Here is a 57,671-nt window from a genome sequence, read left to right as displayed (position 1 = left end):
ATTACCTGCTGAATCCAGTCACGCAGCCGGACCGCGTCTCCATCAAAAGGAATTCCGAGCTGCCTGCAGCCCTCCGCCAGCCTGTCCAAGTGCCGCTGCAGCAGAAACGGTTCACCTTTATACGTGCGAAAAGTCTCAAATAGGCCCATACCGTACAAAAAGCCGTGATCCAGAGCGGAAATCACGGCATTTTTGGCATCCACTACCTGGTGGTTGAATCCAATATAATTCATACCGGCTCTCCGGCTCTCCGTTTCAGGAAATTGCGCAGCATGGTATGCCCATGATTCGTAATAATCGATTCGGGATGGAACTGCACGCCTTCAATCGGATACTCCTTATGGCGCAGCGCCATAATTTCGCCTTCAGCCGTTTCCGCTGTGATCTCCAGGCAGTCAGGCAGAGTTTCACGCTCCACGATCAGTGAATGATAGCGGGTCGCGGTGAATGGAGACTCCAGTCCTTCGAATACGGAGGTGCCGTTATGGTGGATCGGCGAGGTTTTGCCATGCATCAGGCGCTCCGCCCGGATGACATTGCCGCCAAAAGCCTGTCCAATGGCTTGATGGCCCAGGCAGACGCCAAAGATCGGGATGATTCCCTTGAAATGCTGAATCAGCGCAAGGCTTATCCCCGCTTCATTCGGTGTGCAGGGACCTGGAGAAATCAGAATATGATCCGGTGCAAACGCCTCAATCTCCTCAATGGTAATCTCATCGTTGCGGGATACCCGGACTTCCTCCCCAAGCTCCCCCAGATACTGCACCAGGTTGTACGTAAAGGAATCATAATTATCGATAACCAAGATCATACTGTTGCTCCTCCTTCGGCGCCGCCGGCAGCACGTGATCCCTGCTGGTATTCGCTGCAGAGAACCGCCTTCACTACGGCTTTGGCTTTATTGTGGCATTCCCTGTATTCCCGGTACGGGTCAGAATCAATTACAATGCCCGCACCTGTCTGGATATAGCCTATCCCGTCCTTCACCGCCAGTGTTCGTATAATAATATTTAATTCCATATTGCCGTTATAGTCAATCCAGCCCATCGAACCCGTATATGGACCGCGCCGTACGGGCTCCAGCTCCTCGATGATCTCCATGGTGCGCACCTTGGGCGCACCGGTGATGGTGCCGCCGGGGAACAAGGCGGCCATAACATCGTAAGCGCCCTTGCCGGGCGCGACGGTGCCCTCCACCTGCGATACGAGATGCATGACATGCGAGTATCGCTCCACGGTCAGCAGCTCCGGCACGCTGACCGTCCCATATGCAGCGACACGGCCGATGTCGTTGCGCTCCAGATCGACAAGCATAATATGCTCGGCGATCTCCTTCTCGCTCCCGCGCAGCTCCGCCTCCATGGCGGCGTCCTCCGCGGGAGTCAGCCCCCGGCGCCGGGTGCCGGCAATGGGGCGGGCGCTGACCTTGTCCCCGTGCAGCCTGACGAGCAGCTCGGGCGAAGCGCTAGCGAGGGCGAAGCGGGGCGAGCGCAGCAGCCCCATGTACGGGGACGGGTTGAGCTTGCGCAGCCATTCATACACATCCTCCGGCGAGGAATTCAGCTGGGCCTCCTGGCGCAGCGACAGGTTCACCTGGAATACATCTCCTTGGCGGATGTATTCCTGGACCTCGCGGACCGCCTGCTGAAATTGCTCAGGCGGGAAGGCGGTAGTCATGCCCGGCCATTCGCCGGAGACACCGGCATGGGCTTCTATTGCAGCAGCCCCCGCATCGTCCCCTGAATTCCCAGGTGCAGCAGAGATCTGCCTCCACTGCTCCAGCATCCGCTCAGCCCGCCGGGATGCCTTCTGGTACAGGTCTTTCAGTTCGGCGGGACCGGATGACTGCGCAGCAGCAGGCACAGGCACATGGACTGTGCAGTACAGCATGTCCTCCTGATGGTCATAGGTCCACAGCTCTTCCAGCCTCATAAAGAGGTAATCGGGAAACCCCGGGTCATCCTTGGCCCAAACGGGCAGCTTCTCCAGAGAACGGACCACATCATAGCTAAGGAATCCAATACACCCGCCGATAAACGGAGGCAGCTCCGTGACTTGAACCCGCGGAGAAGTGAAATCCTTCATCCAAAGCTCCAACATCTCCAAAGGATGACCTGTCCGTGAGGTTTCTAATAATGGCTCAACTGTCCCTGCAGCGTCTGACGGGAAACTATATATTTCTGCTGTCCCCGCTTTGCCTTGCAGTACAGAAACAGGATGCAAGCCAAGGTATGTGTACCGGCCGCCCTTGCCGCTCTCCAGCACCACTGAATAGGGAGAGGCCAGCTCCCAGGCCTTCATCCAGGAGGCGGGCAGTCCCCCCTTGTCCTGCGGTGTTCGTATAATAAGGGGGAGTAGGCTCCATTTTTCCTGCGCCCATTGCTCCCAGTCCTGCCACGCTGTTATGATCTCCAAAGCCATCCCCCTAAAAGTTTTGTATAGCATAAACTTCTTAGAATTCACTTCGTACAAAACTTGCTTCGGAAGCATCCGCTTTGTTTTGTATAGCGTACGCTTCTTGAAATTCACTTCGCAAAACTTGCTCCAGAAGCATCCGCTTTGTTTTGTATAGCGTACGCTTCTTGAAATTCACTTCGCAAAACTTGCTTCTAAGCATTCGCTTTGTTTTGCCTTTGCATGTGTAAAACCCATGTACTTATCCTGTGGTTTATTGCCTGTCAGTATACTGTACTTTGGACCGCTTTGAAAAGCCTGAATGATCGTTTTTCCGAAAAAAGAGCCTTCACCATCCCTGTGACAGCGGATAGGAAGGCTCTATGAATATGCGTATCAGCAATTACACTTCAAAATTGTAAAGTGGAGTGCTCAGGTAACGTTCACCGTTACTTGGGATAATTACTACGACTTTTTTGCCCGCTCCCAGCTCTTTGGCCACTTTGAGGGCTGCGAATACGGCGGCACCGGAAGAAATACCGGACAGAACGCCCTCTTCCTTCGCTACGCGGCGTGCGGTTTCGAACGCTTCGTCGTTCTCTACGTGAATAATCTCATCATAGACATTCTGATTCAGAATATCCGGAATGAAGTTTGCCCCGATCCCTTGAATCTTGTGAGGACCAGGCTTGCCGCCGGCCAGAATTGGCGATGCTGCAGGCTCTACCGCATAGATCTTCACATTAGGATATTTACTCTTCAAAACCTCACCGGCGCCTGTGATGGTTCCGCCAGTCCCTACTCCGGCGATAAAGGCATCCAGTGGTCCGCCAATGGACTCGATGGCTTCAACGATTTCCGGACCGGTGGTTTCACGGTGGATCTTAACGTTGGCCTTATTCTTGAATTGCTCAGCCAGGAAATAATCAGGGTTCTCGCTCAAGATTTGCTCAGCCTTCTTAACCGCACCGTTCATACCTTCCGATCCCGGAGTAAGCACCAGCTCCGCACCGTAAGCGCGCAGCAGATTGCGGCGTTCAAGGCTCATCGTTTCAGGCATAACAATAACCGCTTTATAGCCTTTGGCCGCAGCAACAAGTGCCAGCCCGATACCGGTGTTCCCGCTGGTAGCTTCGACAATCGTGCCGCCCGGCTTCAGCAGCCCTTCCTTCTCAGCCTCTTCCACGATGCTGATCGCGATGCGGTCCTTCACGCTGGAGCCCGGGTTTTGATATTCCAGCTTCAGGTAGATTTCCGCAGAACCTTCAGGAACCACCCGGTTGAGACGAACGAGCGGCGTGCCTCCAATCAAATCTGTTACACTGTTGACGACTTTAGCCATGAGTGAAAACCTCCTTGGAATGATAAATGAATGGGTGCGTAACTTGTGACAATAGTCTCCAGCATAGATCTCCGGGTGTATGAAAAAAACGGCTAGGTCTGCACCAGGACATTCAACACCGCAGCACCAAGTTATAGCGCTGGACAGCGGAATTGGACCATCCGCCGTTACTTATTTCCGACTAATTCAGTAGGTTTTACATTTAAGACCATATTATCAATCTTGCAGGCTGTTGTCAATATATATCGCCGTATCATATTTAGCGCGCAATTCATTTTCCACCTGCTGAAGCGGCGGGGCTTTCTCCAATGCAAGCTCTTCCCGCACCTGCTGCCTGATTTCTGCCTGATTCTGCTTCCGGGGCACTATGGCTTTCTCCAGCCGGATCACCGCATAAGCATCCCGGGCCTGCAGCGGACCTGCAATATCACCCGCCTCCAGGCCTGCAGCAGTCTGCAGGAGATCCTCCGGCCAGAACGGGTCATCCTCTTCCACTATACCAATACTGCCTCCATGCAGGCGGCTCTCCTCGTCGATAGACAGCTCTGTGGCCAGCGCCGCAAAATCCTCACCCTGCTCCAGGCGGTCCATTACCTTCTCTGCTTCTTCGTAGGTGTGTACCTTAATCATGGAGAGCTGCATTTCCTTCTTGGGAGTGAACCGCCCGGCATTTTGCGCTAAATAATCATCGATTTCGCTCTCACTAATGGTAATCCCTGCTGTAGCTATCGCTTGAAGGGTGAGACGGTAGGCCGCCTCCTCACGCACTTCCTCGCGCGAAAGCCCCAGCTCGGACTCCATCTGTTCGTAATACTGCTGTTCAGAGCCATAGCCGGCTATACTGCTCTGCAGTTCCTTCTCAATCTCCTTATCGGTCACGGTAATCCCTAGTGCCTTGGCCTCTTTGCTGACCACAATATGGTTAAGCAGCGTAAGCAGTACTTCATCGCCATGCTTTTTTTTGAGTTCACTTATCCATTGCTGATCTGTTACCGGCTGATCCCCCGCCCTGGCAATGTCCGAGGACTCCCCCTCTGCGGCTTCTCCCTTGAGAATAGCCATGGCCCGCAGACTCCAGAACAATAGACCCCCGAGCATTAATGTTGCGATCGCCAAAAGAATAACGGCATTGCGCAGCAGGCGCTCCTGTCTTGTCATCATCTCATGGCCCTACGATTTCGCTTGATCCAGGATAACCTGCAATTCATCTTTATTAAATACATAAGCCTCGTTGCAAAAATGGCATACCACTTCAACCTGATCATCTTCTTCAATCAACCGCTCCAGCTCATGCTGGCCCAGACTGACCAGTGTCTGCTCTACTCTTTCACGGGAGCACTGGCAGACAAAGCTGATATCCAGTCCATCCATGATGACCACATCGGGAAGCAGCCAGCGGAGCATCTCTTCCGGTTCAAGTCCCTGGTCCAGCACAGCCGTAACAGAAGGCATTGCGCCTACTGCCCGTTCGATCTCCGTAATTTCATCATCGCTAAGACCCGGAAGAAGCTGTACAATGAACCCTCCAGCCACCTTCACAGAGTTATCCGTTTCAACCAATACTCCAAGCCCTACAGCGGCCGGAGTCTGCTCAGATACAGCAAAGTAATACGTAAAATCTTCGCCAAGCTCTCCCGAAACAATTGGCACACTGCCGCGGTAAGGCTCCTTTAAGCCTAAATCCTTGCTGATATCGATGAACCCTTCCGTTCCCACAGCCCCGGCGACATCCAGCTTGCCAAGACTATTGCTGGGGAGATGAACATGAGGATTCTGTACATACCCGCGCACTTCTCCGAGGGCATTTGATTCCGCTGTAATTTGTCCGAGCGGCCCGTTTCCTTTGACCATTATGGCCAGCTTTTCCTCACCCTTGAGCATTGCACCCATCATCGCAGCAGCGGTAACGGTTCGTCCCAGTGCAGCCGTAGCTGTTGGGTACGTATCATGCCTGCGCCGTAATTCGTCGACCAGCGCCGTGGTACGGACTGCAAATGCTCTTACTTTGCCGTTCATCGCGGTTCCCCGGACCAGCCGGTCCTTCTTGTTATCCATTGGGTGCGTACTCCTCCTGTCGCCTGCCTTTAAGGCTTCTATATTTTTATTTGTTGCGGTCGTAAATAATACGCAGGCCTTCCAGCGTCAACATCGGATTAACCTCATCAATACATTCCGTTTCACCGGCAATGAGTGTTGCCAGCCCCCCGGTAGCAATCACCTTCAGCACAGGGGCGTTCATCTCCGCCTTAATGCGTCTTACAATCCCTTCAACCTGTCCCGCATAGCCAAAAATAATCCCTGCCTGCATGGCATGGACCGTATTGCGTCCGATTACCTTCTTTGGCTTCTCCAGTTCGATCCGCGGCAGCTTGGAGGCCCGCTGATACAAGGCTTCTGTAGAAATGCCCAGTCCAGGCACAATCGCTCCGCCAAGATAGTTCGCACCGGCGTCAATGCAATCAAATGTAGTCGCCGTTCCGAAATCAACGACAACCAGCGGGCATTGATATTGTTCAATCGCAGCAACCGCATTCACAATCCGGTCAGCGCCCACTTCGCGGGGATTCTCATACCGCAGATTAAGCCCGGTCTTAATCCCCGGGCCTACGAGCAGCGGCTCCTTGCCGATATATTTCACGCACATTTCCACAATGACCTGCACAAGCGGCGGAACAACCGAGGAGATAATGACTCCTTCCACATCTCTGAACGAAATGTTGGACATATGGAACAGATTATGAATCAACACCCCATATTCATCTGCAGTGGATTGGCGGGCCGTGCTGAGGCGGAAATGGTGAAGCAGCTCACGTCCCCGGTATACCCCAAGGACGATATTAGTATTGCCTATATCTACAGCAAGCATCATGAGAAGGGCTCCTCCTTCTTCGCATTCAGATCCAGGCTGATATCCAGACTGGAGAAGGAGTAGGTCAACCTGCCGACAGAGATCACATCAACCCCGGTCTCTGCGATACGGCGCACGGTTTCCAGCGATACATTGCCGGAGGCTTCCGTTTTGACATGCGGCGCTTTGGTTTTGATGCGTCTCACGGCTTCTGTCATCAGTTCAGGAGACATATTGTCCAGCATAATAATATCGGCTCCTGCCGCGAGTGCCTCCTCTACCTGCTCCAGGCTCTCCGTCTCCACTTCAATGGTCATCGTGTGCGGAATATTGGCCCGGGCCCGCCCGACTGCCTGACGAATCCCTCCGGCTCCCTTGATATGGTTGTCCTTAATCATCACGGCATCGTAGAGGCCGAATCTGTGATTGGCACCGCCGCCAACACGCACCGCATATTTCTCCAGCATCCGGTGACCCGGAGTCGTTTTACGGGTATCCACCAGCCGGGAAGGCAATCCTTCAAGCTTCTGCACAAAGGAATGGGTACGCGAAGCAACTCCAGACAGACGCTGCATTAAATTCAGAGCCAAACGTTCTCCGGTTAGAATCGCATGCGTGCTGCCTTCCACCTCAGCGATAATTGTGCCTTTGGTGACAGCCTGGCCTTCCTGCACCAAGGCAGTGAACACCAGAGAGGGGTCAACCACTTCAAATACCAGCTCTGCCACAGGAATGCCGCAGATGATCCCATCCTCTTTGGCATGGATAATCCCTTTGGACTCGTGCCCGGCAGGAATTGTTGTGCGGGTTGTAATATCACCTGAGCCTACATCTTCATGCAGCCAGCCCTTAATCGTTTGTACCAGTTCTTCATTGTAGCCGTTAAACATCATCACTTAATTCCTCCACTATTCCCAGTTCGCGGATCAGGAGCAGATGCTTCTGCCACTCTGCATCATTACGCTGCGGGTAGTCCTCACGGTAATGCGCACCGCGGCTCTCATGACGCGCCAAAGCCGCTTCGGTAATCAGCAGACAGCAGGTCAGCATATTGGCGAACTCGTATTCCTCGCGTTTGGTCAGAGCCGAATGAAAAATAGGCAGCTGACGCTTCAATTCATCCAATCCCTTGGACAGCATCTCTTCATTCCGGCGCAGCCCCGCGTACCGCACCATTACTTTCTGCAGCTTCAGGCGGCGCTCGACAATAGCCTGGGTCGGGGATTCCACCCGCCCTTCGTCGCAGCCTGCTGCTACAACACTGCGGTCAAGCGGCGGCAGCTGGCGGATACGCTCAACAATCCGCCGTCCGAAGACAACCGCTTCTGACAGTGAGTTACTGGCCAGCCGGTTGGCTCCCTGCACCCCGGTAGAAGATACTTCCCCGCAGGCAAAGAGGCGGGCGATATTGCTCTCTCCGTTAAGATCGGTTTTGATGCCCCCCATCATATAATGCGCAGCCGGAGCCACCGGAATCCAATCACTTGTAATATCCAGTCCATAGCTCATGCAGGTCTGATAGATTGTCGGGAAGCGGTGTCTGACCATTTCTGCCGATTCGTGTGTAATATCCAGATATACAAAAGTCGATTTCGTCTGTTCCATTTCGCTGACAATGGCCCGGGCAACGATATCACGCGGGGCCAGTTCCAGCAGCTCATGATAACGCTCCATGAAACGTTCGCCATTGATGTTGCGCAGGACAGCCCCCTCACCGCGTACAGCCTCGGAGATGAGGAAGCGCGGCGCTCCCGGATAACTGAGTGCAGTCGGGTGAAATTGAATGAACTCCATGTCCCGAATATGCGCTCCGGCCCGGTAGGCAATCGCTACGCCGTCTCCGGTTGCCACCTCGGGATTTGTGGTATAGCGGTACAATTGCCCGGCTCCTCCGGAGCATAGGATGGTTGCGTCCGCCTGAAGGAACAACCGGCCGCCGCCCGGTCGCTGCACCAAGGCACCTACGCATTCACCACCGTCGGTAATGAGGTCAATCACAAAATGCTCATCCCATACCTCGATGTTCTTATGCTCCGCTACCTGCTCTGCCAGAGCGCGTACAATCTCGTATCCGGTAGCATCTCCATTAGCATGCAGGATACGGCGGTGACTGTGCGCACCCTCCTGGGTGAGCGCGATCACGCCGTTTTCCTTATCAAAAAGTGTGCCTAACCGGATTAACTCACGCACCCCTTCAGGCCCTTCATTCACAAGCACGTCTACAGCCGCCGAAGAATTGAGACCCGCTCCGGCCATCAGGGTATCCTGGCGATGATACGCCGGAGAATCATCTTCAGCAAACACTGCGGCAATGCCGCCCTGGGCATAGCGGGTATTGCTCTCCATAAGCGTTTTTTTGGTTATCATAATGACTTTCCGGTCTTCACTGGCTTTGATGGCTGTGAACAAACCGGCGATGCCTGAGCCGATGACGATACAATCCGTTTGCACCGTTGGAAGCCCGCTAAGGTCGAAATCAACCAAATATTGTGGAATCATGACCGCTTTTCACCTGTTTCAACGAAAGAGTAGCGCATGCTACCGGACTTGTAGCATGCGCTCTAGGGATGTTCTGGCTTTGTCGGCGACTGCGGGCGGTACATAAATCTGCGGCTTCATCGTCTCCAGGCATTTGACCAGTTTTTTTAGATTATTAACTTTCATATTCGGACAAACGAGAAATTTGGTGGCGAAATGAAATTCCTTATCCGGACTGTCCTTGCGGAGCTGATAGCCGGTACCGTCTTCTGTTCCGACAATAAACTGCTTGCGGTCAGATTTCTTGCAATAATCAATAATGGATGTAGTGCTGCCTACATAATCGCCCATGGCAACTACCTCAGGACGGCATTCCGGATGCACGACAAATTCAGCCTCCGGATATTTCGCTCTCATTTCAACCACATCTTTGACCGTAAGCATATCATGAGTATTGCAATAGCCTTCCCAAATAATCAGCTTCTTCCCGGTCTGATCCTGCACGTATTGGCCCAGGTTCTTATCGGGTACCCAGATAATCTCTTCAGCATCCAGAGACTCAATTACCCTGACCGCATTGGCAGATGTACAGCAGATATCCGTTTCCGCTTTGATTTCGGCTGAAGAGTTAATGTAGGTGACCACTTTGGCATTGGGGTGCTGTGCCTTCAGCTTACGCAGTCCATCCACGTTCACCATGTCTGCCATCGGACAGCCGGCACGTTCATCCGGAATAAGCACGGTTTTGTTAGGTGCCAGAATTTTGGCGCTTTCCCCCATGAAGTGAACACCGCAGAATACGATGACATCGGCATCTGTCTCCGCAGCCTTTTGAGCGAGCAAAAAAGAGTCCCCCCGAAAATCTGCCACTTCCTGGATTTCATCACGCTGATAATAATGAGCCAAAATGATTGCATTCCGTTCTTTTTTTAGCTGTTCGAGGCGCACACGAAGTTCACGATTCTGTTCCTGCTTGCGCTCAAGCGCCAGAGCTTCCACGGTCTGTTCTCCCCCTTATGTCTTACGGCCTTGGCCGTCCCATTCTAATCAAATTTCCCGGAGTCTCGCGGGTATGCAGCAGCCACCCGGCGCTGCGATTGCTTAGCCATTAGATTATTTAATATTTAATCACTAATGTACACAACGTTACTCCCACTGTCAATGTAACGAAGCCTCCGGCAGAGGGACTCCAGACCGTCTATGGGACAAAAAAATCCGGAGAACCCTAAGGCATCTCCGGATCATATTTCGAAACATTCCGTTCAGGTGACAATTAGACTAGGTTGCCGCCGCCGTCTTTATTGCCGTTATTAGAATCATTTCCATCTGCCGGGTCCGGGTTGTTCGGAATATCCTTGGACAAGTCCCCGATCGTGGATGGAGTGTCATCTGTTTTGCCTTGAATCCGGACACGCACATCACCGATGGAATCGATGACAGGCTCGCCTTCTTCGTGAGTCACGCCTGCAGCATCCTCAGGTTTGCCGTCTTCAGTCAGGTAGCCTTGCTCAATCAGTTCTTTGATCTGATCCAGCTCCAGCGTTTCCTTCTCAAGCAGCGTGTTGGCAATCAGGTGCATTTCTTTGGAGTATTTGGTCAGCAGCTCTTTGCAGCGTTCATAACTGCTGCGGATAAAGTTCTGCATTTCCTGATCGATTTCATAAGCGATGGAGTCACTGTAATTCTGCTCGTGTCCGATATCCCGGCCCAGGAACACCTGGCCTTGGGAAGTACCAAACTGCATAGGTCCCAGTTTATCACTCATACCGTATTCCATAATCATGCTGCGTACAATTCGTGTAGCCTGCTGGAAGTCACTGTATGCGCCTGTACCGATCTCGCCGATGAATAGTTCCTCAGCGACACGTCCGCCGAGCAGCCCGGTTACTTTATCAAGCAATTCCTGCTTGGTGACAAGCATCCGGTCTTCTTTTGGAAGCATAATTACATATCCGCCTGCGCGGCCGCGCGGGATGATGGTAACCTTGTGAACCATATCCGCATGTTCCAGGAAATAACCGACAATCGTATGACCCGCTTCGTGGTAAGCCACGATGCGCTTCTCGCGTTCGCTGATGACCCGGCTGCGTTTCTCGGTACCCACGATTACCCGGTCAATGGCCTCATCCACTTCCGTCATGGAAATATCCTTGCGGTTGCGGCGTGCAGCGAGAAGGGCTGCTTCATTCAGCAGGTTCTCCAAATCAGCGCCGGTGAACCCGGTAGTACGCTTGGCGATAACGTCAAGTCTGACATCCTTCGTCAGCGGTTTATTGCGGGAGTGAACCTTCAGTACAGCTTCACGGCCTTTGACATCCGGACGGTCAACCGTGATTTGACGGTCAAAACGTCCCGGACGAAGCAGCGCCGGATCAAGAATGTCTGCGCGGTTGGTAGCCGCGACGATAATAATGCCTTCATTGCCGCCAAAGCCGTCCATTTCGACGAGCAATTGGTTGAGGGTCTGCTCACGTTCGTCATGTCCGCCGCCGAGTCCGGCGCCGCGCTGACGTCCGACCGCATCGATCTCATCAATAAAGATGATACAAGGTGCATTCTTCTTGGCATTCTCGAACAAATCACGCACACGGGATGCACCGACACCGACGAACATTTCCACGAAGTCGGAACCGGAGATGCTGAAGAACGGAACACCGGCTTCACCGGCTACCGCACGGGCCAGCAGGGTTTTACCTGTACCTGGAGGGCCTACGAGAAGCACACCCTTAGGGATACGTGCGCCTACCGCTGCGAATTTGCGCGGATCTTTCAGGAATTCAACGACTTCGACAAGCTCCTGCTTCTCTTCATCGGCTCCTGCAACATCCTCGAAGCTGATTTTCTTCTTCTCTTCATTATATAACCGCGCTTTGCTCTTGCCGAAATTCATGACCTTGCCGCCGCCACCCTGCGCCTGATTGAACAGGAAGAAGAACAGGATGAACATGATAACGAGCGGAATGATGGAAGAGAGGAACGTCAGCCAGATGCTGTCACCCTCCATTTTCTTCTGCGTCAACTCTATGCCGTTATCATCACTGGCAGCGATGAGTTCATCAAGGGCTCGATCTGTAGGAGGAACAAATGTGGAGAAGTTCTTCGATTTAGCTTCTGCAGGCTGCTGCTTGTATTCACCGGTTACGGCAAAAGCATTGCCTTCGAACTGAATCGTCATGCTCTTCACATTGTTATTCTTGATCTCCTGTCTTAACTCATCGTATCTAGGGAAATCGGCGGATTCATTTCCATTGCTTACAAACTGGACAATGCCCACCACGACTAAAAATAAAATCAAATAAAAACCAGAATTCCGGATGAACCGATTCATCCCCTACCTCCTCTCACAACGCTCAAGTTATTGTACCATAGCCTGCCCAGACTCCTCAAATTGTCAGAGGCCAGGGGTTGGATCCGTAGATCTAAGGCTGTCGATTAGCTCATTTGGAATAAATTTCAGGCTTCAGTACACCGACGTAAGGGAGGTTCCGATACTGCTCGGCATAATCGAGTCCATAACCTACGACAAATTCATCCGGAATAACAAATCCGGTATAAGCAGCTTCCAGATTAACTGTACGTCCTGCCGGTTTGTCGAACAGGGTAACCACAGTAACTGAAGCGGCATTGCGGCCCTGCAGCATTTCAATCAAATAGCTGAGCGTAAGCCCGCTGTCAATGATATCCTCCACAATCAGAACATCGCGTCCTTCAACGGAAGCGTCCAAATCCTTGATGATTTTGACTACGCCAGAAGATTTGGTGGATGCTCCGTAGCTGGATACAGCCATAAAATCCATTTCTACAGGGACTGTAATCACTTTGACCAGATCCGCCATAAAAATAAACGCGCCTTTCAGCACACAAATGACGAGTGGCGTGCGTCCTGCATATTCCGTACTCAGCTGGGCGCCGAGCTCCCTGATTCTTTGTTGAATTTCCTCTTCGCTGATCAAGATTTCCTGAATATCGTTCTGCAACTTGCGAACCTCCTAAGTTATACTATGAAAGACTTACTTCGGCCATAACGCTTCTTCTCCCTTCTCCATATCCTCCAGAGACAACAGAAGAACCGAGGCCGTGTGCCGCCCTACTGCGGCATGCATCGAGCGCCTTACGCCCGGAATCCAGACGATATTGCCCAAATCATCACAAACGAGGGGAATCGCAGCGCGTTCGGAAGAAGGTATTTTATCATCAATGTAAATATCTTTTACCTTTTTGCTTCCGTTTAATCCCATAACCCTTATGGTATCTCCAGGCAATCGGGAACGGATGGTGAGTGGCAGAACCAGCTCTCCGCTGTCAAACCACGCCAACATTTTCCCAGAGTCCTCCCCCAGTACAGTAAAATTTTCTCTCTCCAGCACCGACATCGTCAATACTTTTCCTATCTCCTTAATTTCAACACGGGGATGAGGCAAAGACAGCCGATATGTATAGCTTGATTCCTGCTGCGGAGGCTTGGACGAGAACACAATAGTATCATATTGCCGCATGCAGATCAGTCCTCCACCCATGTTCAAACTCCATACAGTAGGATAATCCTGCAGCGTTCCCCGGCGTACTGCTTCAATCTTGGGGAAATCCAAGCTCGATGAATCCGCCGACAGATAATTTAATATTAGTTTAATCAAACGCCGTTGTAAAGCGGAGGGTATGGCCGTAAATAATGCTCTCTGCATGGTGCATTTTCCGGCATCGGCCAAAACAAGTTCGTTAAAGTATTTTTGTGCCGCCGCCTCCATATACTCATCTTCCGCCTGGACAATTTCAGACAATTGCAGAAGCGATTGCCTCACTTTCGGATTATACGCCTCAAGCGCCGGAATCAGGTTCAGCCGGACCGCATTGCGTCTATATTCTGTCATTAAATTACTGGCGTCTTCGGCGTATGGCAGGCCCTCCTGCCGGCACAGGCTGACAAGAGCTGTTTTGTTAATACGCAGGAAGGGCCGGATCAGTTCCACCTTTTTTTCGGTGCGTTTCCAGCGCATTCCCCCTAGGCCCGAGGGGCCGCTCCCCCGCAGCAAGCGCATCAGCACTGTTTCCGCCTGATCGTCCGCATGATGCGCAAGTGCCACCGAACGGGCAGCATAGCGATGCGCAGTGTCGATGAGAAACTGATACCGTTTTTCCCGCGCTGCCCCCTCAGGCCCGAGGCCGCTCTCTTTGACGAGTGAAGGAATATCAAACTCCGCCAGCTCAAAGGGAAGTCCAAGCCTACCAGCCATTGCACGGACCGCTTCGGCTTCTTCCACCGACTCCGGTCTGAACCCATGATTTACATGGGCGCATATTAAGGTCAGCGGCATGCGGTTCAGGGAAATTTCATGCAGGATATGCAAAAGAGCCACAGAGTCCGGCCCTCCGGAAACTGCGACTACAATGGTGTCATGGGGCGACCACAGCCCATGCTCGGCTGCAGACTCCAATACGGATTCCACCAGTTCCTTCATTTGCTCCATACGGCTCCCTTTCTACCCGGTCGATAGGCCAGAACCGGACCAATCGTCCAGTTTCACCTATAGTATGTATGATTTCAAAAACGGAATACGTAATAAATCATAAAGATCAGCACAAATAAAGACAGCGCAAATGCACTTTTCAGCCAACCGGGTGTCGCCATCGTTTCCTTCCCCGGTTTTCTTGTGCTGTAAATATGAATCTTCCAGGCTTCCGTGGCCGCTTCACTTCCCGGAAATCCGCCCTTCAGGGCCAGACACAGCCAGGAGGACAGCTTCTTGTCAGGCAGGCTTCTGGCCAGCTTCACCAGTTCGTCTGCGCTTCGGGTCTGCGGCAGCTGCGCTGCTGCGGCCTTTAGGCCCTCTTCATTAAGCAGCCGCAGACACAGCACAGCAAACGCAAAAAGATCGTAATTCTCATCCCCCGTACGGCTTCCGGCATTCCAGTACCCGCGGTCATGCCATTCGGTGAATTGCTTCACGCTGCGGCCCAGCGGGCTGGCGCCGCCGTAATCGATCAGTTCAGCCTCTCCGTAATTGGAGACCAGTACATTCTCCGGCTTCAAATCTCCGAACACAAAACCGCACTCATGCAGGTTCCGGAGTTTCTCCAGCAGCTTGAGGCCCACCAGCCCAAGCCAGGAAGCGCCGTTTTTGGCCAAAAAATAATGCAGCGACCGGCCTTCTACATAACGCATCACATAAAACGGCACGCTGTCCTTATAATCATCCGATTCGAGTAAATAAGAAGACAATGCGGATTCACGATGCGCCCGATGCTCTTTTCGCTTCCTGCTGGATTGCAGACTGGTCAGCACATTGATTTCCGATTGCAGTTCAAGGGTATCGTTGCCGATCTTCAGCGCATAGCGCTCCCGTCTGCCTTCACGCTGCACGAGATATACAGTTCCGTTCGCTCCTCTTCCCAGCATACGCTCCACGACATAACGGTTGCCCCGCCATTTGCCGCGGATTACTGTGCCGGCAGGAAAGGGCGGATTAGACGACATACCCACCAATCATCCCTTCTTTTTCATCGTAACCGCCATCTGTCGGACGTTCACGGTGTTCATCCAGTGTATCATAACGGTAATGCTCAAGCACCTTGAAAATGGCTGGTCCAGTAGGTGTGGCCCCACGCATCTTCAGCTTGGAGAACAACGAACGGACCTCGGACACATTGTGCGTCCAGTCCATATCGAGCATGGCCTCTTCACTGCTGGAGCGTCCGGGAAAATGGAAAACAGCAATTTCGCTCTTGCCCTCCCGCGCCTCCAGGCTAAGCGCCAGATCACGGATCGCATCTTCTACAGCACCCAGCTTCGGCTTCATGCTCGCACTGGCGTCAATGAGCAGTGCGATGCGCAGCGGAGTGGTCTCGGTCAGCTCATCGACAACCGTCACCACCTGCGAACGCTGCAGTGGAGGCAGCTCTTCCAGCGAACCTTCACCAAGAATTTTTTTTACCTCTTTATTAACCGCCTGCTGAATCGTCTGAACCACCGTCTTGCGGGTCATCATCTGAATCGTCTGTGCCAGCTGCGGCGTTCCAACGATCCGGCTGAGCCCGCCGCCGGCTTTCGCAATATCAGCAATCTCCCGGCTGCCCATCTCTCCGATGGTCCCATAATCGACAACACCGACCACATTGACGGTGATTCCCTCCTGCCGGGCATGCGCCGCAGCCATCACCGGACTCTCCCCTACGTTCGAACACCCGTCAGTAATAAGCAGAATTTGCTTCATAACCGACCACTCCCTTCCTTGTATATGTCTCTAGCATATCCAAGGTAGAGAGATTTCAAACGCCGCTTTGCGGGAATTTCAGAATAAAACAAGCCGTGAATAAGGGGAACTACGAGAAGTGTTTGGACTTCCGATCGCTGACGCTTCTACAGTTCCAAACCTCCTCTCCGTCCTTTCATTCACATTTGCTGCAGACAGCAGCGTCAGTTAAATGATAGATTAGCTCACGGTGCGCGGGCGCTCCATCCGCCCAATACCGGGCAGATGCAGGCTGGACCATTCCGGATGGAAGTGATCCAGGCGGCTGACCACAATCGTCATGTCATCATGAATCTCATTGCCCTGATACCGGATAACCTTCTCCAGCAGATTATCCGCCAGTTCCTGGGGATCATCACCCTCAAGCTCCTGGATTAGTCGTTTCATCCATATCTCTTTATTAACGGCATATCCGGGCGCATCGTAAATACCATCGGTCATCATGATTAGAATATCGCCCGGACGCAGCTGCATGCTGACAAGATCAACCTCTATCTCCTTGATGATTCCGATCGGCAGATTGCTGGCCGTTACCGGAATAACCTCGCTGCCGCGCCGGATGAAGCTGGGAGCCGAGGCAATTTTCATAAATGTAGTCTGCGCCGAGTACTGGTCGATCAGCGCCATATCCACAGTCGCATAGAATTCGTCGGGAGAACGCAGGAGCAGAATGGAATTGACGGATTTAACGGCCAGCTTCTCGTCCATTCCGGACTGCAGCAGCTTTTCCAGCATTCCCAGCGCCGCGCTGCTCTCCATGCGGGCCCGCTCTCCATTGCCCATCCCGTCACTGATGGAAACCGCAAAGGTTCCGTTGCCAAGTTCAACGGTACTGAAGCTGTCCCCCGACAGCATATCCCCGCCTTTGGCCGCCCCGGCAACTCCGGTATTCACCTCATAGGCTTTGGCTGAACCGAAGGTCACCATCGACAGCCCCTCCCGGGGATGAACTGCCGTTTCGTTCACCACGGCAATATTCTCTTCCAGAATGTCAGAGAGCAGCGGAGCAATCATCTTGCGGCATTCGTCGAAGCCGCGGGTATAAGCATGAACCACTTCAATCTCTACCCGCCCCGGGTCCAGACTCAGGATTTCAATGCTGTGGATGGATAAGCCCAGCTTTTCCAGCGCCTCACGGATCTGGCTTTCCTGGCGGTACATCGCCTGTCCTTCGCGCTTGATCTCATTGGCCAGGTCCTCCATTACCTGGGAAACTCCTGACAGCTGCTCGGCAACAAATTGGCGGCTGTCGTATATTTGTCTCTTCCAGCGCATATCATGCTGGTATAGCTCATATTGGCCTTTCATCACTTCCAGCACTTCCCCGGTTTTGCCGCAAATCCGGCTCCATTCCGGCGGAAGCTGGGCAGCGGTAATATTCGGGCATTCCTCCACAGTTGTCATCATATCGGTCATATAGCGGTAAGTCTGATAGAACTTGGCGTCCCAGCAGTGTGTGCGCCGGATGCAGCCCGAGCAGGCTCCTTCCGTCACGGTATTCATGAAATCCTCCATTTCACGATCTGATTTGCCCGCTTCTCCAGCGCGGGGAATCTGGCCGAAGCTGCTTGACAGCTGCCGGAACACCTGGGAGAACTGGGTTACCCGGTCTGCTGTAATATCCCTGACTCTTCTGGCATATTCATGCTGAGAGCGGCTATGGTCAGGTGTGCCCGGCACATACTTGGCAATGGCAGAAATCATCCCTTTAGGTGTTAGAAGAAACAACACTACAGCTGCGCAGGTTTCCCAGGTGGAAGCCATCACATCACCCGGACCGAGAAAATAGACGGACAGGATCGTTGATCCCAGCAGCATCCCAATGGATACTGCACCTTTACGTCCAGATTGCATCATGCCTGCCAGCATACCGGAGAAAGCAAGGAGGCTCATCTGATAGATGGCCCCGATATCCGCGAGGCTGAGGATCAGTCCGGTCACCACACCGACGGCTGCACCAAGTGGAGCACCTCCAGCCAGGGCAAAAATCAAAATCAGAAAACGGGATAGAATATGCTCAAGGGACAGCCCATTGACACTCCAGCCGACAAGGCCAGTCATGACCGAAGCCAGCAAAATAATCAGACAAAGCACTTCATCATTGCGCAGCGCCCTGCTTTTCTGCTTATAGGTAAAGACCGGAAGCGCCTGCAAAAATACAAGAGTGAGCACAAATCCGAGCAATGCATCAAGCGTTATCATCATCAGCGAATACCACGTAATCGATGGCCCCATCACGATTTTAAATAAACCCACCATAAAAGAAGAGACAAACACCATCAGCGGTGCGTAGGAAAGCTCTACTTTTTGAAAGCTCTCCAGCCCTTTATAAATCAGGAAAAAGATTATCAGTTCGGCGGCAACCATCACAGCACCGGGGAATGGAGTGAAAAGGCTTCCGAGAATAATTGCGGCGGCCACAGGCAATATGGAGTCTCTGCGCATAAATACAATAACGGCAAAATAAGCTGCTGCAAAAGGGGACAGCTCGTCCAGTATCATCGCACGGCCCAGCAGAAAGCCCATAAGACTTAGCAGCAGCATCCATTTTTTCACTATGAAAAACTGGATCATCGGCTGCTTCAGACTCCACGCTTTAGCGCGTTCACCCCAGCTATCCTTCTGACCCTTGTCATTGCCTCCAGCTCTTGTCCACTCCGGCAAATTCACCACATTGCTTTTACTCATTTCTCTGCACCACCCGTTTTAGAATTTATGGTTCTCATTATATAGCGGGGGTCTTACGAAAGTTTGTCAGAAACAGAGAGCAGTCTGCAAGAAATTTCCGACAAAAAAGCCTGTCCCGACATTTCATGGAAAAGCTTGTGCATCCCTTGCGGGACAGCCGGTTGGCGGCTATTTATGGAAACCATTCCCACTTCTGCAGGTCCTGCGGCTGCAGACATTCGTCAGCGATTGCTCTGGAGTTATGTGAAAATGGCTAGGATGCTGTCGGCAATTTATTTCCTGCCGACAAAAAATCCGCCACAAAGTGAGTGCTGAGCGATAAGCACAAAAAAACCGCAAAGGGCACTCTGCCCCCGGCGGTTATTAATGATGTGCAGGTATTCAAATTATACGCGCTTGGCTCCACGGCCTCCGCGCTTTCCTTCTGTGTTCTTCTTGATCGAAGATATCCGTTCTTCGCTGTCTTTCAGGAAGCGTGACATTTTATCCTCGAATGAAGGTTTACCGGCTGCAGGCTTGAATGGACGCCCTCCCCGTTCACGATTGTAACCACCGCCGCCTCCACCACTGCCGCCACCGCCGCCGAAACGGTCTCCACCGCTTGGACGTTCAGGTCTTGGAGCTCTGGGGGGACGTACTTCCGATGCCGGCTTATCTACGGCCTGCTTGATGGAAAGTCCGATCTTGCCGTCCTTGTCAACATTAATCACTTTGACGGTTACCACATCAGCAATCTTCAAATGATCGTTAACATCCTTGACGTAGTTATCGGCGATTTCCGAGATGTGAACGAGACCTGTGACACCTCCTGACAGATCCACAAATGCTCCGAAATGCGTGATGCCTGTCACCTTGCCCTCTAACTTGGTGCCCACTTCAATTGCCATAGAATAAAATGATCCTCCCTTAAAAATATACAGACGAATATAAAGTCCATCCAGTCTGCGGTGATTTGATTATACAGTAAAGAACAAATCAAGGCAACACAGCGAAAGCCCCTTTTAGCCTGCTTTATTCCCCTGATTGCTCCGTACGAATAGGTGTTTCGCCTGGCGGATACATATTGTACCATTTGCGGGCTAATTGTCCGATATACTCATCATCTTTCAGGCGGGAGACTTCATATTTCAGTTGATTCAGGGAAGTCGTAACGGTCTCATGGCTTTCCTGTTTCTGGGCGAGCCGTTCACTCTTATCCGCAATCACCGCACTCTGGGCAAAGAAAATATAACCGGCCCAGCCGAAAAACACCGCGACGACGAGTGTCCATATGACTCTTCTTCTCTTCGCACCTGCAGCCGAAGCTTTGTGGTTACTCTCCTTCTCTTCCGCAGAGAATCTGTTCATGCAGCGTACCTCCAGTACAAGATCAGTGTTTCCGTTTGGTGTGTATCCATGCCATGAATCCCGTGACCCAGGCGCTGTGATAGAGCCGGGAAGCATGAGGCGAGATCCATCTCACAGGAAATACCCAAATCGGCTTCGTTAGACGCAGCAGCAGCTTAAGAATAAATAGAAGGATATGGCCCAGCAGCCGGAATATGCCTCTCAAGAGGCGCCATAACCAGCGGAGTGGAACACCAATCAGCACTTCTATAACTCTCCACAGCAGTCTGCACGTATATTGAACCGACTGAATTAACATTACCACAAATCTTCGCACCGTAACACTGAAGATCAAAAAATAGATCCATACGCCTAGAAACAGCCCTACAAAGACATAAAACCTCAATTGTCCCTGATTTCCGGCATAAAGCATGCGGAAGACCAGCAGCGCTGCCCAGAGCCAGTACAGCAAATCCAGCAGCGCATTCAACCACTTGGGAAAGCTCAATTTCAGCGACAGCACCCGGTAGCTGTCATAGGCCAGTCCCATGGCTGTACCGGCCATCATCATATAGAACAGGGTCACCCACTGAACTGCGGGATTCATTTGAACAGCTTGCCGAGTATTCCCTTATTTTTGCCTTGCGCGCCGGGATCCAGATAAATCAGGGAATGCACATTGCCTTCCAGGGACAATAGGCCATTCTCCAGACTTAAGTTCTTGATATGTAAATGATTCCCGCGGATGGTGAGATGGCCAAGTTCCGTACGGAGCAAAAACTCTTCGCTGTCGAAGCTTTCCACATTCTGCACACCAGTAAGTTCAAGCTGCTTGCGGCTGTGCATGTGCAAGTCGTGCTGTTTATTGACCTTTGCTGGCTCGATCATAGCATGTACCCCTCCTTCTTGTTTCTAATCTATGGGGAAGGGAGCGTTTATAGAACAGCCGCCGCAGCAAAAAAAGCGCAAGCTCTGCGTGAATGCAGAGCCGCGCTTTTCTCAGTAATCTTACAAATCCGTCTACCAGTCCAGGCCGCTTGTTTTGGCAACAGGCTCTTCGCGGAGCAGTGTATACATGCCTGCAGCTTCGTCCTTGCGGGTCGTCTCGACCAGCTTTTCCACTTTTACCGTTACAAGCTTTTGACCGAATTGTACGGTAATCTCGTCACCGATCTTTACCGTGCTGCTCGGCTTCGATTCCCGCCCGTTGATAAGTACCCGGCCTTGTTCGGACACATCCTTGGCCACTGTGCGGCGCTTGATCAAACGGGAAACCTTCAGGAATTTATCAAGACGCATTAGTTAACGGCTTCTTTAAGCTTGTTCCCAGCCTTGAAGGCCGGTACAGTGGATTCAGGAATTTCAATCGGTGTGCCCGTTTGCGGGTTGCGGCCCGAGCGGCCGGAACGTTTGCGGGTTTCAAAAGTGCCGAATCCGATTAGCTGCACTTTGTCCCCTTGTGCCAATGCATCGGTAATTTCACCCAGCACTCCGTTCAATACGGTTTCCACGTCTTTTTTTGCCAATCCGCTTTTTTCGGAAATGTTGTTAACCAAATCTGTCTTGTTCATAATTTGAAGTTCCTCCTAGGATACAAAAAAATAAATGAAACGCGATAGTGCCGCAGGGTTCTCCCGCAATCGTCATTTCGTCTTTATGATATTCTTGATGCCGACCCGAATTCCTGCCATGAATCGCCGATTTTTTTAAAAAAACAGGCTTTCACCGCAAAAACGGACTTACAGCACTATAAAACTATAAACTGCTCATTGCCGTTTAAATCAGAGATTCGCGCGCATTCACAGCATTGCCGCTTTGCAGGCCCGCTATACCGGACAAACCGGAGCTCTATTAAATTTTCTTCCTGCTATATAAACTGAACTTATGATTTTTCGATTTTGGGATAGTCGTGACTCCAGAGAATGTTTGGACTTCCGGCCGCTGCCCATCTGCAGATTTCTTGATTGTATACCGTTATTAACGGTGGAAATCCGCAGACAAAGGCGGACGCTACCGCTCCTACAGTTCCAAACTTCTCCTCCGCCACTTCTCCCTAATAGTAATATTTCAAGTTCAATTTATATAACTTTAACCAGCCACCGGGTGTGCAACGGACTGCTGCTTTTACAGCTCCCGTTCCTCCAATTTGGCTTCCTGCCAGAGAGCTTCCATCTGTTCCAGACTGCTGTCCTGAATGGTTGTCCCCTGGCTTAGCAGCCTCTGCTCGATATATTGAAACCGGGAGACAAACTTGCGGTTGGTGCGGGTAAGCGCCTCTTCCGGATCTGCACCGATAAAACGGGCGGCATTGGTTGCTGCAAACAACAGATCCCCCAGCTCCAGCATCTGCTCCTCCGCTGAAGCGCCGCTCTCGATCGCTTCCTGCAGTTCGTCTGCCTCCTCGCGGATTTTGGCCAGAACGTCGTTTACATGATCCCAATCGAAACCGACCTTGGAGGCTTTCTTCTGCAGCTTGTAAGCTTTCATCAGCGCCGGAAGGTCACGTGGCACGCCGCTGAGCGCAGACTCGGCTTCGGGTTTCAGTCCCTTGCGCCGCTTCTCTTCAGCCTTCATTCCTTCCCAGTTCTTCAGCGCTTCCTCGGCATTGCCGGCTTCGGTGTCCCCGAATACATGCGGATGGCGGAAGATCAGCTTGTCATTCAGACCTTCAATAACGTCGTAGACATTAAAGGTTCCAAGCTCCTCTTCCATCTGGGCATGGAGCATAATCTGAAGCAGCAGGTCGCCAAGCTCTTCCTTCATATGATCCGGATCATCCTCATCGATCGTTTCAAGCACCTCATAGGTTTCCTCTATGAGATTCTTGCGGAGGGAATCATGGGTCTGCTCCCGGTCCCAGGGGCAGCCCTCCGGACTGCGCAGAATATCAACTATTTCATGCAGACGGGCAAAGCTGCGCCGTCTTGCAGTCTCCGCACGGTTCGCCGGAACGTATACCAGCGACAGATTGCCATAGCCCGTCAGCCGGTCCAGCTCGAAGAGCGGTACGCGTTCAATCTGCTCTTCGCCCTCCACCCCAAGCGCATGGCCGACAATGACTTCATACTCCGGCGGATACAGCTCCATCAGGCAGAGCTTGGTCTCCGATGCGGTAAAGCTGTCATACACCTGGCCGATCAGCGTGTGCAGCTCGGGCTGAAGCTGGGAGCTGCGGATGCCGGAAGCATCGAGAAGCTGAAAACCCTCGATGGGATCAAAGCCAAGACGCACAAACGCCTCGTCCAGAAAGCTCTCGCCGCCGAGAATCTCCAGCTCGATTCCTGCTTCCGGGCAGCGCCCCCGCAGCAAGGAAACGGCCGACTCGGCAACCATGGGATGTCCCGGAACGGCATAGACAATTTCTGCACCTGCCGGCGCCGATGCACATTCCTCGATGATTTTCGCCGTAATCGCCTCATAAACATCAGGAAAAGAGGACAGCGATTCATACAGATAGTCAAAGGACTGTGAAGCAATCTCAAGCTCTTCCAGCGCCTTCATCACGGGATGCTCCGCGGTGCGCACGTAAACGGCAGATGCCGCTTTCAGCTTTTTGATAATCCCCAGCGTCAGCCGGTCCGGGTTCCCCGAGCCCAGCCCGACTACGGTTAGTCTTGCACTCATGCGATTTCTACTCCTTCCAGGCGGCCGCTGCCCTCTTAACGGGTGACCGCTCTATGTATTGCTGATTTACGAGAATATCCGAAAGCGCTGACCCAAGCCATGCCTAGGCGGGCGGCTGGTTTTCAGGGAAACAGCCGCAGCTTTTTCAGCTTGTCCGCAAGCGATGGGCCGAAGCCCGGCAGCTGGCGCAGTTCGCTTTCGCTGAGCAGGCGCAGGGCAACCGCGCCAATGGCGAAGACGGCGCAGCCTGCGAGCACGCCGAGCAGGCTCTGCGCCAGGGCCGCGGTGCGGCTGCCGCCAAGGCCCGCGGCATCCGCCGCAGCGCCGGCAGCGCAGCTCACGGCGGCGGCGGCCAGCGCCAGGCCCGCCAGCAGCAGCGCGGGCCGCAGCAGGGCATCTGCGAGGCGCAGCCGCAGATGGCCCTGGCGGTACAGCAGCAGCACGTTCAGCGCTGCTGCGAACCCGTGCGCGGCCACGCTGGCGATGGCCGCGCCGGTAATGCCCTGCTGCGGGACGAGCAGCAGGTTCAGGGCCGCCTTGAGCAGCGCGGCGGCCAGAAGGTGCAGCGCCGGCGCGCGCACGGCGCCGAGGCCCTGCAGCAGCGCGGCCGAGATGATGCTGACCGTGCCGCCGGCGGCGGTGAAGGCCAGCCAGACCATCGTGCTGCTGCCGGAGGCGTCGCCGTAGAGCGCGATGTTGACCGGCTCCGCAAGCACAGCCAGGCCTGCTGAGGCGGCCAGGCCCAGCAGCCAGAACCAGCGCAACGACAGGCTGCAGCGGGTCTGGATCAGCCCAAGGTCGCCCCGGTACTTGGCTTCGGCGAGTGCCGGGATGAAGACAACGGACAGCGAAGTCGCGAGCATCGTGACGATCTGTACCAGCGGCAGGCCGCGGTTATAGATCCCGAACTGCGCCATCGCTGCCGCCTCACTACCGCCGGAGGACAACAGGCGGGGCACCGTGAACACATCCACCAGTCCGATGAGCGGCACAGCCAAAGCCCCCAGCATGACGGGAAGCCCGTATGCCAGCAGCTGCCCGATCCGTATACGTTCTCTCCGGTTCTCCAGGGCAAGCTGTCTTTGCTCTTTCGTCCATGACGTTCCCCCGGCTGTCTCTGAGGCAGCCGCAAGCTCAGGCTCCGCCTGGCGGCGGTGCTGCCGCAGATACAGCAGCATAATCAGCAGACCTGCCACACCGCCGCCGGCTGACCCCAGCAGTGCGCCGGCGGCAATGCCTGCCGCATCTGCATGGATAGAGGTCAGATAGAGCAGCAGAGCAATCATAACCGCCACACGCACGGTCTGCTCGGCAACCTGGGAAACGGCAGTAGGGACCATGTTATGCAAGCCTTGAAAATAACCGCGCAGCGCAGCCATAAGCGGAACAACCGCCAGCCCCCACGCACTGCTGCGCAGCGCAGGGGTAACATGCGAATTGCCAACCCATACCGATATCAGGGGTGCGCCCGCATAGACAAGAATTCCGATCAGGACGCCGCTGGAAGCGGTGAGAACAGCGGAAAGCTTCAGAACCCGCCGTCCCTCCTGCTCCGCTCTTCCCGCAGAGGCCTCCGCCACAAATTTCGAAACGGCGGACGGCAGCCCCAGCATTGCCACGGTTACCAGCATCGTATACAGCGGATATACGGTGTTATAGATGCCGAACACGGCATCTCCGCCCAGATTCTGCAGCGGGATTTTCTGCAGGGTGCCAATCAGCTTGGAAAGGATCGCTGCAGCACTAAGAATGAATGCTCCTTGCAGCAGCTTGGAGCCTTGCGACTTAAGTTTCATACACATACCTGCTTCTACAGCTACAACTGCTATGATGGGATGAATTTCTATATTATAACGCATATGGACGCTGAACGACAAAAACCCCGCCGTTCCTTTTGTCTTTCTTGCTCAAAAGGTAGGCGGGGCCTTAATGTGTTCCGGCGTTACTGCTCCATTTGTTTGCCCAGGAATGCTGCGGCCGTCTCGGCCATTTTCACTTCCATCTGCGCCATTTTTACCGAATCATCCTTGCTCAGCAAGACCACACAGCCGATGGGGTCCCCACCCGAAATAATGGGAGCAGCCACATAGGAGGACACGGTTTCCGGATGGTCTTTACCGATGTCGTAGCTGCCTGCATTCGTCTCAAGCACCGTCTTGCGGTTTTCCATGACTTTCTCAAGAAGTGAACCCACCTGCTTCTCCAGATAATCCTTTTTGGAGCCCCCGGCCAGAGCAATGAAGCTGTCTCTGTCGGTGATCATGGTAATATGGCCTGTTCCTTCAAAAAGAGACTCTGCATATTCCTTGGCAAAATCGCCCAGCTCGCCAATCGGGGAGTACTTTTTCAGTATGACTTCACCGTCACGGTCGACGAAGATTTCCAGTGGATCACCTTCACGGATACGCAAAGTGCGCCGGATTTCTTTGGGGATAACAACTCGTCCGAGGTCATCAATACGTCGTACAATTCCAGTAGCTTTCATTTCACATGTTGCCCCGCTTTCATAAGAAGTTTGGTCCAACTACTGTCCATTATGGGAAAGGATAATCCCAGTGATTTATCGTAATATCTGACCATAGTATTCATCTCTTCCCAGTTCCTTATACATCCTCCGGCATGTATATAAAAGTTTCGGCCCATGCGCAAACGCCGCCCCTAAATATCCATAAGCTCTAAATTTATGAACCCCAAACAGCCCCGCGCATATAGCGCGGGGCTGTTTGGGTCGGGAATAAATGCTGTTATTTGGGTGCTGCCGTAGCAGCCGGAGCTTCAGCGCTTGGTGCGGTTGTAGGCTCAGTTCCGCCTTTGGTTGTTCCTGATTCACCAGCAGCCGCAGAGCTCTTCGGCAGATTGATTTTAACATCAAGCGACGCCAGATCCTTTTCGAGGAAGGATTCCAACCCCTGGGACGCGAGTGATCCCTTAATGGTTTGCTTCTGCTCAGCGGTCAGCTTGTCGAAGGTTGTCTCTGTGCGGGATTCCACTTTTATAATGTGATAACCAAAGGTTGTTTTGACCGGATCGCTGATCGTGTTCAGCGGCAGGGTCTGGGCTGCCTGCTTAAATTCCTCCACATAGCCGCCCAGCGCCTTGTCCTTAATTTCGCCGCCATTCTCCTTGGAGCCGGTATCATCGGAGTATTCTTTGGCCGTTGCCGCAAAATCCGCCCCGCCATCCAGCTTCGCCTTGACTTCCTTTGCCAGCTTCAATGCGTCTGCATCTGTGCGTTCCTTGCCTGCAGCGTCTGTCAGGCCAATCAGCACATGGCGAAGCGTAGCTACGGTGAAGTCACCTTTAGTTTTTTCAAACTCAGTTTTTACCTGGTCGTCTTTTACTTTAAGCAGCATGTCCTGATATACGGTAAGCACACGCAGCATATACGAACGGATATCATCTTCAGTCAAATTGGCTTGCTTAAGGGTACTTTCGTAAGTGTCGCCAAGGCCGGTCTTGATGGCTTTCACCTGTTCATCCGCTTCCTTCTCGGCTTCCTTCTTCGCGGCATCCGTCGCTTTGCCGGCAAGATATTCAAAAGCGACTTCCTGCTTCAGGATGGACTCCTTGAAAGCATCGATTTCCAGGTACTGCGCCTGCTGCGGTGACAGGAGCTTCATGACCCGTGTATCCATATCAAATTCTTTTTCGGTAATGGTGCCGCCCTTGTAGGTGGCTACTGCTTTGCTGCTGTCCTTAGCACCACTGCTGGTGTTGTTGTTGCTGCTGCAGGCTGCCAGCATGGAGAAGGAAACGGCCGCCGCCAGTGAAACGAGCAGCACTTTCCAGGATTTTGTTTTATTTAATGACATTGTGTAGTTCTCCCTTCGATTTTAAAGACTGTTTGGCCGCCGCCAGGAACTGTTCCAGCAAGTCAAGCAGCTCCTTATCCTCCAGGTTCTTCGATTTCACGCGGATGGTTGCTTTGGCGTCCCTATCAAATTGTACACGTCTTTCAAAGCTATTTCCAACTTTAGCAAGCTTCGCCGTATCAAAAGCACCGGTGCTGCCTTCATGGAAGTTGAGCGAAACTTCATCCCCCCGCCGGACCATTGATTCCATGCCGTAAAGCTTGCCATACACCTTCAGGCGGGCAACGGTCAACAGATTGACCACGGCTTCCGGCAGCTCTCCGAAGCGGTCCAGCAGTTCGTCTTCCAGCTCAGCGGCATCCTCAAGCGTAGCCACAGCGGCAACCTTCTTATAAATCTCAATTTTTTGAATGCTGTCGTAAATATATTCGGATGGCAGATAAGCATCAATCGACAAATCAATAACCGTATTCCCTTGCTTAAGGGAAGTGTCTTCCTCGCCGAGCACACTGACTTTGCGTTTGCGGATTTCCTCCGCAAGCATTTGCGAATAGAGGTCGAACCCGACAGAGGCAATGAACCCATGCTGTTCGGCGCCAAGCAGATTGCCCGCTCCGCGAATGGAAAGGTCGCGCATGGCGATTTTGAAGCCTGAACCCAGCTCTGTGAATTCCTTAATCGACTGCAGGCGCTTCTCGGCTACCTCAGTAAGCACCTTGTCGCGCTGGTACGTAAAGTAGGCATAGGCAATCCGGTTGGAGCGGCCTACCCGTCCGCGCAGCTGGTACAGCTGGGACAACCCCATTTTGTCGGCATCATGGACAATCAGAGTATTGACGTTAGGAATATCCACCCCGGTCTCGATGATACTCGTGCTGACCAGCACGTCGTACTCCCCGTCCAGAAAGTCAAGGATGGTCTTCTCCAGTTCTGACTCCGACATTTGGCCATGGCCGATGCCGACCCGGGCTTCCGGAACAAGCATGGAGATCTGCGCGGCCATTTCCTGGATTCCCTGGACACGGTTATAGAGATAATAGACCTGTCCACCCCGGGCCAGTTCGCGTTCCACGGCCTCCCGGATGAGCGTCTGGCTGTGTTCCACCACATACGTCTGCACGGGAAAACGGTTCTCCGGCGGCGTCTCAATAACGGACAAGTCCCGCACACCGAGCATTGACATATGCAGGGTACGGGGAATAGGGGTGGCCGTAAGCGTCAGCACATCTACATTGGTCTTCAGTTTCTTAAGTTTCTCCTTATGGGTGACACCAAACCGCTGCTCCTCATCCACGATCAGAAGTCCCAAGTCCTTAAAGACCATATCTTGAGACAGCAGCCGGTGTGTGCCGATAACCACATCTACTGTGCCTTGGCGGACCCCTTTAATCGTCTCGTTTTGCTCCTTGCGGCTGCGAAAACGGCTAAGCACCTGGATGTTAAGCGGATAATTGGCAAAACGCTCGCGGAAGGTCTCATAGTGCTGCTGGGCCAGAATGGTCGTTGGCACCAGCACCGCAACCTGCTTGCCTTCTATCGCCGATTTAAAAGCGGCACGGATCGCCACCTCAGTCTTGCCGTAACCAACGTCACCGCACAGCAGGCGGTCCATCGGCCGGTTCTGCTCCATGTCCTTTTTGATTTCCTCAATCGCCCGCAGCTGATCGCGCGTCTCCTCATAGGGAAACATCTCTTCGAATTCCCGCTGCTCCTGGGTATCCTTCTCAAAACCATAACCCAGTGCGCTCTGGCGCTCGGCATAAAGCTTGATCAGATCGTCGGCGATATCCTGCACGGATGAACGCACCTTGCTGGTGACCCTTGTCCATTCGTTGCCGCCAAGCTTATAGACCTTCGGCTCCTTGTCTTCCGAGCCTACATATTTTTGAATCAGATCAATCTGGTCGATGGGTACGGAAAGCTTATCGCCTCCGGCATACAGAATATGCATATAATCACGGTGGATTCCGCTGACCTCCAGCGTCCCGATCCCCATATATTTGCCGATCCCGTGATTCTGGTGAACGACATAATCACCGATCTTCAGCTCAGTGTAGCTTTTGATCCGTTCAGCATTATCGATGCCTTTGGATACCTTGCGTGCCTTGCGCTGCTTCTGGGAGAACATTTCCCCTTCAGTAATGACCGCAAGATGTATGGAGGGCAGTTCAAATCCGGAGCCCAGATTTCCTTGCAGGATCGTAGGCTCCTCAATCCCGTAATCATACAGAACCCTGCGGACCCGCTCCATCCGTTCTTCGCCGTTAGCCAGCATAATGACCTTCACGCCTGATTTGTGCCAGCGCTCCATCTCCGACTTCAGCACATTCATCTGGCCATGGAAGTCCTGCATGCCCCGGCTGATGAAGCCCAGAATATTCTGCGGCTGGATATGCGGAACCTGGCGCAGGAAAATCGACATGAACAGGCTCTGGAACGGCCGCTGATACATAACGGCATCGCTCTCGACAGAAAGCTGCAGGTCAGGCAGTGTTTTTCCGTTTTGCAGCAGATGCAGGTTCCATTCCGACTCATCCCGCTCAAGCTGCTTCGCGGTTTCCAGCAGCCGGGCCGGTTCATCGAGTACCAGAAGCGTATCCTGTGCCATGTAATCGTACAGATGGGTACGTTCAGGATATAGAAGGCTGATATATTTATAGATTTCCGGAAAATAAGTGCCCTCGCGGAGCATTTCCAGCTCGCGTCCCATTTCCTCGCGCAAGCGCAGCTTGGCCTGGCGGTCGGTCATCTTTTCGAGCTGCCGCTCCAGCATGGCCGCAGCCTCAGAAGAAGCAGAATCCAGGCGAATCTGATCGGCAATAATTTCTTTGGCAGGTGTGATCTTCACGCTGCGCACCTTGTCGATGGAGCGCTGGTCCTGCGGATCAAAGGTACGGATCGAGTCCACCTCATCATCAAACAGCTCCACCCGGTAGGCCAGGGGAGAAGTCATGGGGAAGAAATCAATAATACCGCCCCGGACGCTGAGTTCGCCGCGGTTCTCTACCCGTTCAACCCGTTCGTAGCCCATTTCGATCATAGACATCAGGAAATCATCAAGCACGAGCGTTCCATCCTGCGAAAGGGTCAGTTCAGCCCCAGCCATCACATGCGGGGAAGGAAGCAGGCGGCGGACGCCGGAGTAGGGAACTACGACTACGCCACGGAAGCCTTGGGCGCACTTGGTCAGCACATCAATCCGCTGAGCCAGTGTCTCAGGGCTGGAGACGGCCGCTTCAGCGGCTACCAGCTCGTTAGCGGGATAGAGCAGCACGCGGTCCGGGGAAAGCGCTTCCTGTAAATCCTCGGCCATCTTCTGGGCCGAGAACATATTATGAGTCACTATAAGCAGCGGACGCCCCGTTTCTTCATGAAGCGCCGCCAGCATAATTTGCCTGGCCGAACCGGACAAGCCCGAGATGAGCTGCTCCTTCATGCCTGCAGCAACACCGCGGGTAACGGACTGAAAATCGGGATCTTTGGAAAATGCTTCTATAATACCTTGTAACAACAGGCGCACCTCTCTTACTAAACAGGCTGGCACTGCCCCGAAGGGCAGATGCCACCTATTATTATTAGAATCGAAAACAAGCCTTAGCGATAAGGCCAAGGCTTGCGGAAGACAATAGAGACTGCCGCTTCCCACTTTTACTGAAGCGGACTGGCCAGCAGACTGAGCTCAGGGTTATTATCCAAGGCTTCCTTGCAGTAATCGCAGGTCACCTTTACCGTAATCTCGCCGTCTGAATCATACGCTATGATATCTCTGCGCTCCGCAGGGGTCAAGGAATGAAGGCCCAACTGCATTTCTGTAACATCGCTTCTCTGAATGCTTCCCAGAAAAGTCCGGCAGTGCCTGCATACGTAGTTTATTGCCATCTATATGCCTCCTGAAGATAGTATATACCTTCAGTATGCCCCGCGTGACTTGGCTTTAGCCTTAAGGGAATGTTGCATCATCTTGCAATTAGCCGTTGAATTTGGCCATAGTCTGCTCAAACGTATGCTTCAGACTGAACTCTAATGCTGAACCGGTATCCTGAATCATCTTCTCCAGTTTATCTCCATCCTTCTTGGGAAAGGTGGAGAGCACGTAGTCAACGATGGCAAAGCCGGGTTCCGGGCGGGATATCCCCATCCGCACACGGTTGAAGCTTTGGGTACCGGTATGCTGTATGATCGATTTGATTCCGTTATGGCCGCCGGCGCTTCCTTGATACCGCAGCCGGATTTTACCCAATTCCGTATCCAAATCATCATATACCACAATCATATCCTCAAGCTGCACCTTGTAATAATCCATATAGGCGCGGACAGCTTCCCCGGAAAGATTCATAAATGTCATCGGTTTGATGAGGACGGTCTTAACCCCGTCAATCACACCTTCGCCGATAACAGACTTGCATTTGTTCTGATTAAACACTATGCCGTGTCTGGCCGCCAGTTCGTCCAGAGCCATAAAGCCGACATTATGTTTCGTTTTGGCATACTGCGGTCCGGGATTTCCGAGTCCGATAATCCATTTCATGAGGGGGGCTATCCTTTCCACGCTTGTCTCCTCGGCAGAGACGTTCCGTTTTTGGTACAATAACTGTATATTCCGAAGACAGGTGATGAAACATGCTACAACAAGGCGAAATCTTAACACTTCTGCGCCACTTTCAGTACCATATCCAGAATGCTGTGCCTGTTGAGGTATATAGAGGCAGCGTGTATGTTGACATCGGTATGGTGACCGCCGTGGATGAAGGCTTTGTCGAGCTGCAGGGGACCCTGTATAACCGCAGCCTGTTCACCTTCATCTCGCGTCCAGGGTACTAAACAGCGGCGCCGCATTACGCCGACAAGGGTTACATCTTCCTCGCGAAAGGTGTAACCCTTTTTTCTTCCCGCTGGAACGGAAGCCGCCTCGTTTAGAGAGCGGGGAAGCCGTTTCCACTTGATATCTGCCAGTCTATTCGATCTCGAACAATTTGCTGATCGACAGCTCTTCATGAACGCGGATAATGGCCTCGCCCATGAGCGGAGCTACGGATAGAACCTTCAACTTGGAGGTCGGATTGTTGCTGCGAATTGGAATGGTATCCGTCACGATAATTTCTTTGATTGGAGAGTTTTCCAGACGTTCATGCGCAGGGCCGGATAATACAGGATGGGTACAGCAGGCGTATACTTCCTTCACGCCGCCTTCCATCAGGGCATTGGCACCAAGCACGATGGTTCCGGCTGTGTCGATGATATCATCGATCAGAATCGCTGTTTTGCCCTCGATGTTACCGATGATATTCATGACTTCACTGACATTCGGCTCCGGACGGCGTTTGTCGATAATCGCCAGCGGTGCATTCAGGAAATCAGCCAGCTTTCTTGCCCGCACAACGCCGCCATGGTCAGGAGACACGACCACAGGGTTCTGAATCTGCTTGGAGCGGAAATATTGGGCCAGAATCGGAACACCCAGCAGATGATCCACCGGAATATCGAAGAAGCCTTGAATCTGCATCGCGTGAAGGTCCATAGTAATGACGCGGTGTGCCCCTGCTTTTTCAATCAGGTTCGCTACCAGCTTGGCCGTAATTGGATCACGGGAACGGGCCTTGCGGTCTTGGCGCGCATACCCGTAATAGGGAATAACCACATTGATGCTCTTTGCGGAGGCGCGCTTGAGCGCGTCGACCATAACCAGAAGCTCCATAAGATTATCGTTAACCGGACCACAGGTGGACTGCACAATGTATACATGACAGCCGCGGACGCTCTCTGACAGCTTAACCTGAATTTCTCCGTCGCTGAAGCTGGTGGTATGGGATTCCCCCATGGGAATACCGATATAATCAGCGATTTGACTAGCCAGCTTGGGATTGGAATTGCAGGTGAAAATCTTGAGTTTGGAATCACAATAAGTCATAAAATATAAACCCTCCGTGACGGAATTTAACTTCCAAGTGGCGCCGGCGCGGATTTGCGGGTCCGTCCGACGCTTTGGCTTCTGGCGCTCTACGATGGACTCGACTGGTCTTTCTTTGCTTTGGCCCGGGCACGGATTTTCTCAGCATACCCTGGCTTGTTTTCCTGTCTTACTCTGGCAATGGCCAGATCATTCTCCGAAACCGAACGTGTGATAGTCGAACCTGCAACAACAAAGGCCCCTTTGCCCACTGTAACCGGAGCCACAAGGTTCACATTGCTGCCGATAAAGGCATCATCGCCAATCTCGGTTCTGGATTTATTATAGCCGTCATAATTGACGGTAATTGCACCGCAGCCCACATTAACATTCTTGCCAACTGTTGCATCGCCAACATAGCTTAAGTGCGATACTTTGGAGCCATCGCCAATGCTGGCATTCTTGATTTCCACGAAATCGCCGATTTTGACCTCTTCGCCAAGCACAGCGCCTGGCCGCAAATAGGCAAACGGCCCAACAGAGGTGCGTGCACCAACCTGTGCCTGATTCAGCACGGAGTGCTTAACTTCAGCACCGTTCATGATCACACAATTCTCAATCTCACTGGAAGGTCCGATGATGCAATCTTCTCCGATTACCGTCTTCCCTTTCAGGACAGTTCCCGGATAGAGTGTAGTGTCTGCTCCAATCACCACATCAGCTGCGATATAGGTTGAAGCAGGGTCAATAATGGTCACACCATTCAGCATATGCTGGCGGTTGATGCGCTGGCGCATCAGACTCTCCGCCTCCGACAAGGCCAAACGGTCATTAACGCCAATAGACTCCGCAGCATCATGAGCCTGATATCCCAGAACGATATCCCCCTGTGCCCGGAGTATGCCGATAACATCGGTCAAATAATATTCCTGCTGGTTGTTGCTGTTCGTGACCTTGTCCAGAGCTGCGAACAGCTTGGCGTTATCAAAACAATAAGTCCCTGTATTGATCTCGTTCACAGCAGCTTCCTCAGGAGTGCAATCCTTCTGCTCCACAATCTTCTGTACGCCGCCATCTTCGCCGCGTATAATTCTTCCATAGCCTGCAGGCTGATCCATGACCGCCGTAAGTACGGTTGCGGCCGCGCTCTGGCCTTCATGCAAGGCCATTAGCCCTTCCAGCGTTTCTGCAGTTACGAGCGGCGTATCTCCGCAGATCACAATGGTTGTGCCTGCTTCACCGCCGAGAAGGTCCTTTGCCTGCTTCACGGCATGGCCTGTGCCCAGCTGAGTTTCCTGAAGCACATACTCCGCGTCCTGGCCTACATAAGCTTTCACTTTCTCTGCGCCATGACCGACAACTACAACAGTGCGCTGGCATCCGGTCGCTTTTACTGTATCAAGTACATGCCCAACCATCGGTTTGCCGCAGACGGGGTGCAGCACTTTGTATAATTTAGATTTCATGCGCTTGCCTTGACCTGCAGCAAGTACAACAGCCATTCTTTTCAAGAATGCCAACCTCCTACTTCTTTAGCTCACTACTGAATATATCTCATTCCGGGCAAAAAGAAAAGAGAACCATGAAGGCATGGTTCCCTTTTCTTCGAACCCCAATAAAAAACGGCATGGCCTTCAGCCGCCCAGACGAGGGCAGCCGTCCTTCAGAGTCAGCCCTTAGGCTCCCTCTTCAATGACCTCTTCTTCTTCAGTAGCGGCGCGATCATACTCGGCCAGAACCGCAGATTGAATCTTCTCGCGTGTTCCCGAAGAAATCGGGTGTGCGATATCGCGGAATTCCCCATCCGGTGTACGCTTGCTGGGCATTGCAACGAACATCCCGTTATTACCGTCGATAACGCGAATGTCATGAACAACAAACTCGTTATCAATTGTAATGGATGCGATTGCTTTCATTCTCCCCTCAGAGTTAACGCGGCGGAGTCTGACATCCGTAATTTGCATGTGTGTGTTCACCACCTTTTTCCATCAGAGACTTGGTGTATAATTCCACACAGCAAAGCGAATTCCTTCTTTTGGATTCCAAAAAATGGCTGATTAAGAAGATTATTTTTGCCGTACCATCGTTTTCGACACATTTCGTGAAGTTCTCTGTGTTTTCCTCATGGATTCGACATTTTAGCCTATCCTAGAGATTTGGGTTATCTCCCGATTAGAAAACGAAATAATTCCCCGGATGTGCAGATATCCGCCGTCCTTTGGAATCGACCTCGCTCAGCTTTACGAGGGAGACATAGTCATGCAGCAGACGTTCCTCATTTTCCACTGCACCGGATTCTACCAGTACCCCGACACCGGCAACCTCGGCATTGAATTCACCCAGCAGATCAACCATGCCGCGTACAGTGCCGCCAGCCTTCATGAAGTCATCCACAATCAGCACTCTGGACTTCTCCCGGAGCGCCCGTCTGGACAATGACATGGTGTGAATGCTCTTATGTGATCCCGAGACATAGTTGATGCTCACCGCCGAGCCTTCCGTAACCTGGTGGTCGCGGCGCACCAGCACTACCGGCAGCCCCAGCTGCGCAGCCGTGGCATAGGCCAGAGGAATCCCCTTGGTCTCTACTGTCATTACCACATCAATCTCTACTCCATAGAAGGCTGTTGCAATAATCTTGCCGGCTTGCTCCATTAAGGATGGAAGACCAAGCAAATCTGACATATACAAATAACCGCCAGGCAGGATCCGGTCGCTTTGTTCAAGCTGCCCGCACAGGCCGTCCACGAAGGCAAGCGCCATGTCAGTAGGCATCCGCGGAATATAGCGCACTCCCCCGGCCGCACCGGCCAGTGTCTGCAGTTCTCCCATGCCTTCGCCTTCAAATACCTCTTTTATAATAGCCAAATCTTCACTGATGGATGACTTTGCTGCTCCATATCGGTCTGCAAATGTAGACAGCGGCAAAAGATCATGCGGTTTCTCAAGCAAAAATTGGGTCATATCTACCAAACGTTGGCTTCTTTTAAGTTTTTTCACGGAATGCTCCTCGCCAAAACCGAATATTATTAAAAATAATATCACTTTTGTACGGATTTATACAAGCATGGTAATCTTCCAGGCCCTTTCCGGACAGCGCTCACTTAGCTCAGTGAACGTACGGCGTATACTTCTTTGCAAAAACCGCGCAGCCCGTTATAGATTCTGGCCACCTTGGATTGCTTCGACACTAGGCCGAACACCGTTGGCCCGCTGCCGGACATGAGCACCCCATCGGCACCCAGCTTCACCATGGCTTCCTTCAGCTGCTGCACCTCCGGGTGCAGCTTCAGGGTCACATCCTCCAGCACGTTGCCCAGACCCGCGCAGACGGCCGCGAAGTCGCCTGCTTCGATGGCAGCCTGCATCCGGGACGCAGACGGATGCACCGCTATGCTGTTCGCGCGTACGCGTCCGTACACCTCAGCCGTCGATACATTGATCGGCGGCTTGGCCAGGACGACCCAGCACTGCGGCGGACTCTGGATCGGAGTCAGCCGTTCGCCTCTGCCCGTGGCCAGGGCAGTGCCGCCCGTGACGCAGAACGGGACGTCCGAGCCCAGCTCGGCGCCCAGTTCCTGCAGCTCCTGTGCCGGGATGCCCAGGCGCCAGAGCCGGTTCAGGCCGCGCAGCGTAGCCGCGGCATCACTGCTGCCGCCGGCGAGGCCGGCAGCGACCGGGATTCTTTTGTCCAGATGGATATGTACACCGCTCTTCACATTGTAACGGTCTTTAATAAGCCTGGCCGCCTGGAATGCCAGGTTCTTCTCGTCCAGTGGAATATAACCGGCCTGGCTTGAGATAATAATGGAGTCCCGCTTCAGCTCGGACAGCTCCAAACGGTCCGCCAGATCGACCATAGTCATGATCATTTCCACCTCATGGAACCCATCCGCGCGCTTGCTAAGCACATCCAGCATCAGATTAATTTTGGCCGGCGCTTTTTCATACATTTTCAAGGCGTTCACCCACCTTCACTTTTCCCGTAAAAACAACTTAACATATTATATGAGAAACTCGTAACGAAGTCCATTAAGATATATAAATCATATTTTAACAAAAGTTCGGAGCATGCCGAAAGAGGGTGCTGCCGTCCCGGCAACACCCCTCGTCCAACTGTTTACTGCAAAACCTATTCCGACCTCCGCGCTGCCTCTTCGGCGAGCTGAATGGCCCTTTTTACCATATTGCCAGCATCCTTCGCCCGGATTCCGCCCCAGCCTTCGCGTTCAACAGTCTCATAAAAACCCAGTTCTTTGGCCAGCTCCGTCTTCAGCTCTTCTGACATCATGCCCCGTTTTCTGCGGCTCATTAACGGAATTCCTCCTTAAAAAAAATGGATGACGAGATTGTTGCTGCTTTAGTATGCTGCCAAGACGCGGCGGCCATTCAGGCAAGATCAAACAAAAAACAGCCTCCCTCGCGGGAGACTGCCCAAAAACCATTAAGCTTTAATATACATAATCCGCATCTGCCCGTCATCTTCACACACTGTGATTTCCACAGATTCCGTAAGGATGTCAGCGTAGCTGTAGGAGACTCGCTTGAAGGTTTGCTGCTCCTGATCCAGTTTGACAATAAATACAGAAGGGTACGTTTCTTCCAGGACACCGGTGCGTTCAACGGTCTTCCGACGGCCACCGTTTGCACGCAACGTGATCTTATGACCGACGTGAGCTTCGAGACTGCGTTTAATTTCCAACAGCGCGTTATTAGCCATTGCCTGACGACCACCTCTTTCCTTGTCCATTATACAACTTTCTATAGACATTGTCAAATTAAATAAATAATTATAGATGATGACAAAAACGTTGTCAACGGATTTTTTTTAGCGGGGTCCAATGCTGGCTTTAATCCCTTGTTAGCGGTAACAGTTAAGCAAAGTGAAGAAACCCCCTAGACCGCCAACGATCCGCCCTTAAACAAAAAAGCCCCACCAAAGTGGGACTTTCCCGGATGTATAATCCGTTAACCGGCCGCTACATCATTACCGAAGGTGCTACCTTCAGGGTAGACAGGTTCTGCAGGCGGGGCATACCGATGCGGAAACTGCCACGGGTCTCGATTCCCCCCATGCCCTGGCTGCCGCTGATGGTATTGTTCAATACATCTCCCAGGCTGACAGAGTCGCGTATAGAGGTGAAAGATGCTTTTGCCGCTATATATACCGGGTCCAGGGCGTGGATTAATATTCTCCCGGGGGAGCTGGCAAAGTTAGCCCCTGCACCCAGCAGGGCTTCGAAATGCGACTGGCAGGCTCCCGCCACAATCGTCAGCGTGTCAAAATTGCGCTCATATTCCCTCGCAACCTTAACCGCGGTGACAAAGTTCTGCGAATTTTTATAGCTGTTCAGGCTGTAAAGATCGTAAGTATGCTGCTGCTTAAGCACTCCGTCATGTCCGGTAATCACCACGATATCCGGACGCACATGCGGCAGCAGCCGGTATAACGTTTCGGCCATCTTCGATTCGTGGACATGATGGCCCTCTGCGGGAATCCGCAGCTGCTCGTATAGACTAAGGCTCTTCTTCAAGTAAAGGGCATCCCCGTCGAGGTGAAGCACTTTTCCCGGTACCTCAAAGTATGCTGCTTCCTTGGGGGACTGGGGCCATACCCCGGTGAGGCTCTCTCCGCTGCGCTGGCTCTGCTCCTGCCGGTCTTTACGCAGTTTGGTCAGCGATTCTGTTGCTTTAATCTGCGCCTGCTGCCCCCGCTCCGTAATACGGGTGGGAGGCACCTGAACCAAGTCGTCCAGGGGGGCATCCGCCAACAGGCGGAATTCAGTGCCTTTGATTACGGCCCCGTTCTGCACAATATTCTCCACCCGGAACGTTACATCGCCACCGTAAGATTTGCGAACGACCAAGTCTCCTAAATTCATTTCAAACACCACCTCTATCCCATCGTATGGGCAAAGGCCCCGGTTGGTTCTTAATCGGCGGTGATTTGCTTACACAATCCCGGCAGCAAGGAGCACAGCGCTTAACCGGGCATACTCCTCAAGGCTAAGTGTTTCCCCGCGGCGGCTTGGCTCAATTCCGGCTGCAGCGAGCAGGGACTCCAGCCGCTCCCGCCCCTCTTCCGGAAAGAACCGGGCCTTGAGGTTATTGGCAATCGTCTTGCGCCGCTGGGTGAAGGAAGCCTGTACGACCTCAAAGAAATGTTTTTCATCCGCAACCTCTACCGGCGGGCGTTCCCTCACCTTAAGACGGATAACCGCCGACTCCACGTTAGGCTGTGGAATGAATACCGTACGCGGTACGATACAGACCAGTTCAGGTTCGCTGTAGTACTGCACGGCGATGCTGAGACTGCCATATTCCTTGCCGCCCGGGGAAGCTGCCATGCGTTCAGCAACCTCCTTCTGGATCATTACAACGATGTTATCCAGGGGCAGCTTCTCTTCCAGCAGCTTCATGAGTATAGGTGTGGTCACATAATAAGGCAAATTGGCCACTACACTAACTCGCTCGACTGCGGCAAAATCCTCGGCAAACAGCTCCTGCAAGTTCACCTTCAGCACATCATCGTTACGGATGGTAACATGCGGATAAGAGGCCAGAACATCCCGCAGAATCGGAATCAGCCTCCGGTCGATCTCCACTGCCGTTACAGCTCCGGCTGTTGCGGCCAGCCTTTCGGTCAAAGCGCCGATGCCCGGTCCAATCTCCAATGCACCGGCGGCTTGATCCAGGCCTGCAGCATCCACAATTTTGTCCAGAATATTCTGGTCAATCAGAAAGTTCTGGCCCAGGCTTTTCTTGAATGAGAACCCGTACCGCTGAATGATTTCCTTGGTGCGTGCCGGGGATGAGATATTGTTGTTCCCGCTCATGAGGTAATGCCTCCCTGATCAATTTGCGCGAGAGCAATCGAAAATTCCTCCCGTGTAATGCCGAACATCGCCAGCCGCTTGTATAATTGCTTGCCGTTGCAGTAGCCGATCCCGAGCAGATTGCCAAGCGCCATTCTCCGCTCTGCTGCCCGCGGATGCACCATCATCCCCGCTGCCATCAGGTCTTCCATCCCAATCAGGGCCGGAGCGCCCTCAAAGGAGGTATGCACATGCTCAAGCGCATGGCGGATTGCCTCCGGGGAGGCATTTTCCACTCCTATGTCACCTTTCCGGGTAGCATCTTTTTCGGGAATGAACGCATGCTTGCAGCCAGGCACCTTGGAAGAGACAATCTTCCGGATGCGTTCGCCCGCATGATCAGGATCCGTAAGGATTATAACCCCTCTGCGTTCCATAGCGAGCGCAATCTTGGCGATGACCTTGCGGTCGACTGCCGATCCGCCGGTCTCGATAGTATCGGCTTCTACAGCCCGCTTTATGGCAACGGTGTCGCTTTTGCCTTCTACAACGATTAATTCCTTGATCATTTTTGTACTCCTTACTCTGCAACGCAAAAAGAAGAGGATTCGCTCCCCTTCTTTTTGGCTAAAGAATGTATAAGTGATGAGCGGCAGCTCTGTAATTCCACGCTCAGATTTCTGAGAATTCCTTAAGTGCTACCCTCACTATATCTTATATACCGCTAATTTGCAAAGCAGCCGCCACTTAGTTCAGTTCTGGCTTCACAGGCCCTATCACATAAATCGTGCGTGATTTCCGGCCAAAGTTACGGGCATGGCTCAGTGATTCATAATACACATCCACCTTGTTGCCTTTAATGGCGCCGCCGGTATCCTCTGCACGGCGAAACCCAAGTCCCTCAATGTACACCCACCAGCCGATAGGGATTACGCTCGGATCCACAGCAATGGTCCGCCCTTCCGTTACGCGTGTGCCGGAAGCTGTACGGGTACCAATACCCGGCTCTTCCGATGAATAAGCCGTCATGGATACATTTCTGATCATTCTCTTGTACTCAAAATCTACGCCTGCTTTACTGGCAACATTGTTGCTTTTTGCGCTCACTTTGGATGTTTTAGAAGTAGTTGCTGATTTAGAAGTCGCAGTAGCGGCTACAACAGGTTTTGGAAGCGGTTTGGTACCAATGGCAATGATCTTGTCTTTGGTGACCGTCTGCACTTCCTTGCCAACCATACGCATGGATGCCAGCTCGCCATCTTGGTAGATTTTCTCGATGTGCTGGATCATTACGCCCGGCTTGCCCGCTTGTGCAACTCTTACGGTTCCCTTGGTCAGGGAGGGGTCTGCGGTTTTAATGACACGGAAAGGCAAAGCTGTTGTCCGCTGTACCACTTGCTTGTTGATCCGGACAATTTTGACTTCCATGTCTGCAGAAACTGCGGTGCCTAGCGAAGGGTAAATCTTGTCATAGCTTTCCAGGCCAATGCCCAGTTTGTCAATCGCCTGACCGATTGTATCTTCGGTCGTGTACAACGTTTTGGTGGTCCCGTCCGTAGTGATCTTAATCGCCTGCGCACGGTTGATGACGACACGGTCTCCGTCCTTTATTTCATCACTAAGGCCAATAGATAATGCATCATGCGGCTGCAGCGAAATTTGTTCCTTTGCCAGCACATCGCTGACCAGCGCGTCCCGCGTCTCCAGCGTTTGTACCTTCCCGTCTATTACTAAAGTTATTTCTTTAATGCTTCGACCGTGTACGTACAGCAGAATTACCAGCGCGATAACAATTGAGGCCGCGCCTGCAAGCGAAAGTATGCGGGGATTCACTTGCTTCCACCGAAATGCGAAAGACCTGCTGGATGATTGCGAATCATGGGATACTTCTGGTTGGAATACGCCCACTCTCTCCATCCTCCTTACATAGCCCCGTCGTCCAAGTTGTATAACAAAGGTGACTTCATCACTTCTGACGAAACTAGGTTTGAGATTACACAGGATACGCCCGCATTGCTTTAGCGTTTCCTGCTCATGGATCGCCTGCTCGGCATAACTGCTCCAGATACCTGTTATATAACAGTATGCCGGGAACATTCGCATTATTCAAAAACAAAAAAAGCCCGAAAAGAGTTCACAGAGGACTCTTTCGTGGCTCTCCGGTGTCAGAATACGCGGGAATGTTTATGCACGAGGTTTCCTCTCTTACTTGCGCTTACGGGGTTAGCTGTCGGGTTCGGGCATAAGAGAGACGCCCTATCTCAGGTCACCCGCTCACGGCGGTTGCCCTCAAATTCACCCCAAAGACCACGTAAAGAAATCAAATAACGTCTGCGGCATTTCTGTGTTGTACTCATGTACGGACATGCGGCAGAGCATTATTGGTTCCCCCGTTCTCCATACGGAGACTCAGCGAGACGATCCATGAATTTGGTGACTGTCACAATAACAACAGCTCACTTCACTGAAAAGATGATATCCTGTTTTGATGCATGTTGTAAAGGAGCATTCAACCACGTTTACGCAAAAAAATGATTAAAATATTGTAATAATCAGCTGTTTCTATGTTAAAAAAGTTTAATATATCGGCTATACTTCTTTTTTCGCCGCTTTTACTCCCGTTTTCAGACAATCCCAAATCGTTCCAGGGCGTTCGCATACGTGATTTCAGCTAATTCCTGTAAATCAATCCCTTTTATTTCCGCAGCAGCCTCAGCCACAAGCTTCACATAGGCACTCTCATTTCGCTTCCCCCGGAAGGGGTGCGGCGTCAGATATGGAGAGTCCGTTTCGATCAAAAGCCGGTCCATTGGAGTCTGGGCCAGCACCTCTTTTGGCACCCTTGCATTCTTAAAAGTTACAGGTCCCCCAAAGGACAAATGAAAGCCCAAATCAAGGCACATTTTGGCCGTTTCCCAGCTCCCGGAGAAGGAATGCATAACCCCGCCGATTTCATTCGCCTTCTCTTCACGCAAGATCCGCACTACATCCTCGTGGGCATCCCGGTTATGAATACAGATAGGCATTTTTAGTTCACGGGCCAAACCGATCTGTTTGCGGAATACCTCGTGCTGCACCTCTTTTGGGGAGGTATCCCAATAATAATCCAGTCCGATTTCTCCGATGGCCACCACCTTTTTATGGCTGCACAGGGAAGCGATCCAGTCCATATCCCCCTCTTTCATGTCAATAGCGTCTACGGGATGCCAGCCGACAGCTGCATAAATATAATCATACGTCTCCGCCAATTTCATTGTCGTTGGGATCGTTTCCCGGTTAAATCCAATGTTAATCATCTTGCTGACCCCAGCCTCTAACGCGCGGGCAATGACCCCGGCACGATCCTCGTCGAATTGTGGGGCATCCAGATGAGTATGTGTGTCGAACAAACGCATGCAACAACATCCTTTCAGGCTTGATTTCTATAATGAATTCCAGAAATTTTTGTATTATTTTGCAAAGATCCCGCCAATGGAAACAGGCAGCCGGGTAAGTGCCTTCTGCAGCTTATCCTGCGGAAAATACAGGTGATACCTGCCGCGGTGGATACCGCTGATCGAACGTACAATATCAGATACCTCAGAGATTTCGCGCAGCTTATCATGGCGGTCAAGCAGCAAAATCTGCTTGCTGTCAAAACCCTCTCCCGGACGGAACACATCGTAGGGCAGATCTGTCGGATAATCGATTTCCAGGTCGTAATCCGGATGCAGTCCGGCACCGGCAAAACTGCGGCGAATTTCGTCAATAGTCTCTGAATCGAGATGATCCATCTCCACATATTTATACAGTTTACGATGAATAAAACGGCTGCACAAGTTAGCCAGTATTTCATCGTCTTCCAGCGTCCACTGCATAAAGGCTGTTTGGACCAGGGCCTCGTCCAGGAGTAAATATTGCTCTACATTGATCTCGCCGCCGAACAAATCGCTGAGCGGATTGATCATAAAACGGAAAGAGTAGCCTTCCTGGAAAAGCTCTTTCGCCCTCCGGAAAATCTGCCTTAAAATTATTTCCGAACTGCGTGTAACCGGATGGAAGTAAACCTGCCAATACATCTGGTAACGTGACATCAAGTAATCCTCAATGGCATGCATACCCGATTCTTTTACGACAACACGGCCATTATAGGGCCGCAGCATTCGCAGAATACGGTCAATATCGATGGTCCCATAATTCACACCGGTATAATACGCATCCCGCAGCAAATAATCCATACGATCCGCATCCAGAGGGCCTGACACCAGGTTGACAACAATCTCATGTTCATACGTTTTGGCAATCACAGATGCAACCTTTTGCGGGAAATCCTCACCTGCTTCACGTAAAATCGCTGTAATTTCCGTGTTCTCCTGTATAATTCTGCAGGTCCAGTCCTCATGATTCATTTCAAAAGCTTCTTCTATAGAATGGGAGAAAGGGCCATGTCCCAAGTCATGCAGAAGTGCTGCACATAAAGTCAGCAGACTTTCCTCCGGCATCCAATCCTTATAACCGCTTCGCTCAAATTGGGAGATGATTCTTCTGGTAATTTCATAAACACCCAATGAATGGGAAAAACGGCTGTGCTCCGCCCCATGAAAAGTCAGGTAGGAGGTGCCGAGCTGGCGGATCCGCCGCAGACGCTGAAATTCCCTGGTATTGATTAATCGCCAGATCATCGTGTCCTGGACATGAATATAATTGTGAACCGGGTCTTTAAAAACCTTTTCTTCCGTCAGCAGCTGCTTCATAAGATCAACTCCTTCAAATAATAGGATTAGGAATCGGCTGAAATAAGGGGTATAATAGTATATATTCTCGTACTTTGTCGAATAATGGCGTTTTAACGATTTACAAATCGACAAATTCCTTTTTAGGTATTTCTCTTCTCATTTGAGTTGATTATAAGCGCTACAAAAGTTTTTTTTCAAAATCCCCTTAAAATTAACCACAAAAAAGGTTGACTGTTTTGGGAATGGTTGGTATTATAAGTATCATAAAACGGTGAACAATGTCGAATAATGACGCTTTTGAACATTGAGAGGAGCAACGATTGAAATGATGAAATCAACAGGAATTGTAAGAAAAGTCGACGAGCTAGGACGGGTTGTTATTCCAATCGAATTGCGCCGCACACTGGGCATTGGAGAAAAAGATGCGCTCGAAATTTACGTGGACGGTGAGCGGATCATGCTTAAAAAATACGAGCCTGCTTGCATCTTCTGCGGCAATGCTGAGAATGTAACCTACTTCAAAGGAAAAATTGTTTGTCACGATTGTATTTCTGCCATCCCTACCCCTGTGACAAATTAAAACAAATCGGTTATAATAAGAACTAATCCAATTGTTAATTCTAACCTTTTTATATCTCCTTGGCCTCCCGTGTTTGCGGGGGGTATTTTTTATGCTTTTTTACCCTCCCAAGTTTTTACCCTCCCAAACCCTCCCTACAGGGAGGGCCCCAAGGGCTCCCGCCCTCTGGACACCCGGAAGCTTGTCTAACTGTGAGGGTGCGCGTAAGGAAGCTGCGGTTGGCGGCGGACCGGCCCTCTTTCGGGCAAGCCCTCGGGGCCTTGCCATGCGCAGCTGCCATAGGCTTCGCTTCTATGGCAGCTGCGCATGGCGCTCCCGGGCAACGGGTGGTGCAGCAAGCGCTCTCCCTTCGGGAATCGCTTGACGTCAGCGCTTCTCTGTGACAGCGGCGCTCGATGGTTACTGGCGGGTGAACAGCTTTTGGTGCTTTGGAGCGCTCTCCCTACGGGAAACGCTTGACGACGGCGCTTCTCTGTGATAGCGGCGCTCGCTGGTTACTGGCGGGTGAGCAACTTTTGGTGCATTGGAGCACTCTCCCTGCGGGAATCGCTTGAATGCGAGCTACAATTTATACTAGGCTTGACCCGATTAGCTTTGGCAAATTTGTATAACCACATTTAATACAGTTATTTTATACCAAATCATACCCTTACACCCAAATAAATACTCGAATTTCTCCCCTTACCCTATATATAACTCTACAAAATACATTTACAACTAATAAAAGGAATAAATTCTTCTAAAAATTGTATATCACAGTTATTTCTTGGTGTTATTCCTTGTTTTTTATTCCCTCTCCAGCAGCGCATTGTAAATATCACGTTTGGCCAAGCCGCGGTCGGACGCTGCTTTTTTCATCGCATCTTTACGTGTCTGTCCAGAAGTTTCATAGTGGGTTACATGCTCCTCAATGCTCAGCTCACGCCACCATGAGGATTCCGCAAGCTCAGCCTCCTCCTTGCTCTCACCCTCCAGCACGATCACGTATTCCCCTAGCGGTGGATGCTCGGACAGCCAGTCCAGGCACTCCTCAATAGTGCCGCGAAGGAATTCCTCATAACGTTTGGTCAGCTCACGGGCCAGCACAATCCGGCGGTTGCCGAACGCCTCCTGTAAGTGGGCCAATGTTTTCGATACGCGGTGTGGTGATTCATAGAACAACAAGGTCCCTTGCGCGGAACGGAGACCTGACAGCACACTACGGATATCTTTACGCTCCCTGGGCAGAAACCCGATGAAAGTGAAGCTGGTTGTAGGCAAACCGGAGGCGATCAGAGCAGACAACGCCGCGTTGGCTCCAGGGATCGGAATCACGGGAATGCCGTGACTGACCGCAAGCGCCACAAGGTCCGCTCCAGGGTCGGAAATGGCCGGCAGACCGGCATCGCTGACCAGTGCCAAATTTTTACCTTCTATTATATAGCGTATCAGCTCAGGTCCACTGGCAGCCTTATTATGCTCATGATAGCTGAACAGCATCGACGATGTAATTTCAAAATGACTGAGCAGTTTGCGGGTCTGCCGCGTATCCTCGGCAGCGATAATATCGCATTCCCGCAGAGTACGGACAGCACGATAGGTCATATCCTCCAGATTACCAATGGGCGTCGCCACCAAATATAATGAGCCTGTTGCTTCTGGCTGATTTTCATTCCTGTTTTGAAAGCTGCTTTGCCATAAAATTGTCATAATTTACCCTCTTTAGCTCCATAGTAAATATCCAGAATTTCCGGACAATATTGATTGTCCTCATTATATACGATCAGTGGGGGTTGTAAACGCACCTCAGGCTTGCCGTCCCGCGCGGCTTCAATCAATACCATATTGGCCTCCAAATGGGCACGCGGGTGAACAAAACGGATCAGCTTCGGTTCCAGCCTGTATTGTCTCATCAGACTGATGATATCCACCAGACGCTGTGGCTTATGAACCATGCTTACCTTGCCCCCGGTACGGACCAGCCGGACACAGGCCTGAATGACTTCCTCCAGGGTACAGCCCAGCTCATGGCGGGCCATAGCCTGATGGCTGTTCAGCTTAAGATCGCTTCCATTCAGCGGCATATAAGGAGGATTAACGGTTATGGCATCGTATACACCATATCCTGCTGTAAGGTGCAGCTCACGCAAATCCCCCTCATGAATGGTTACCCGTTCCCCAAGGTTATTCATTACTACGCTTCGCCGGGCCATATCCGCCAGTCGGGGCTGGATTTCAATACCTTCTATCGAAGCCTTGGTCCGTGTAGTCAGCAGCATTGGAATCACCCCGTTGCCTGTACATAAATCAAGCACTCTGCCCCGGGGTGGAACACTGGCAAAGCGTGCAAGCAATACTGCATCCATCGAAAAGCTGAATACCTCGTCGCTTTGGATAATCCGCAAATCATGCGTCAATAAATCGTCCACCCGCTCGGCAGGATGCAGCGGAACCGGCTCATCGTTATAAGAATTCGTCATTATCTTCTCCTTCTTGGAATCACACATGCTTCAGAGCATAAACCCCTCTAAATTCAAAAAAAACCGTAGGCGTAAATCTCCTACGGCTGGATTTCCTCATTTATTAAGAAACGAAAGACAGAACAGGCAGTCACCCTCTGTACGCAAATGCCCAAAATAGACATTGCAGATGTGAAAACCTTCATGATAGAGCCGCGCCAGATTGTCATAACCTTCCCCGACAACCTCCTCTGTTCCCTCACTGGCGGCCAAAAGAGCTTCCGCTTCAGCAGAATGGGCAACAGGGTCCAACGGCGCCTCCCGCTTCAATATTTTGCGGAGCTGTTCATTTTCCAAGCTCAGCCTCTGGTTGGCTTCCATTAATTCTTTAACCGTCAACTTCCATTCTCCGAGACTGGCGCGCATGCTTTCCATCTGCGCTTCCATCTCCTGCATGTGTGCAAAAATATTCATCTTCTCCAAGTTTCCACCCCGAAAGTAACCTTATATGGTTTACTTGACGACAACATCATCCATTGGAAGTTCCTTTACTTTGCCCACTTCGAACAACTGCACATGAACCGTGCGGCTTCCTGCATTGATGCCTACAACCTTACCCTCACCCAATGAGGTTACGACAAGCTTGCCTACCGCCGGCATTTCTTCCTTCGTGCTTTCGTAATTATCATGCTCAAATTTCAAGCAACACATGAGTCTTCCGCAAAGACCGGAAATCTTTGTGGGATTCAGCGAAAGATTCTGATCTTTTGCCATCTTAATGGATACCGGCTCGAAGTCGCCAAGCCAGGAGGAACAGCAGAGCACCCGTCCGCAGGGCCCCAGTCCGCCAAGCATCTTGGCTTCGTCACGCACCCCTATCTGCCGGAGTTCGATTCGGGTACGGAAAATGCTTGCCAAATCCTTAACCAGCTCACGGAAATCGACTCTTCCTTCAGCGGTGAAATAAAAGATGATCTTATTGCGGTCAAACGTAAATTCCACATCCACGAGCTTCATTTTGAGGCCATGATCGCGGATTTTATTTAAACAGGTGGTAAAAGCATCCTTTGCGGCACCTTTGTTCTCTTCCACCACACGTGCATCCGTTTCACCGGCAATCCGCATGACTTTTTTGAGAGGCAACACCACATCAGCTTCCTCAACCTCTTTTTTCCCTACGACAACTTTACCGTATTCGACCCCTCTTGCTGTCTCCACAATTACACACTGGTCGCGTTCAATCGGAAAATCAAGCGGATCAAAATAATATATTTTACCCGCTTTTTTGAAGCGGACACCTACTACGCTGTACAAAAATTAACCCCCTTGTTTGCCGGTAAAAGGAACCCCTAAGCAAGTCCGCTTCCTGGTGATCCATGCTTGTCCTTCCTTATCCGTGAAACCCGTACTTCCAGGTTGAAGCGTTGATCCGGAGGATATATCAAAACTAACCCTTAACTTTCCAGTCGGATTAGGAATTGCTCCAGACACAACTGGGCATTGGCGTTGGAACGCAGCTTCCCCTTGCTCTCTGCAGCGAATTCCATATAAGCCACCCATTGCTCCGTGCTCCGTTGACGGGCATGTCTGGAAATAAAGTCTAACTGATCTATGAAAACGATACTTTCGTGCTTTCGGTACAGGAAGTACAGCATATCTTTGAACCATAAGTGGAACATGCTGAACAGGATATCCAAATGTTCACCGAGCCCGGTCTTGAACAGCTTCTGCCCGGCGGTTGCTACCGCGGAACTGCCCTTGCCCAAAGACTCCTTCGCTAATTGTAACACTAGATTTCTCATTTCTGCAAACCAATTCTGTGCCAAAAGTTCCCTGCAGCCATCAAGACCCGAGGTCAGTGAGACCGCGCACCGTGCCAGTGGCACCGGAACCCCCTCGCTGGACAGTGCCTGGAGCATAATCTCTGGATGCAGCGGGCTGAAAGGGATGCGCTGAGTTCTTGACTGGATTGTCGGCAGCAGGGAACTGCTGTTGTCGGAAATGAGAATGCCCACCGCAGGTGCCGGGGGCTCCTCCAGAAACTTAAGCAGGCTGTTTGCGGCCTGCACCGTCATTTTGTCCGCTCCTTCTATAATATACACCTTCGGATTCACGCCCTCTGAGCGGTATGAGAACATACGCTGCAGCTCACGGATCTGATCGATTTTGATGCTTGCCCCATCAGGCTTCAGCAGCGATAAATCCGGATGATTGCCATGTTCCACCTTGCGGCATTCGAGGCATTCCCCGCAGGCATCATCTTCACAGGTGGTGCAAAATATAGCTTGCGCGAACATTAGCGCCGTCTTCATCTGGCCGCTTCCGGATGGACCCGTGAACAGATAGGCGTGGCTCACGGCATCCTTGCGCAGCGCGTTTTGAAGCAGCCGTTTGGCATCCTCCTGGCCTAATATATCATGAAAAGACATATATTCCTCCAAGTCTTTTAAAAAGAAAAGTTAATCAGCAGACCGCGGATTTCCCCTACACGCCCCAGCAGATCAATACGGCCCTGCTCGCTTTCCAGCAGATCATCAGCCAAATTGAGCAGCGCTGCATCGATTTCTTCCAGCAGCTTATAGCGTTTGCCGCGTCCACGGCGGTCCCAGCCCTTGGTTTCCTTCAGAATAACACCGCGCCGGGCGGTTTCCTCCAGAAATTTCTTGATCATGTTGCGGTAAATGGCCAGTTCACGCACTGTCATGGATTTAGCCAGGCGGTCACCTTGCTGCTGAATATCCTTGATCTTCTGGTTCAGTTCATCCATCGTCTTCTGCTCGCCCTGCTGCTGAAAAATATCAGTAAAGGTTTTCTGTTGAACGGGCCTTCCCGTTCCTTCAGCTGTCGGCAGCTCACTTTTTAAGGGCCTGTAGCCGGGATTGATTTTCATAGGTTTCCACCGCCCTTTATGGGGTATCGCTTTATATTATACTCAATAATGCTCAAAACGATCGACAGGAAGCACGAATACTGTGGCTCCGCCAACCTGAACCTCTACAGGGAGCGGCAAATAAGAATCGGTTGTACCGCTCATTGGTGTGACAGGAGTAACAAGCTGCTCACGCACCTTGCAACTGTTGCGAATAACCGTTAATACAGCTTCGACCTGAGAGTCATCTACACCAATCATAAATGTGGTATTGCCTGCCCGCAAAAATCCGCCTGTACTGGCCAGCTTCGTTGCACGGAAGTTTGCTTTGACTAGTTCACTCGACAACCGGTTACTGTCTTTGTCCTGGATAATTGCAATGATCAGATTCATCTTCGCTATCCCTCCTAAAAGTTTGTGAGCTTAGCTTCCTGAGTTCAGTTCTTTCAGAACTTGCTCTGACAGCATGTGCATAGTTTTATTGTACACTAACTTATATTAGACAAAGCGCCCTAAAAATCCTTTAATATCCGGTCTTTCAGCGTTTGGACGATGTCCTGCTCCACCATATGAATCGGACGGTTGGCATCCAGAACCACGATCCGCTGCGGATCAGACTCAACGACCTGACGGTAACCCTCCCTGACCTTCTGGTGGAAGGCCATGCTCTCCAAATCCAGCCGGTTAACCTCCCGGTCCTGATTCGCTGCAATCCGCGAGAGCCCCACTTCAGGGTCCACATCAAGATAAAAGGTCAAGTCCGGCATAAGACCGCCGGTGGCGAACTGGTTGATGCTTCTTACTTCCTCAATTCCGAGTCCTCTGGCATAGCCCTGGTAGACCAGGCTGCTGTCAACAAAGCGGTCACATAACACGGTAAGCCCTTCCTTGAGCGCAGGCTCGACCACTTCCGCCAAATGTTGGCTCCGGGATGCCGCATACAGCAGTGCTTCTGTCCGCGCATCCATGGCTGTGTGGGCCGGGTCCAGAATAATCGAGCGGATTTTCTCAGCAATTTCAATACCGCCAGGTTCGCGGGTAATCAGGTAGGGCATGGAATGATTCTGCAGATAGGCAGCCACTCTACCGAGTACTGTTGTTTTTCCGGAGCCATCGCCTCCCTCCAAAGTAATAAAAAATCCTTCGCGTGCCACTTATGCGTCTCCGCCCTTCTTATTGTTGTAGACTTGAATATGTTGTAAGGCTGGATCTGCACAAGCTTGAAACTTGGCTCCGCCCTGCCTGAGGTTAATCAGCCGGCTGCAGATGTCTTCGCTTATCCACTCCCCCGGATATAAAAGCGGAATTCCCGGTGGATAAGGTATTACCATTTCGGCTGCCGTTCTACCTGCACTATATTCAAGCGGGACTCTTTGGGTTTCCACAGGATTTACCGGTTTCATTGAAAATAACACCGGTGTTGAAATTAAATCATTCGTAAAATTGTTCCACGTGGAATATTTGACGGAAGCTTGAACATGAACTTCTGCTGGTCCATTGTGCAGGCATTCCAATGAGGCCCCCTGTCTGGCTGTACCTTCGGACAGGTTCACCGTTCCGCCTGACGTCTCCCCGGCGATCTCCCGCAGCGCAGCCAGCAGCCGCTGCGTGTCCTCCGCCTTCGACCCCAGGCTGAAGGCCAGCACCACATGCCGGTCGTCACTCATCTCCGGCACCATACCCTTCTCTTCGAGCCTGCGCTGCAGCTCGAAGCCTCCGAGGACCCCCGCAGCGTCATAAATGACCGCCTTGAAGGGGTCCTGGGTGCTGTACGCCGCCATGCCCTGCGGCGGCGTACTTGCGGCGGCGGCTGCGCCAGCACCGCCGCAGGCTCCCTGCAGCGGCACTGCCGGCTGCAGCAGCCCGTAGCGCGGCAGCGTGGCAAGGCCGCGCCGCAGCACATCCACGGCGGCGAGCCCCGCCGTGAAGGCACCGGCGCCCTGGCTGTGCACCAGCCGCCGGGCCAGATCGAGCGAAGCCATCACGGGGTAGGATGGGCTGGAGCTCTGCACCATGGCGAGCCGCTGCCGGAGCAGCGTGCGGTCGAGCCATGGCCCTTGCACATGCAGCATGGCGCCCATCGTCAGCGCCGGCAGCATCTTATGCGTGGACTGCACAACGCCGTCCGCGCCGCACATCAGCGCCCCCGCAGGCAGCGCAGGGTGCTGGCCATAATGCGCCCCGTGCGCTTCATCCACCAGCAGCGGAACACCGCTGGTATGGCAGGCCCGCGCGAGGGGCGCAAGGTCGCTTCCCATGCCATAGTAATTCGGCATGGTCACCAGGACGGCTGCGGCCTCAGGGTAGGCTGCAAGGGCAGCCTGAACCGCTTCCGCCGCCGGAGCGACTGCCAGGCCGCTTAGCGGATCAATCTGCGGCTCTATAAAAACAGCCCGCACCCCAGCCAGCATCAATCCATGGATAACGGACTTATGCACATTTCGCTGAAGAATAAGGGTCATCCCCGGCTCCGGGCATACCGTAAGGATCAATGCCAAATTGCCGGCAGTGCTGCCCCCAACGAGAAAAAAGCTCTCCTCGGCCCCAAAACAATCCGCTGCAAGCTCCTGCGCTTCCCGGATGACCCCTTCCGGATGATGGAGATCGTCCGTACCGGTAATCTCCGTCACATCATACCTCATTACCTCATTTAAGAAGCCGGCCGTATCTGATCCACGGTAGGCTTCGCCGTTCTTATGTCCGGGTACATGGTAAGAGATATTCCCCTTAACTCTATATTGTTCCAGCATTTCATATACAGGTGCCCTTCCAGGCAGAATCTTGTCCATCTTTTCTTCCTTCCCTGGGGGTTATCTTCTATTTTAACGCAATTATGCCCATACGCCTATATTTCCGCCAAAAAGCTTAACTACATAACAAAACAGCTCCTCCCGCCCAACCGCAGGTGAAGCCGTTATATTGGTTAATTCTAATTCATCCAGTACTAATCCGTCTATCAGCCAATTGTGTACCCTTCAGTTTAGCTTGCCGGGCACTTCATTCAGGCATTCTTTTGCAGATCGATCTTCTTCATCCGGCCCACAAAAAAGCGGTATTTGGCGTCTTCAGCCTCCGTACGCACCATCTCAGCTTCACAATCCTCACAAATGAAATGCGAGACAATCACAATTCCTTCCTCTTTCATCTGCCCGCAGATGATGCAGGCTTGCTCGGTTTGCTGTTCCATTACCATCCCACCTTGACTCTTTTAAGAACAGTATGATACACTTTCTATCATTTTAAACCTTTTCATAGATTTTTCCCATCCTTCACAGCCAAAATATATATATTCAGCCCCCGCCCTAACGGTGCTTCAGTCTCCGGCTGGTTTAACAAAACGCCTTCATCCGCCGATATTAGTAACATAAGGACTTGTGAGGAGGTCAGGGCTTTCTTATGGAAGCAAACAACAAAGGTTCAGCTACATTCTACCAATACAAACTAATCAAAAAAATCAATATCACCCCCGCTTGGCTGCGTATCTATATGGCGCTACCCGTAATCTGTGTTGTAGCTGAAACCATTTTTCTCTCTTGGTGGAGCATCCTATATATGATCATTGCGGCTCCCGTCATTCTCTGGATCCAATATGTGATTTCACGTTCAGTTCTTCTGATTTCCGGCCATCCTATTGCTAAACGGTGGAAAATGTCATTTCGCCTCCCATGGCTCGGATATATGTCCGATCAATACATCAACTACGGGATTTTCCGTAAAATACAACTCCATAACCTTTGGATCGGCCTTTCCATTACTGCGTTCTTTATTGTATGGGCCCCTCCCGCATTTACTGTATCTATGGCGGTTTGCCATCTCTGGGTGCTTCTGCCCCGATTAGTTACACTGTTCCGGCTGAAAAGCGAACAAAAAGACGGGATGTTAAAATTCACGCCCACAGATGCCTCTTACTACGCACAATAACAATTTCCGCTTATACATATGGTATAGTCCTGGCTCCTACAGCAAAAAAACGCCATCCAGCTCAAGGATGGCGTTTTTTTTATTTAGTTTTCAGCCCTTTGACTGAGGCCTTCTTTTCCTTAGGTATCATAACTATAAAGTAACCGTTATGCACAGTTAAGTGCACAATCAGTCCATCCTTCTGAAAAACCCGGGAATTTGTCGAATCTTCGTCCTTCTGCTCTTCCCATCCCCAGGCCTCGATAGCCTCTAAGTAAGGCTCCGGTACGCCATCCTTTTCTTTGAGCTCAGGCATAGAATATCGGACATAGTCCATAGCAACATTAGTAGTTGTGTGTTCTGTAGAATTAGCTTCCTTTGGTACCGGAAAGCTTTTCTCATTAAGAGCACCCTCAAAAGCATCCCAAGCAGGCTCTTTAGTTCCGCAACCAGCCAGCATTACACCAACTATACAAACAATAAATATAATCCATAAAGGTCGGGTTCGCTTCATATCTCAAATCCTCCTTACCTCTACCGTGCATCTAAAGACACAAAAAATTTCAAAATCAGAAATTTATCAGTAGTTCATTCGTATTAAGGATGTGCTTAATATTTGCACTTTACTATTATACTTGAGACACAAAGGCTGTCGGTAACAAAAATGTCACTCGATTGAAAGCGTTTTACTACTTATTCTTTCAATCCTTCTTTGCTTAAATACAATCCAAGAACAAAGATTACATTAATGTATTTAACCGGAGGAGCTCACAATTGCCTAAAAAACAAAAAAAGCCACTGTCGATTACTCAACAATGGCTTCATGTGCTTGGCGGCGTCCTACTCTCCCAGGACCCTTCGGTCCAAGTACCATCGGCGCTGGAGGGCTTAACGGTCGTGTTCGGGATGGGTACGCGTGGAACCCCTCCGCTATCGCCACCAAACGGGCACTTGCGGTGCAAATGCTTCAGGAATTTGATTCCTGAAAACTGAATCCGAAACGAAATCTGCGTGTTAGTTATTTGGATAAGCCCTCGACCGATTAGTATTGGTCAGCTCCACACGTTGCCGTGCTTCCACCTCCAACCTATCTACCTCGTCGTCTTCAAGGGGTCTTACATGCTGGGAAATCTCATCTTGAGGGGGGCTTCACGCTTAGATGCTTTCAGCGCTTATCCCGTCCGTACGTAGCTACCCAGCCATGCTCCTGGCGGAACAACTGGTGCACCAGCGGTACGTCCATCCCGGTCCTCTCGTACTAAGGACAGCTCCTCTCAAATTTCCTACGCCCACGACAGATAGGGACCGAACTGTCTCACGACGTTCTGAACCCAGCTCGCGTACCGCTTTAATGGGCGAACAGCCCAACCCTTGGGACCTACTTCAGCCCCAGGATGCGATGAGCCGACATCGAGGTGCCAAACCTCCCCGTCGATGTGGACTCTTGGGGGAGATAAGCCTGTTATCCCCAGGGTAGCTTTTATCCGTTGAGCGATGGCCCTTCCATGCGGTACCACCGGATCACTAAGTCCGACTTTCGTCCCTGCTCGACTTGTAGGTCTCGCAGTCAAGCTCCCTTCTGCCTTTGCACTCTTCGAATGATTTCCAACCATTCTGAGGGAACCTTTGAACGCCTCCGTTACTCTTTAGGAGGCGACCGCCCCAGTCAAACTGCCCGCCTGACACGGTCCCCGTACCCGTTTAGGGTACCAGGTTAGAACCTAGATACGATCAGGGTGGTATCCCAACGGCGCCTCCACCGAAGCTTGCGCTCCGGCTTCTACGGCTCCCACCTATCCTGTACAGATCGTACCCAAATTCAATATCAAGCTGCAGTAAAGCTCCATGGGGTCTTTCCGTCTTGTCGCGGGTAACCTGCATCTTCACAGGTATTAAAATTTCACCGGATCTCTCGTTGAGACAGCGCCCAAGTCGTTACGCCATTCGTGCGGGTCAGAATTTACCTGACAAGGAATTTCGCTACCTTAGGACCGTTATAGTTACGGCCGCCGTTTACTGGGGCTTCGGTTCACAGCTTCGGAGTTGCCTCCTAACCGCTCCCCTTAACCTTCCAGCACCGGGCAGGCGTCAGCCCGTATACTTCGCCTTGCGGCTTCGCACAGACCTGTGTTTTTGCTAAACAGTCGCTTGGGCCTTTTCACTGCGGCCCCCTCGGGCTATTCACCCTACCGAGGCACCCCTTCTCCCGAAGTTACGGGGTCATTTTGCCGAGTTCCTTAACGAGAGTTCTTCCGCGCGCCTTAGAATTCTCTTCTCGCCTACCTGTGTCGGTTTGCGGTACGGGCACCTTCTCCTGGCTAGAGGCTTTTCTTGGCAGTGTGAGATCATGACCTTCGCTACTGTAATTTTCGCTCCCCATCACAGCCCAGCCTTACGGTGTGCGGATTTGCCTACACACCAGCCTCACTGCTTGGACGGACATCCATCAGTCCGCGTCACTACCCTCCTGCGTCACCCCATCGCTCGTAGCGGATTACGGTGGTACAGTAATTTCAAACTGTTGTCCTTCGACTACGCCTGTCGGCCTCGCCTTAGGTCCCGACTTACCCTGAGCGGACGAGCCTTCCTCAGGAAACCTTGGGCTTTCGGCGGATCAGATTCTCACTGATCTTTTCGTTACTCATACCGGCATTCTCACTTGTATGCGGTCCAGCGCTCCTTACGGTACACCTTCAATCTACATACAA

The 57,671-nt window shown here is 51.9% G+C and carries 58 protein-coding genes, 2 rRNA genes and 1 riboswitch (2 of these 61 only partly in view); of the genes, 5 read left to right on the top strand and 55 right to left on the bottom strand.

Annotation, left to right across the window (positions count from 1 at the left end; translation table 11 throughout):
• The 16 genes from PRIO_RS00340 to spoIIE all read right to left on the bottom strand — a co-directional run.
• On the bottom strand, positions 1-233 hold the start of the coding sequence (locus tag PRIO_RS00340) for an aminotransferase class IV (RefSeq protein WP_046500811.1). The gene continues 649 nt to the left of window position 1, outside the view; 233 of the gene's 882 nt are visible here — the first part of the coding sequence; it begins with the start codon at positions 231-233; the stop codon falls past the left edge of the window.
• Positions 230-811 carry an aminodeoxychorismate/anthranilate synthase component II gene (gene pabA, locus PRIO_RS00335; RefSeq protein ID WP_020426066.1) on the bottom strand — a complete coding sequence of 194 codons (582 nt, stop codon included), beginning with the start codon at positions 809-811 and terminating at the stop codon, positions 230-232. Before pabA ends, PRIO_RS00340 begins: the two co-directional genes overlap by 4 nt.
• Positions 808-2,415, bottom strand: a complete 1,608-nt coding sequence (locus PRIO_RS00330) for an anthranilate synthase component I family protein (RefSeq protein ID WP_231869798.1) — start codon at positions 2,413-2,415, stop codon at positions 808-810. Before PRIO_RS00330 ends, pabA begins: the two co-directional genes overlap by 4 nt.
• 382 nt (positions 2,416-2,797) lie before the next feature.
• Positions 2,798-3,736, bottom strand: a complete 939-nt coding sequence (gene cysK / locus PRIO_RS00325) for a cysteine synthase A (RefSeq protein WP_020426064.1) — start codon at positions 3,734-3,736, stop codon at positions 2,798-2,800.
• A gap of 216 nt (positions 3,737-3,952) precedes the next feature.
• Positions 3,953-4,897 (bottom strand): peptidylprolyl isomerase, encoded by a 945-nt coding sequence (locus PRIO_RS00320; protein WP_020426063.1) that lies wholly within the window; start codon positions 4,895-4,897, stop codon positions 3,953-3,955.
• A 9-nt stretch (positions 4,898-4,906) separates the two neighbouring features.
• Positions 4,907-5,791, bottom strand: a complete 885-nt coding sequence (gene hslO / locus PRIO_RS00315; protein ID WP_046500809.1) for an Hsp33 family molecular chaperone HslO — start codon at positions 5,789-5,791, stop codon at positions 4,907-4,909.
• 46 nt (positions 5,792-5,837) lie between these two features.
• A complete protein-coding gene (locus PRIO_RS00310) occupies positions 5,838-6,605 on the bottom strand; it encodes a type III pantothenate kinase (RefSeq protein ID WP_020426061.1) in 768 nt (255 codons plus the stop codon).
• A complete protein-coding gene (gene nadC / locus PRIO_RS00305) occupies positions 6,602-7,477 on the bottom strand; it encodes a carboxylating nicotinate-nucleotide diphosphorylase (RefSeq protein WP_020426060.1) in 876 nt (291 codons plus the stop codon). Before nadC ends, PRIO_RS00310 begins: the two co-directional genes overlap by 4 nt.
• Positions 7,467-9,083, bottom strand: coding sequence for an L-aspartate oxidase (nadB, locus tag PRIO_RS00300; RefSeq protein WP_020426059.1), 1,617 nt, complete (start codon positions 9,081-9,083; stop codon positions 7,467-7,469). The genes nadC and nadB overlap by 11 nt, the downstream gene beginning before the upstream one ends.
• Positions 9,084-9,122: 39 nt before the next feature.
• Positions 9,123-10,061 carry a quinolinate synthase NadA gene (nadA, locus tag PRIO_RS00295; protein ID WP_020426058.1) on the bottom strand — a complete coding sequence of 313 codons (939 nt, stop codon included), beginning with the start codon at positions 10,059-10,061 and terminating at the stop codon, positions 9,123-9,125.
• Between the two features lie 274 nt (positions 10,062-10,335).
• On the bottom strand, positions 10,336-12,390 hold the full coding sequence (ftsH, locus tag PRIO_RS00290) for an ATP-dependent zinc metalloprotease FtsH (protein WP_020426057.1): 2,055 nt from the start codon (positions 12,388-12,390) through the stop codon (positions 10,336-10,338).
• Positions 12,391-12,499: 109 nt separating this feature from the next.
• The gene (gene hpt, locus PRIO_RS00285; protein WP_020426056.1) at positions 12,500-13,039 is read right to left on the bottom strand and encodes a hypoxanthine phosphoribosyltransferase; all 540 of its coding nucleotides are present in this window, start codon (positions 13,037-13,039) and stop codon (positions 12,500-12,502) included.
• A 33-nt stretch (positions 13,040-13,072) separates the two neighbouring features.
• Complete coding sequence (gene tilS, locus PRIO_RS00280; protein ID WP_020426055.1) at positions 13,073-14,527, bottom strand: tRNA lysidine(34) synthetase TilS; 1,455 nt, start codon at positions 14,525-14,527, stop codon at positions 13,073-13,075.
• A 74-nt stretch (positions 14,528-14,601) separates the two neighbouring features.
• Complete coding sequence (locus PRIO_RS00275) at positions 14,602-15,534, bottom strand: serine/threonine protein kinase (RefSeq protein WP_020426054.1); 933 nt, start codon at positions 15,532-15,534, stop codon at positions 14,602-14,604.
• Positions 15,524-16,270: a vWA domain-containing protein gene (locus PRIO_RS00270; protein ID WP_020426053.1), complete on the bottom strand. Its 747-nt coding sequence runs from the start codon at positions 16,268-16,270 to the stop codon at positions 15,524-15,526. The genes PRIO_RS00275 and PRIO_RS00270 overlap by 11 nt, the downstream gene beginning before the upstream one ends.
• 219 nt (positions 16,271-16,489) lie before the next feature.
• On the bottom strand, positions 16,490-18,997 hold the full coding sequence (spoIIE, locus tag PRIO_RS00265) for a stage II sporulation protein E (RefSeq protein WP_020425554.1): 2,508 nt from the start codon (positions 18,995-18,997) through the stop codon (positions 16,490-16,492).
• A 63-nt stretch (positions 18,998-19,060) separates the two neighbouring features.
• On the opposite strand from spoIIE, the gene PRIO_RS35285 reads away from it, so the two are divergent.
• Positions 19,061-19,312 carry a hypothetical protein gene (locus PRIO_RS35285; RefSeq protein WP_141639030.1) on the top strand — a complete coding sequence of 84 codons (252 nt, stop codon included), beginning with the start codon at positions 19,061-19,063 and terminating at the stop codon, positions 19,310-19,312.
• Between the two features lie 71 nt (positions 19,313-19,383).
• On the opposite strand, the gene PRIO_RS00260 is transcribed toward PRIO_RS35285, so the two are convergent.
• The 13 genes from PRIO_RS00260 to pth form a co-directional block, all read right to left on the bottom strand.
• Positions 19,384-19,884, bottom strand: a complete 501-nt coding sequence (locus tag PRIO_RS00260) for a S1 domain-containing RNA-binding protein (protein WP_020425553.1) — start codon at positions 19,882-19,884, stop codon at positions 19,384-19,386.
• Between the two features lie 124 nt (positions 19,885-20,008).
• Entirely contained in the window at positions 20,009-20,344 is a 336-nt protein-coding gene (locus PRIO_RS00255; RefSeq protein WP_020425552.1) for an FtsB family cell division protein, read from the bottom strand.
• A gap of 22 nt (positions 20,345-20,366) precedes the next feature.
• Entirely contained in the window at positions 20,367-20,930 is a 564-nt protein-coding gene (gene yabQ / locus PRIO_RS00250; protein WP_020425551.1) for a spore cortex biosynthesis protein YabQ, read from the bottom strand.
• A complete protein-coding gene (yabP, locus tag PRIO_RS00245; RefSeq protein WP_020425550.1) occupies positions 20,927-21,211 on the bottom strand; it encodes a sporulation protein YabP in 285 nt (94 codons plus the stop codon). Before yabP ends, yabQ begins: the two co-directional genes overlap by 4 nt.
• 132 nt (positions 21,212-21,343) lie before the next feature.
• Entirely contained in the window at positions 21,344-21,622 is a 279-nt protein-coding gene (locus PRIO_RS00240; protein WP_020425549.1) for an RNA-binding S4 domain-containing protein, read from the bottom strand.
• Complete coding sequence (locus tag PRIO_RS00235; RefSeq protein WP_020425548.1) at positions 21,622-21,894, bottom strand: HU family DNA-binding protein; 273 nt, start codon at positions 21,892-21,894, stop codon at positions 21,622-21,624. The genes PRIO_RS00240 and PRIO_RS00235 overlap by 1 nt, the downstream gene beginning before the upstream one ends.
• Positions 21,895-22,447: 553 nt before the next feature.
• On the bottom strand, positions 22,448-23,947 hold the full coding sequence (gene yabN / locus PRIO_RS00230) for a bifunctional methyltransferase/pyrophosphohydrolase YabN (RefSeq protein ID WP_020425736.1): 1,500 nt from the start codon (positions 23,945-23,947) through the stop codon (positions 22,448-22,450).
• Between the two features lie 122 nt (positions 23,948-24,069).
• Positions 24,070-25,743, bottom strand: a complete 1,674-nt coding sequence (locus tag PRIO_RS00225) for a putative polysaccharide biosynthesis protein (RefSeq protein ID WP_046500800.1) — start codon at positions 25,741-25,743, stop codon at positions 24,070-24,072.
• Between the two features lie 146 nt (positions 25,744-25,889).
• Entirely contained in the window at positions 25,890-26,432 is a 543-nt protein-coding gene (spoVT, locus tag PRIO_RS00220) for a stage V sporulation protein T (RefSeq protein ID WP_020425614.1), read from the bottom strand.
• A 259-nt stretch (positions 26,433-26,691) separates the two neighbouring features.
• Positions 26,692-27,759: a peptidylprolyl isomerase gene (locus PRIO_RS00215; RefSeq protein WP_020425615.1), complete on the bottom strand. Its 1,068-nt coding sequence runs from the start codon at positions 27,757-27,759 to the stop codon at positions 26,692-26,694.
• On the bottom strand, positions 27,746-31,270 hold the full coding sequence (mfd, locus tag PRIO_RS00210) for a transcription-repair coupling factor (protein WP_046500795.1): 3,525 nt from the start codon (positions 31,268-31,270) through the stop codon (positions 27,746-27,748). Before mfd ends, PRIO_RS00215 begins: the two co-directional genes overlap by 14 nt.
• Positions 31,271-31,407: 137 nt before the next feature.
• On the bottom strand, positions 31,408-31,638 hold the full coding sequence (locus PRIO_RS00205) for an anti-sigma-F factor Fin (protein WP_020425821.1): 231 nt from the start codon (positions 31,636-31,638) through the stop codon (positions 31,408-31,410).
• 88 nt (positions 31,639-31,726) lie between these two features.
• Complete coding sequence (gene pth / locus PRIO_RS00200; protein WP_020425822.1) at positions 31,727-32,287, bottom strand: aminoacyl-tRNA hydrolase; 561 nt, start codon at positions 32,285-32,287, stop codon at positions 31,727-31,729.
• A 92-nt stretch (positions 32,288-32,379) separates the two neighbouring features.
• Here pth and PRIO_RS00195 point away from each other — a divergent pair, with 92 nt between their 5' ends.
• Positions 32,380-32,580 carry a hypothetical protein gene (locus PRIO_RS00195; protein WP_020425823.1) on the top strand — a complete coding sequence of 67 codons (201 nt, stop codon included), beginning with the start codon at positions 32,380-32,382 and terminating at the stop codon, positions 32,578-32,580.
• A gap of 133 nt (positions 32,581-32,713) precedes the next feature.
• On the opposite strand, the gene PRIO_RS00190 is transcribed toward PRIO_RS00195, so the two are convergent.
• The 13 genes from PRIO_RS00190 to PRIO_RS00130 form a co-directional block, all read right to left on the bottom strand.
• Complete coding sequence (locus tag PRIO_RS00190; protein WP_020425824.1) at positions 32,714-33,667, bottom strand: ribose-phosphate diphosphokinase; 954 nt, start codon at positions 33,665-33,667, stop codon at positions 32,714-32,716.
• A gap of 89 nt (positions 33,668-33,756) precedes the next feature.
• Entirely contained in the window at positions 33,757-35,157 is a 1,401-nt protein-coding gene (gene glmU / locus PRIO_RS00185) for a bifunctional UDP-N-acetylglucosamine diphosphorylase/glucosamine-1-phosphate N-acetyltransferase GlmU (RefSeq protein ID WP_020425825.1), read from the bottom strand.
• Positions 35,158-35,322: 165 nt separating this feature from the next.
• On the bottom strand, positions 35,323-35,610 hold the full coding sequence (gene spoVG, locus PRIO_RS00180) for a septation regulator SpoVG (RefSeq protein WP_020425826.1): 288 nt from the start codon (positions 35,608-35,610) through the stop codon (positions 35,323-35,325).
• A gap of 208 nt (positions 35,611-35,818) precedes the next feature.
• Positions 35,819-36,646, bottom strand: coding sequence for a pur operon repressor (gene purR, locus PRIO_RS00175; protein WP_020425827.1), 828 nt, complete (start codon positions 36,644-36,646; stop codon positions 35,819-35,821).
• Between the two features lie 104 nt (positions 36,647-36,750).
• A complete protein-coding gene (gene ispE, locus PRIO_RS00170; RefSeq protein WP_020425828.1) occupies positions 36,751-37,605 on the bottom strand; it encodes a 4-(cytidine 5'-diphospho)-2-C-methyl-D-erythritol kinase in 855 nt (284 codons plus the stop codon).
• A 173-nt stretch (positions 37,606-37,778) separates the two neighbouring features.
• Positions 37,779-37,958, bottom strand: coding sequence for a small, acid-soluble spore protein, alpha/beta type (locus tag PRIO_RS00165; protein ID WP_020425829.1), 180 nt, complete (start codon positions 37,956-37,958; stop codon positions 37,779-37,781).
• A 132-nt stretch (positions 37,959-38,090) separates the two neighbouring features.
• Complete coding sequence (veg, locus tag PRIO_RS00160) at positions 38,091-38,366, bottom strand: biofilm formation stimulator Veg (RefSeq protein ID WP_019914493.1); 276 nt, start codon at positions 38,364-38,366, stop codon at positions 38,091-38,093.
• Positions 38,367-38,625: 259 nt separating this feature from the next.
• Positions 38,626-39,528 carry a sporulation peptidase YabG gene (gene yabG, locus PRIO_RS00155; protein WP_046500785.1) on the bottom strand — a complete coding sequence of 301 codons (903 nt, stop codon included), beginning with the start codon at positions 39,526-39,528 and terminating at the stop codon, positions 38,626-38,628.
• A gap of 69 nt (positions 39,529-39,597) precedes the next feature.
• A complete protein-coding gene (gene rsmA, locus PRIO_RS00150; RefSeq protein ID WP_020425831.1) occupies positions 39,598-40,482 on the bottom strand; it encodes a 16S rRNA (adenine(1518)-N(6)/adenine(1519)-N(6))-dimethyltransferase RsmA in 885 nt (294 codons plus the stop codon).
• On the bottom strand, positions 40,479-41,030 hold the full coding sequence (rnmV, locus tag PRIO_RS00145) for a ribonuclease M5 (RefSeq protein ID WP_020425832.1): 552 nt from the start codon (positions 41,028-41,030) through the stop codon (positions 40,479-40,481). Before rnmV ends, rsmA begins: the two co-directional genes overlap by 4 nt.
• Positions 41,031-41,208: 178 nt before the next feature.
• On the bottom strand, positions 41,209-42,369 hold the full coding sequence (locus PRIO_RS00140) for a resuscitation-promoting factor (RefSeq protein ID WP_046500781.1): 1,161 nt from the start codon (positions 42,367-42,369) through the stop codon (positions 41,209-41,211).
• Positions 42,370-42,658: 289 nt separating this feature from the next.
• Positions 42,659-42,886, bottom strand: a riboswitch (cyclic di-AMP (ydaO/yuaA leader).
• Between the two features lie 199 nt (positions 42,887-43,085).
• On the bottom strand, positions 43,086-43,856 hold the full coding sequence (locus PRIO_RS00135; protein WP_020427915.1) for a TatD family hydrolase: 771 nt from the start codon (positions 43,854-43,856) through the stop codon (positions 43,086-43,088).
• Between the two features lie 54 nt (positions 43,857-43,910).
• Complete coding sequence (locus PRIO_RS00130; protein WP_020427914.1) at positions 43,911-45,194, bottom strand: HD domain-containing protein; 1,284 nt, start codon at positions 45,192-45,194, stop codon at positions 43,911-43,913.
• Between the two features lie 307 nt (positions 45,195-45,501).
• On the opposite strand from PRIO_RS00130, the gene PRIO_RS00125 reads away from it, so the two are divergent.
• Complete coding sequence (locus PRIO_RS00125; protein ID WP_020427913.1) at positions 45,502-45,756, top strand: AbrB/MazE/SpoVT family DNA-binding domain-containing protein; 255 nt, start codon at positions 45,502-45,504, stop codon at positions 45,754-45,756.
• A gap of 197 nt (positions 45,757-45,953) precedes the next feature.
• A complete protein-coding gene (locus PRIO_RS35850) occupies positions 45,954-46,139 on the top strand; it encodes a hypothetical protein (protein WP_167345566.1) in 186 nt (61 codons plus the stop codon).
• 403 nt (positions 46,140-46,542) lie between these two features.
• Here PRIO_RS35850 and rsmI read toward each other — a convergent pair whose 3' ends face one another.
• The 10 genes from rsmI to PRIO_RS00075 all read right to left on the bottom strand — a co-directional run bounded on the left by rsmI (position 46,543) and on the right by PRIO_RS00075 (position 54,250).
• Positions 46,543-47,445, bottom strand: coding sequence for a 16S rRNA (cytidine(1402)-2'-O)-methyltransferase (rsmI, locus tag PRIO_RS00120; RefSeq protein WP_020427911.1), 903 nt, complete (start codon positions 47,443-47,445; stop codon positions 46,543-46,545).
• Positions 47,442-48,215, bottom strand: a complete 774-nt coding sequence (locus PRIO_RS00115) for a tRNA1(Val) (adenine(37)-N6)-methyltransferase (RefSeq protein ID WP_020427910.1) — start codon at positions 48,213-48,215, stop codon at positions 47,442-47,444. Before PRIO_RS00115 ends, rsmI begins: the two co-directional genes overlap by 4 nt.
• A gap of 96 nt (positions 48,216-48,311) precedes the next feature.
• Positions 48,312-48,677 carry an initiation-control protein YabA gene (locus tag PRIO_RS00110; RefSeq protein WP_039787597.1) on the bottom strand — a complete coding sequence of 122 codons (366 nt, stop codon included), beginning with the start codon at positions 48,675-48,677 and terminating at the stop codon, positions 48,312-48,314.
• Positions 48,678-48,707: 30 nt separating this feature from the next.
• The gene (locus tag PRIO_RS00105) at positions 48,708-49,508 is read right to left on the bottom strand and encodes a PSP1 domain-containing protein (RefSeq protein ID WP_020427908.1); all 801 of its coding nucleotides are present in this window, start codon (positions 49,506-49,508) and stop codon (positions 48,708-48,710) included.
• Positions 49,509-49,648: 140 nt separating this feature from the next.
• A complete protein-coding gene (gene holB, locus PRIO_RS00100) occupies positions 49,649-50,623 on the bottom strand; it encodes a DNA polymerase III subunit delta' (protein ID WP_020427907.1) in 975 nt (324 codons plus the stop codon).
• 17 nt (positions 50,624-50,640) lie between these two features.
• The gene (locus PRIO_RS00095; protein WP_020427906.1) at positions 50,641-51,084 is read right to left on the bottom strand and encodes a YaaR family protein; all 444 of its coding nucleotides are present in this window, start codon (positions 51,082-51,084) and stop codon (positions 50,641-50,643) included.
• Positions 51,085-51,126: 42 nt separating this feature from the next.
• The gene (locus PRIO_RS00090) at positions 51,127-51,456 is read right to left on the bottom strand and encodes a cyclic-di-AMP receptor (RefSeq protein ID WP_020427905.1); all 330 of its coding nucleotides are present in this window, start codon (positions 51,454-51,456) and stop codon (positions 51,127-51,129) included.
• Between the two features lie 119 nt (positions 51,457-51,575).
• Positions 51,576-52,217: a dTMP kinase gene (tmk, locus tag PRIO_RS00085; protein ID WP_020427904.1), complete on the bottom strand. Its 642-nt coding sequence runs from the start codon at positions 52,215-52,217 to the stop codon at positions 51,576-51,578.
• A complete protein-coding gene (locus PRIO_RS00080; protein WP_046500771.1) occupies positions 52,218-53,852 on the bottom strand; it encodes an aminotransferase class I/II-fold pyridoxal phosphate-dependent enzyme in 1,635 nt (544 codons plus the stop codon).
• Positions 53,853-54,064: 212 nt separating this feature from the next.
• Positions 54,065-54,250: a sigma factor G inhibitor Gin gene (locus tag PRIO_RS00075; protein WP_020427902.1), complete on the bottom strand. Its 186-nt coding sequence runs from the start codon at positions 54,248-54,250 to the stop codon at positions 54,065-54,067.
• A gap of 209 nt (positions 54,251-54,459) precedes the next feature.
• Here PRIO_RS00075 and PRIO_RS00070 point away from each other — a divergent pair, with 209 nt between their 5' ends.
• Positions 54,460-54,984 (top strand): hypothetical protein, encoded by a 525-nt coding sequence (locus PRIO_RS00070; RefSeq protein WP_020427901.1) that lies wholly within the window; start codon positions 54,460-54,462, stop codon positions 54,982-54,984.
• A gap of 79 nt (positions 54,985-55,063) precedes the next feature.
• Here PRIO_RS00070 and PRIO_RS00065 read toward each other — a convergent pair whose 3' ends face one another.
• From PRIO_RS00065 to PRIO_RS00055, 3 genes are all read right to left on the bottom strand, one after another.
• A complete protein-coding gene (locus PRIO_RS00065) occupies positions 55,064-55,477 on the bottom strand; it encodes a hypothetical protein (protein ID WP_020427900.1) in 414 nt (137 codons plus the stop codon).
• A gap of 313 nt (positions 55,478-55,790) precedes the next feature.
• A 5S ribosomal RNA gene (gene rrf / locus PRIO_RS00060) occupies positions 55,791-55,907 on the bottom strand.
• A 78-nt stretch (positions 55,908-55,985) separates the two neighbouring features.
• Positions 55,986-57,671 (bottom strand): 23S ribosomal RNA (locus tag PRIO_RS00055); it runs 1,242 nt beyond the window's last position.

It is taken from the genome of Paenibacillus riograndensis SBR5 (assembly GCF_000981585.1).
Lineage (GTDB): Bacteria > Bacillota > Bacilli > Paenibacillales > Paenibacillaceae > Paenibacillus_AQ > Paenibacillus_AQ riograndensis.
Note: the sequence above shows the minus strand (reverse complement) of the source record. Positions and strands in the feature narration are given on the sequence as shown.

What these genes read in the sequence shown, in the direction of transcription:
- yabN (WP_020425736.1), bottom strand. Translation starts at nt 23,947, where the DNA reads ATGAGTGCAAGACTAACCGTAGTCGGGCTGGGCTCGGGGAACCCGGAC.
- PRIO_RS00270 (WP_020426053.1), bottom strand. Translation starts at nt 16,270, where the DNA reads ATGAAGCAAATTCTGCTTATTACTGACGGGTGTTCGAACGTAGGGGAG.
- yabQ (WP_020425551.1), bottom strand. Translation starts at nt 20,930, where the DNA reads ATGAATCCCGCAGTTCAGTGGGTGACCCTGTTCTATATGATGATGGCC.
- PRIO_RS00070 (WP_020427901.1), top strand. Translation starts at nt 54,460, where the DNA reads ATGGAAGCAAACAACAAAGGTTCAGCTACATTCTACCAATACAAACTA.
- PRIO_RS00130 (WP_020427914.1), bottom strand. Translation starts at nt 45,194, where the DNA reads ATGAAGCAGCTGCTGACGGAAGAAAAGGTTTTTAAAGACCCGGTTCAC.
- nadC (WP_020426060.1), bottom strand. Translation starts at nt 7,477, where the DNA reads ATGATGTTTAACGGCTACAATGAAGAACTGGTACAAACGATTAAGGGC.
- PRIO_RS00310 (WP_020426061.1), bottom strand. Translation starts at nt 6,605, where the DNA reads ATGATGCTTGCTGTAGATATAGGCAATACTAATATCGTCCTTGGGGTA.
- PRIO_RS00095 (WP_020427906.1), bottom strand. Translation starts at nt 51,084, where the DNA reads ATGAAAATCAATCCCGGCTACAGGCCCTTAAAAAGTGAGCTGCCGACA.
- PRIO_RS00090 (WP_020427905.1), bottom strand. Translation starts at nt 51,456, where the DNA reads ATGAATCTGATCATTGCAATTATCCAGGACAAAGACAGTAACCGGTTG.
- pth (WP_020425822.1), bottom strand. Translation starts at nt 32,287, where the DNA reads ATGAAATGGATTATCGGACTCGGAAATCCCGGACCGCAGTATGCCAAA.
- rsmA (WP_020425831.1), bottom strand. Translation starts at nt 40,482, where the DNA reads ATGAGCGGGAACAACAATATCTCATCCCCGGCACGCACCAAGGAAATC.
- rsmI (WP_020427911.1), bottom strand. Translation starts at nt 47,445, where the DNA reads ATGACAATTTTATGGCAAAGCAGCTTTCAAAACAGGAATGAAAATCAG.
- PRIO_RS00260 (WP_020425553.1), bottom strand. Translation starts at nt 19,884, where the DNA reads ATGGCAATTGAAGTGGGCACCAAGTTAGAGGGCAAGGTGACAGGCATC.
- PRIO_RS00235 (WP_020425548.1), bottom strand. Translation starts at nt 21,894, where the DNA reads ATGAACAAGACAGATTTGGTTAACAACATTTCCGAAAAAAGCGGATTG.
- PRIO_RS00165 (WP_020425829.1), bottom strand. Translation starts at nt 37,958, where the DNA reads ATGAGCCGCAGAAAACGGGGCATGATGTCAGAAGAGCTGAAGACGGAG.
- holB (WP_020427907.1), bottom strand. Translation starts at nt 50,623, where the DNA reads ATGTCTTTTCATGATATATTAGGCCAGGAGGATGCCAAACGGCTGCTT.
- PRIO_RS00255 (WP_020425552.1), bottom strand. Translation starts at nt 20,344, where the DNA reads ATGAACAGATTCTCTGCGGAAGAGAAGGAGAGTAACCACAAAGCTTCG.
- veg (WP_019914493.1), bottom strand. Translation starts at nt 38,366, where the DNA reads ATGGCTAATAACGCGCTGTTGGAAATTAAACGCAGTCTCGAAGCTCAC.
- hslO (WP_046500809.1), bottom strand. Translation starts at nt 5,791, where the DNA reads ATGGATAACAAGAAGGACCGGCTGGTCCGGGGAACCGCGATGAACGGC.
- PRIO_RS00320 (WP_020426063.1), bottom strand. Translation starts at nt 4,897, where the DNA reads ATGATGACAAGACAGGAGCGCCTGCTGCGCAATGCCGTTATTCTTTTG.
- yabP (WP_020425550.1), bottom strand. Translation starts at nt 21,211, where the DNA reads ATGATCGAGCCAGCAAAGGTCAATAAACAGCACGACTTGCACATGCAC.
- cysK (WP_020426064.1), bottom strand. Translation starts at nt 3,736, where the DNA reads ATGGCTAAAGTCGTCAACAGTGTAACAGATTTGATTGGAGGCACGCCG.
- PRIO_RS00115 (WP_020427910.1), bottom strand. Translation starts at nt 48,215, where the DNA reads ATGACGAATTCTTATAACGATGAGCCGGTTCCGCTGCATCCTGCCGAG.
- spoVT (WP_020425614.1), bottom strand. Translation starts at nt 26,432, where the DNA reads ATGAAAGCTACTGGAATTGTACGACGTATTGATGACCTCGGACGAGTT.
- tilS (WP_020426055.1), bottom strand. Translation starts at nt 14,527, where the DNA reads ATGGAGCAAATGAAGGAACTGGTGGAATCCGTATTGGAGTCTGCAGCC.
- PRIO_RS00195 (WP_020425823.1), top strand. Translation starts at nt 32,380, where the DNA reads ATGCTACAACAAGGCGAAATCTTAACACTTCTGCGCCACTTTCAGTAC.
- PRIO_RS00240 (WP_020425549.1), bottom strand. Translation starts at nt 21,622, where the DNA reads ATGCGTCTTGATAAATTCCTGAAGGTTTCCCGTTTGATCAAGCGCCGC.
- ftsH (WP_020426057.1), bottom strand. Translation starts at nt 12,390, where the DNA reads ATGAATCGGTTCATCCGGAATTCTGGTTTTTATTTGATTTTATTTTTA.
- PRIO_RS00135 (WP_020427915.1), bottom strand. Translation starts at nt 43,856, where the DNA reads ATGCGTTTGTTCGACACACATACTCATCTGGATGCCCCACAATTCGAC.
- pabA (WP_020426066.1), bottom strand. Translation starts at nt 811, where the DNA reads ATGATCTTGGTTATCGATAATTATGATTCCTTTACGTACAACCTGGTG.
- spoIIE (WP_020425554.1), bottom strand. Translation starts at nt 18,997, where the DNA reads ATGAGTAAAAGCAATGTGGTGAATTTGCCGGAGTGGACAAGAGCTGGA.
- rnmV (WP_020425832.1), bottom strand. Translation starts at nt 41,030, where the DNA reads ATGATCAAGGAATTAATCGTTGTAGAAGGCAAAAGCGACACCGTTGCC.
- PRIO_RS00225 (WP_046500800.1), bottom strand. Translation starts at nt 25,743, where the DNA reads ATGAAACTTAAGTCGCAAGGCTCCAAGCTGCTGCAAGGAGCATTCATT.
- PRIO_RS00065 (WP_020427900.1), bottom strand. Translation starts at nt 55,477, where the DNA reads ATGAAGCGAACCCGACCTTTATGGATTATATTTATTGTTTGTATAGTT.
- PRIO_RS00215 (WP_020425615.1), bottom strand. Translation starts at nt 27,759, where the DNA reads ATGTCATTAAATAAAACAAAATCCTGGAAAGTGCTGCTCGTTTCACTG.
- PRIO_RS00275 (WP_020426054.1), bottom strand. Translation starts at nt 15,534, where the DNA reads ATGTCGTCTAATCCGCCCTTTCCTGCCGGCACAGTAATCCGCGGCAAA.
- nadB (WP_020426059.1), bottom strand. Translation starts at nt 9,083, where the DNA reads ATGATTCCACAATATTTGGTTGATTTCGACCTTAGCGGGCTTCCAACG.
- PRIO_RS00075 (WP_020427902.1), bottom strand. Translation starts at nt 54,250, where the DNA reads ATGGAACAGCAAACCGAGCAAGCCTGCATCATCTGCGGGCAGATGAAA.
- PRIO_RS00205 (WP_020425821.1), bottom strand. Translation starts at nt 31,638, where the DNA reads ATGGCAATAAACTACGTATGCAGGCACTGCCGGACTTTTCTGGGAAGC.
- yabG (WP_046500785.1), bottom strand. Translation starts at nt 39,528, where the DNA reads ATGAATTTAGGAGACTTGGTCGTTCGCAAATCTTACGGTGGCGATGTA.
- PRIO_RS00190 (WP_020425824.1), bottom strand. Translation starts at nt 33,667, where the DNA reads ATGACTTATTGTGATTCCAAACTCAAGATTTTCACCTGCAATTCCAAT.
- spoVG (WP_020425826.1), bottom strand. Translation starts at nt 35,610, where the DNA reads ATGCAAATTACGGATGTCAGACTCCGCCGCGTTAACTCTGAGGGGAGA.
- PRIO_RS00125 (WP_020427913.1), top strand. Translation starts at nt 45,502, where the DNA reads ATGATGAAATCAACAGGAATTGTAAGAAAAGTCGACGAGCTAGGACGG.
- PRIO_RS00080 (WP_046500771.1), bottom strand. Translation starts at nt 53,852, where the DNA reads ATGGACAAGATTCTGCCTGGAAGGGCACCTGTATATGAAATGCTGGAA.